The 55958-nt window shown below is 56.6% G+C and carries 57 protein-coding genes and 1 pseudogene (2 of these 58 cut by a window edge); 32 read left to right on the top strand and 26 right to left on the bottom strand.

All coding sequences use genetic code 11. The annotated features are described in order from the left end of the window. Together HZS81_RS11585 and HZS81_RS11580 are read right to left on the bottom strand one after the other, a co-directional pair. Positions 1–422: the 5' end (the start) of an efflux RND transporter permease subunit gene (locus HZS81_RS11585; protein ID WP_179930717.1), read on the bottom strand. The gene continues 2626 nt to the left of window position 1, outside the view; the window shows 422 of its 3048 coding nt (coding positions 1–422); the start codon lies at positions 420–422; its stop codon lies beyond the left edge, outside the window. 1 nt (position 423) lies between these two features. Then, the gene (locus HZS81_RS11580; RefSeq protein WP_179930716.1) at positions 424–1518 is read right to left on the bottom strand and encodes an efflux RND transporter periplasmic adaptor subunit; all 1095 of its coding nucleotides are present in this window, start codon (positions 1516–1518) and stop codon (positions 424–426) included. A 184-nt stretch (positions 1519–1702) separates the two neighbouring features. Here HZS81_RS11580 and HZS81_RS11575 point away from each other — a divergent pair, with 184 nt between their 5' ends. The 3 genes from HZS81_RS11575 (at position 1703) to HZS81_RS11565 (ending at position 4304) form a co-directional block, all read left to right on the top strand. Further along, positions 1703–2326, top strand: coding sequence for a TetR family transcriptional regulator (locus HZS81_RS11575; protein WP_179930715.1), 624 nt, complete (start codon positions 1703–1705; stop codon positions 2324–2326). A gap of 119 nt (positions 2327–2445) precedes the next feature. Beyond that, positions 2446–3699, top strand: a complete 1254-nt coding sequence (gene codA, locus HZS81_RS11570) for a cytosine deaminase (RefSeq protein WP_179930714.1) — start codon at positions 2446–2448, stop codon at positions 3697–3699. Between the two features lie 50 nt (positions 3700–3749). Further along, positions 3750–4304 (top strand): YbaK/EbsC family protein, encoded by a 555-nt coding sequence (locus HZS81_RS11565; protein ID WP_241697474.1) that lies wholly within the window; start codon positions 3750–3752, stop codon positions 4302–4304. Positions 4305–4382: 78 nt separating this feature from the next. On the opposite strand, the gene HZS81_RS11560 is transcribed toward HZS81_RS11565, so the two are convergent. Beyond that, positions 4383–4838, bottom strand: a complete 456-nt coding sequence (locus HZS81_RS11560) for a rhodanese-like domain-containing protein (protein WP_179930713.1) — start codon at positions 4836–4838, stop codon at positions 4383–4385. Between the two features lie 10 nt (positions 4839–4848). Continuing rightward, complete coding sequence (locus tag HZS81_RS11555; RefSeq protein WP_179930712.1) at positions 4849–5298, bottom strand: GNAT family N-acetyltransferase; 450 nt, start codon at positions 5296–5298, stop codon at positions 4849–4851. Between the two features lie 92 nt (positions 5299–5390). Between HZS81_RS11555 and pdxR the strand changes: the two genes are divergently transcribed. The 3 genes from pdxR (at position 5391) to HZS81_RS11540 (ending at position 8375) form a co-directional block, all read left to right on the top strand. Continuing rightward, the gene (pdxR, locus tag HZS81_RS11550; RefSeq protein ID WP_179930711.1) at positions 5391–6881 is read left to right on the top strand and encodes a MocR-like pyridoxine biosynthesis transcription factor PdxR; all 1491 of its coding nucleotides are present in this window, start codon (positions 5391–5393) and stop codon (positions 6879–6881) included. 146 nt (positions 6882–7027) lie between these two features. Next, positions 7028–7753 carry a phosphatidylcholine synthase gene (pcsA, locus tag HZS81_RS11545; RefSeq protein ID WP_422141585.1) on the top strand — a complete coding sequence of 242 codons (726 nt, stop codon included), beginning with the start codon at positions 7028–7030 and terminating at the stop codon, positions 7751–7753. Positions 7754–7763: 10 nt separating this feature from the next. Continuing rightward, positions 7764–8375, top strand: a complete 612-nt coding sequence (locus tag HZS81_RS11540) for a DNA-3-methyladenine glycosylase I (RefSeq protein WP_179930710.1) — start codon at positions 7764–7766, stop codon at positions 8373–8375. An 8-nt stretch (positions 8376–8383) separates the two neighbouring features. Here the strand turns inward: HZS81_RS11540 and HZS81_RS11535 are convergent, their stop codons facing one another. Then, the gene (locus tag HZS81_RS11535) at positions 8384–9001 is read right to left on the bottom strand and encodes a class I SAM-dependent methyltransferase (protein WP_179930709.1); all 618 of its coding nucleotides are present in this window, start codon (positions 8999–9001) and stop codon (positions 8384–8386) included. A 40-nt stretch (positions 9002–9041) separates the two neighbouring features. Continuing rightward, the gene (locus HZS81_RS11530) at positions 9042–10484 is read right to left on the bottom strand and encodes an aminotransferase-like domain-containing protein (protein ID WP_179930708.1); all 1443 of its coding nucleotides are present in this window, start codon (positions 10482–10484) and stop codon (positions 9042–9044) included. A gap of 168 nt (positions 10485–10652) precedes the next feature. Here HZS81_RS11530 and HZS81_RS11525 point away from each other — a divergent pair, with 168 nt between their 5' ends. Further along, on the top strand, positions 10653–10853 hold the full coding sequence (locus HZS81_RS11525) for a DUF1127 domain-containing protein (protein ID WP_179930707.1): 201 nt from the start codon (positions 10653–10655) through the stop codon (positions 10851–10853). Then, a complete protein-coding gene (locus HZS81_RS11520) occupies positions 10840–11730 on the top strand; it encodes a PhzF family phenazine biosynthesis protein (RefSeq protein ID WP_179930706.1) in 891 nt (296 codons plus the stop codon). Before HZS81_RS11525 ends, HZS81_RS11520 begins: the two co-directional genes overlap by 14 nt. 44 nt (positions 11731–11774) lie before the next feature. Here the strand turns inward: HZS81_RS11520 and HZS81_RS11515 are convergent, their stop codons facing one another. Then, on the bottom strand, positions 11775–12827 hold the full coding sequence (locus HZS81_RS11515) for a class I fructose-bisphosphate aldolase (protein ID WP_179930705.1): 1053 nt from the start codon (positions 12825–12827) through the stop codon (positions 11775–11777). 251 nt (positions 12828–13078) lie between these two features. On the opposite strand from HZS81_RS11515, the gene HZS81_RS11510 reads away from it, so the two are divergent. Continuing rightward, a complete protein-coding gene (locus HZS81_RS11510) occupies positions 13079–13654 on the top strand; it encodes a histidine phosphatase family protein (RefSeq protein ID WP_179930704.1) in 576 nt (191 codons plus the stop codon). A 169-nt stretch (positions 13655–13823) separates the two neighbouring features. Here HZS81_RS11510 and HZS81_RS11505 read toward each other — a convergent pair whose 3' ends face one another. From HZS81_RS11505 to HZS81_RS11490, 4 genes and pseudogenes are all read right to left on the bottom strand, one after another. Further along, positions 13824–14279, bottom strand: coding sequence for a nucleotide triphosphate diphosphatase NUDT15 (locus HZS81_RS11505; protein ID WP_179930703.1), 456 nt, complete (start codon positions 14277–14279; stop codon positions 13824–13826). 26 nt (positions 14280–14305) lie between these two features. Continuing rightward, positions 14306–14428: pseudogene (locus tag HZS81_RS11500) on the bottom strand (TetR family transcriptional regulator C-terminal domain-containing protein); the annotation flags it as partial. Positions 14429–14446: 18 nt separating this feature from the next. Next, positions 14447–15820, bottom strand: a complete 1374-nt coding sequence (aptA, locus tag HZS81_RS11495; protein ID WP_179930702.1) for an omega-aminotransferase AptA — start codon at positions 15818–15820, stop codon at positions 14447–14449. Between the two features lie 150 nt (positions 15821–15970). After that, positions 15971–17062, bottom strand: coding sequence for a patatin-like phospholipase family protein (locus HZS81_RS11490; protein ID WP_179930701.1), 1092 nt, complete (start codon positions 17060–17062; stop codon positions 15971–15973). 284 nt (positions 17063–17346) lie between these two features. Here HZS81_RS11490 and HZS81_RS11485 point away from each other — a divergent pair, with 284 nt between their 5' ends. Beyond that, positions 17347–17742, top strand: a complete 396-nt coding sequence (locus HZS81_RS11485; protein ID WP_179930700.1) for an ectoine synthase — start codon at positions 17347–17349, stop codon at positions 17740–17742. 109 nt (positions 17743–17851) lie between these two features. Here the strand turns inward: HZS81_RS11485 and HZS81_RS11480 are convergent, their stop codons facing one another. Further along, positions 17852–19159: an ATP-grasp domain-containing protein gene (locus HZS81_RS11480; protein ID WP_179930699.1), complete on the bottom strand. Its 1308-nt coding sequence runs from the start codon at positions 19157–19159 to the stop codon at positions 17852–17854. Between the two features lie 506 nt (positions 19160–19665). On the opposite strand from HZS81_RS11480, the gene HZS81_RS11475 reads away from it, so the two are divergent. Continuing rightward, positions 19666–21441: an ABC transporter transmembrane domain-containing protein gene (locus HZS81_RS11475; RefSeq protein ID WP_179930698.1), complete on the top strand. Its 1776-nt coding sequence runs from the start codon at positions 19666–19668 to the stop codon at positions 21439–21441. Positions 21442–21512: 71 nt separating this feature from the next. On the opposite strand, the gene HZS81_RS11470 is transcribed toward HZS81_RS11475, so the two are convergent. After that, on the bottom strand, positions 21513–22325 hold the full coding sequence (locus HZS81_RS11470; protein ID WP_194249364.1) for an inositol monophosphatase family protein: 813 nt from the start codon (positions 22323–22325) through the stop codon (positions 21513–21515). A gap of 88 nt (positions 22326–22413) precedes the next feature. On the opposite strand from HZS81_RS11470, the gene HZS81_RS11465 reads away from it, so the two are divergent. Continuing rightward, positions 22414–22713 carry a nucleotidyltransferase domain-containing protein gene (locus HZS81_RS11465; protein WP_179930697.1) on the top strand — a complete coding sequence of 100 codons (300 nt, stop codon included), beginning with the start codon at positions 22414–22416 and terminating at the stop codon, positions 22711–22713. A gap of 130 nt (positions 22714–22843) precedes the next feature. On the opposite strand, the gene HZS81_RS11460 is transcribed toward HZS81_RS11465, so the two are convergent. The 3 genes from HZS81_RS11460 to HZS81_RS11450 form a co-directional block, all read right to left on the bottom strand. Further along, positions 22844–23356, bottom strand: a complete 513-nt coding sequence (locus tag HZS81_RS11460) for a prepilin-type N-terminal cleavage/methylation domain-containing protein (protein WP_179930696.1) — start codon at positions 23354–23356, stop codon at positions 22844–22846. A gap of 44 nt (positions 23357–23400) precedes the next feature. Further along, on the bottom strand, positions 23401–23898 hold the full coding sequence (locus HZS81_RS11455) for an anti-virulence regulator CigR family protein (protein ID WP_241697473.1): 498 nt from the start codon (positions 23896–23898) through the stop codon (positions 23401–23403). A 116-nt stretch (positions 23899–24014) separates the two neighbouring features. Next, entirely contained in the window at positions 24015–24533 is a 519-nt protein-coding gene (locus tag HZS81_RS11450) for a pilin (RefSeq protein ID WP_179930695.1), read from the bottom strand. Positions 24534–24753: 220 nt separating this feature from the next. On the opposite strand from HZS81_RS11450, the gene pilB reads away from it, so the two are divergent. The 6 genes from pilB to HZS81_RS11420 are packed head-to-tail and all read left to right on the top strand — an operon-like array spanning position 24754 to position 30413. Further along, the gene (pilB, locus tag HZS81_RS11445) at positions 24754–26511 is read left to right on the top strand and encodes a type IV-A pilus assembly ATPase PilB (RefSeq protein WP_179930693.1); all 1758 of its coding nucleotides are present in this window, start codon (positions 24754–24756) and stop codon (positions 26509–26511) included. A gap of 17 nt (positions 26512–26528) precedes the next feature. Continuing rightward, positions 26529–27761 (top strand): type II secretion system F family protein, encoded by a 1233-nt coding sequence (locus HZS81_RS11440; RefSeq protein WP_179930692.1) that lies wholly within the window; start codon positions 26529–26531, stop codon positions 27759–27761. A gap of 8 nt (positions 27762–27769) precedes the next feature. Continuing rightward, positions 27770–28618, top strand: coding sequence for a prepilin peptidase (locus HZS81_RS11435; RefSeq protein WP_179930691.1), 849 nt, complete (start codon positions 27770–27772; stop codon positions 28616–28618). 10 nt (positions 28619–28628) lie between these two features. Next, complete coding sequence (coaE, locus tag HZS81_RS11430) at positions 28629–29228, top strand: dephospho-CoA kinase (RefSeq protein WP_179930690.1); 600 nt, start codon at positions 28629–28631, stop codon at positions 29226–29228. 49 nt (positions 29229–29277) lie between these two features. After that, positions 29278–29523: a DNA gyrase inhibitor YacG gene (gene yacG / locus HZS81_RS11425; RefSeq protein ID WP_179930689.1), complete on the top strand. Its 246-nt coding sequence runs from the start codon at positions 29278–29280 to the stop codon at positions 29521–29523. Positions 29524–29528: 5 nt separating this feature from the next. Further along, positions 29529–30413 carry a DNA replication terminus site-binding protein gene (locus HZS81_RS11420; RefSeq protein WP_179930688.1) on the top strand — a complete coding sequence of 295 codons (885 nt, stop codon included), beginning with the start codon at positions 29529–29531 and terminating at the stop codon, positions 30411–30413. A gap of 4 nt (positions 30414–30417) precedes the next feature. On the opposite strand, the gene HZS81_RS11415 is transcribed toward HZS81_RS11420, so the two are convergent. Continuing rightward, positions 30418–30774, bottom strand: coding sequence for a hypothetical protein (locus tag HZS81_RS11415; RefSeq protein ID WP_179930687.1), 357 nt, complete (start codon positions 30772–30774; stop codon positions 30418–30420). A 307-nt stretch (positions 30775–31081) separates the two neighbouring features. Between HZS81_RS11415 and HZS81_RS11410 the strand changes: the two genes are divergently transcribed. Continuing rightward, on the top strand, positions 31082–31918 hold the full coding sequence (locus HZS81_RS11410; protein ID WP_179930686.1) for a helix-turn-helix transcriptional regulator: 837 nt from the start codon (positions 31082–31084) through the stop codon (positions 31916–31918). Between the two features lie 142 nt (positions 31919–32060). Here the strand turns inward: HZS81_RS11410 and HZS81_RS11405 are convergent, their stop codons facing one another. The 8 genes from HZS81_RS11405 to HZS81_RS11370 form a co-directional block, all read right to left on the bottom strand. Then, positions 32061–32435 carry a histone-like nucleoid-structuring protein, MvaT/MvaU family gene (locus HZS81_RS11405; protein ID WP_179930685.1) on the bottom strand — a complete coding sequence of 125 codons (375 nt, stop codon included), beginning with the start codon at positions 32433–32435 and terminating at the stop codon, positions 32061–32063. 538 nt (positions 32436–32973) lie between these two features. Next, positions 32974–34656: a 30S ribosomal protein S1 gene (gene rpsA / locus HZS81_RS11400; RefSeq protein WP_179930684.1), complete on the bottom strand. Its 1683-nt coding sequence runs from the start codon at positions 34654–34656 to the stop codon at positions 32974–32976. A gap of 184 nt (positions 34657–34840) precedes the next feature. After that, a complete protein-coding gene (gene cmk, locus HZS81_RS11395; RefSeq protein WP_179930683.1) occupies positions 34841–35530 on the bottom strand; it encodes a (d)CMP kinase in 690 nt (229 codons plus the stop codon). Continuing rightward, entirely contained in the window at positions 35523–37784 is a 2262-nt protein-coding gene (locus HZS81_RS11390; RefSeq protein WP_179930682.1) for a bifunctional prephenate dehydrogenase/3-phosphoshikimate 1-carboxyvinyltransferase, read from the bottom strand. The genes cmk and HZS81_RS11390 overlap by 8 nt, the downstream gene beginning before the upstream one ends. Positions 37785–37807: 23 nt before the next feature. Then, the gene (gene pheA, locus HZS81_RS11385) at positions 37808–38899 is read right to left on the bottom strand and encodes a prephenate dehydratase (RefSeq protein ID WP_179930681.1); all 1092 of its coding nucleotides are present in this window, start codon (positions 38897–38899) and stop codon (positions 37808–37810) included. A gap of 7 nt (positions 38900–38906) precedes the next feature. Further along, the gene (serC, locus tag HZS81_RS11380) at positions 38907–40010 is read right to left on the bottom strand and encodes a 3-phosphoserine/phosphohydroxythreonine transaminase (RefSeq protein ID WP_179930680.1); all 1104 of its coding nucleotides are present in this window, start codon (positions 40008–40010) and stop codon (positions 38907–38909) included. Beyond that, positions 39994–42708, bottom strand: a complete 2715-nt coding sequence (gene gyrA / locus HZS81_RS11375) for a DNA gyrase subunit A (protein WP_179930679.1) — start codon at positions 42706–42708, stop codon at positions 39994–39996. The genes serC and gyrA overlap by 17 nt, the downstream gene beginning before the upstream one ends. Before the next feature lie 163 nt (positions 42709–42871). After that, a complete protein-coding gene (locus HZS81_RS11370) occupies positions 42872–43309 on the bottom strand; it encodes an acyl-CoA thioesterase (protein ID WP_179930678.1) in 438 nt (145 codons plus the stop codon). A gap of 169 nt (positions 43310–43478) precedes the next feature. Between HZS81_RS11370 and HZS81_RS11365 the strand changes: the two genes are divergently transcribed. The 11 genes from HZS81_RS11365 to nth all read left to right on the top strand — a co-directional run bounded on the left by HZS81_RS11365 (position 43479) and on the right by nth (position 54238). Continuing rightward, on the top strand, positions 43479–44429 hold the full coding sequence (locus tag HZS81_RS11365) for a recombination-associated protein RdgC (RefSeq protein ID WP_179930677.1): 951 nt from the start codon (positions 43479–43481) through the stop codon (positions 44427–44429). Positions 44430–44490: 61 nt separating this feature from the next. Continuing rightward, positions 44491–45693, top strand: a complete 1203-nt coding sequence (locus HZS81_RS11360; protein ID WP_179930676.1) for a 1-acyl-sn-glycerol-3-phosphate acyltransferase — start codon at positions 44491–44493, stop codon at positions 45691–45693. 108 nt (positions 45694–45801) lie between these two features. Beyond that, complete coding sequence (locus tag HZS81_RS11355) at positions 45802–46083, top strand: hypothetical protein (protein WP_179930675.1); 282 nt, start codon at positions 45802–45804, stop codon at positions 46081–46083. Between the two features lie 94 nt (positions 46084–46177). After that, positions 46178–48214 carry a methionine--tRNA ligase gene (gene metG, locus HZS81_RS11350; protein WP_179930674.1) on the top strand — a complete coding sequence of 679 codons (2037 nt, stop codon included), beginning with the start codon at positions 46178–46180 and terminating at the stop codon, positions 48212–48214. Between the two features lie 28 nt (positions 48215–48242). Next, a complete protein-coding gene (gene rsxA / locus HZS81_RS11345) occupies positions 48243–48824 on the top strand; it encodes an electron transport complex subunit RsxA (protein ID WP_179930673.1) in 582 nt (193 codons plus the stop codon). A gap of 31 nt (positions 48825–48855) precedes the next feature. Then, a complete protein-coding gene (rsxB, locus tag HZS81_RS11340; RefSeq protein ID WP_179930672.1) occupies positions 48856–49464 on the top strand; it encodes an electron transport complex subunit RsxB in 609 nt (202 codons plus the stop codon). Continuing rightward, positions 49448–51139, top strand: a complete 1692-nt coding sequence (gene rsxC / locus HZS81_RS11335) for an electron transport complex subunit RsxC (protein WP_179930671.1) — start codon at positions 49448–49450, stop codon at positions 51137–51139. The genes rsxB and rsxC overlap by 17 nt, the downstream gene beginning before the upstream one ends. 15 nt (positions 51140–51154) lie before the next feature. Beyond that, positions 51155–52204, top strand: coding sequence for an RnfABCDGE type electron transport complex subunit D (locus HZS81_RS11330; protein WP_179930670.1), 1050 nt, complete (start codon positions 51155–51157; stop codon positions 52202–52204). Next, positions 52201–52851, top strand: coding sequence for an electron transport complex subunit RsxG (gene rsxG / locus HZS81_RS11325; protein ID WP_179930669.1), 651 nt, complete (start codon positions 52201–52203; stop codon positions 52849–52851). The genes HZS81_RS11330 and rsxG overlap by 4 nt, the downstream gene beginning before the upstream one ends. Next, the gene (locus tag HZS81_RS11320; RefSeq protein WP_179930668.1) at positions 52848–53549 is read left to right on the top strand and encodes an electron transport complex subunit E; all 702 of its coding nucleotides are present in this window, start codon (positions 52848–52850) and stop codon (positions 53547–53549) included. Before rsxG ends, HZS81_RS11320 begins: the two co-directional genes overlap by 4 nt. A 50-nt stretch (positions 53550–53599) precedes the next feature. Beyond that, positions 53600–54238, top strand: a complete 639-nt coding sequence (gene nth / locus HZS81_RS11315) for an endonuclease III (protein WP_179930667.1) — start codon at positions 53600–53602, stop codon at positions 54236–54238. Here the strand turns inward: nth and HZS81_RS11310 are convergent. Further along, positions 54230–55279, bottom strand: a complete 1050-nt coding sequence (locus HZS81_RS11310; protein WP_179930666.1) for a tRNA-queuosine alpha-mannosyltransferase domain-containing protein — start codon at positions 55277–55279, stop codon at positions 54230–54232. The genes nth and HZS81_RS11310 overlap by 9 nt on opposite strands. Positions 55280–55462: 183 nt before the next feature. On the opposite strand from HZS81_RS11310, the gene HZS81_RS11305 reads away from it, so the two are divergent. Both HZS81_RS11305 and HZS81_RS11300 read left to right on the top strand, forming a co-directional pair. Next, positions 55463–55837 carry a response regulator transcription factor gene (locus tag HZS81_RS11305; RefSeq protein ID WP_179930665.1) on the top strand — a complete coding sequence of 125 codons (375 nt, stop codon included), beginning with the start codon at positions 55463–55465 and terminating at the stop codon, positions 55835–55837. Then, positions 55834–55958, top strand: the 5' portion of a protein-coding gene (locus tag HZS81_RS11300; RefSeq protein WP_179930664.1) for a 3'-5' exonuclease. It continues 1933 nt past the right edge of the window; only the first 125 of its 2058 coding nucleotides appear in the window; the start codon lies at positions 55834–55836; the stop codon falls past the right edge of the window. The genes HZS81_RS11305 and HZS81_RS11300 overlap by 4 nt, the downstream gene beginning before the upstream one ends.

Genomic DNA, 55958 nt, shown 5'->3' with positions numbered 1-55958 from the left:
ACCATGAAGCCAAACACATCGCCGAAGTCGTCGTTAATGCGCGACTGCCTGGCCCCCGGGGGAAGCGCTGCCTGGGCATCCTCGACCTTGCGGCGCAGCGAATCCCATAGCTGCTCCAGCTCTTCGTTTTGCACCGTGCTTTCAAGCTCGACGGTAATCTGCGAGAGGCCGTCGGAGCTCACCGAGCTGACGCGTTTGATCGACGACATCTCCTGGATCGACTCTTCCAGTGTCGAGGTGACTTCCTGCTCCACCTCTTCCGGCGTCGCGCCAGGGTATTGGGTGGTGATCAGGGCGTTACGGATGGTGAACTCGGGGAACTCCAACTGCCCCATGCCCAGAAATGCCAGCGCACCACCCGCGAGCAGCACCACCGTCATTAAATAGCTGGCCGCCCGGTGACGTAAAAAGTAGTCGACCATATTAAAGCCCCTGCTCTTTTTCCCACGGGGTGACTTGGGTGTCTGCGGTTAGGCGGTGAGCACCGGCGGCCACGATGCGATCTCCCGCTGACAGGTCACCGCTTACCTGCAGGCCGTTTGATGTTAGTGGCCCAACGTCTACCGGCACTGCCTCAAGGTGGTCTGCATCATCATAGCGCCATACCCGGGCCTGGTCGGGGTCATCGCCGGCGTAGCTCACCGCCTCTGGTGGGAGGTGCCATGCTGGCTGAGTCGCATCGGACTGCAACGCACTCAAATCCAGGCGCACATTGGCGCTCATACCATCGAGTAGCGTGATGTCGTCAGGCTGGGGAAGCGTCAGCGTGATTTCGTAGGCCAGGCTCTGCGCGCTGGCTTGAGTGGTGTAAGACGCAAGTTGGGCAAGGTAGGGGGTATTGCTTCCGCCAAAGCGCACTTCAAACGCCAAGGCGTCGCCGAAGGGCTTGCCGTTGTTGCGCGGCATGCGCTGAACGATCTGCTCGGGCAGGTGAAACACCACGTCTAACTGCCCCGGTTGCTGGATAACCGCGACGGTTTGCTGCACTTGGACAATCTGGCGGTTATCCACCGGAACCTGGGCAATCACACCGTCGTAGGGCGCGCGAAGCTGCGTATGGGTGACCTGCTCTTGGGCTTGCTCAAAAGTAGCGCGGGCCGCCCGCCATTCACTCTCTGCCTCATCAAACTGGGCTTGACTCACCGCCCCGCGCTCCAGGGTATAGCGCATGCGCTCTAACATCGCCTTGGCTAACTCTAAGCGTGAACGGGCGCTATCTAGTTCGCTTTGCGCATTGCGGTCATCAATACGCGCAATTACCTCGCCCTCGCTCACCCGTTGGCCGGGGCTGACATTGAGTTCGAGCAATTCACCCGCCATGCGAAACGACAAATTGCTGCGCGTAGTGGCTTCCACCCGCGCCGGGAACTGCCGCAGCGCCGACGCATTCGCCGCTTCCAGGGTCATCAATTTGACCGGTCGTGCCGAATCGTCGGGCGCTGCCGGGGGTTGCTCACAGCCAACGAGCCATAACAAGGCGATAAGGCCCGGCAGCAAACGGATAAAGGTAACGGGCACGAAGAGCTCCTTACGGGATTCAGCGTTGTAACAAAAAATACTCAAGCGCATTGAGTTGAAATGAGTCAACCGACACTTTCACTGACATACATGAATGTCAGTGAAAGTGTAGAATAATCACCCAACGGCGACTTTGCCAGCCATAAATGCCAGAATCCGTATAATTTCAAGGTAAGGAATCGCTATGTCTCGTCGTAAGGCCGATGCCGAACGCACCCGGGAAACGATACTCGACGCCGCAGAGTCTACCTTTCTCGCCCAGGGCGTTTCGCGCACCACGTTAGCGCATATTGCCCAGGCAGCGGGGGTTACCCGCGGTGCGATCTATTGGCATTTTGAAGATAAAGCCGCCTTGTTCGATGCGCTGCTTGAACGGGTGCGACTCCCGCTGGATGAGATTGTCGATGACGCCGCACTTCGCCTCGGCGCAACGCCGATCGACTGCTTGCGTGAGATCGCTCAGCGCTCGCTGGCAGGCATCTGCCACGACTTACCGCTTCAGCGAGCCGCCACCATCGTGCTGCACCGCTGCGAAAAACTCGAAGACGACCACCCCAAAATCTGCATGATCACGCGGCTTTCCGAGCATGCTGAAGCCCAAGTAGAGCAGCTATTTGCACAGGTTCAACTCGCTGGCAACTTGCGTGCCGACCTCACCCCTGCCAGTGCTCGCCGTCAGTTTCATGGCTTTTTAATTGGTGTCTGCTTTGATTGGCTACAGGATCCCCAGCAATATTCATTGGCGGATGAATACAACGGCGTTGTCGAAACGTTAATACGCGGTATGTTGGTGGAGAGCACGCCCTAACGACTTAGAGATGACGGGGGCCTGCTTTCCAGCTACGGCGTGCTGCTGCGCATAAATCACGCTACGCTTGGCGATACGCTTCCTTCCCCCGCTAAACAATAAGTGAGCCCCTTTTTTATATGAGCATGCAGATCATAAACGCCCGTTTGCGCCAATTTCCCGAGCTTTACCGCGTCGAGATAGACAATGGCACGTTCAGCGCGATTACCGCCCAGGATGCCCCGCAAACCGCAAGCGAAGGACAAATCGACGCGGGCGGCAAATTACTCTGCGCGCCGTTTGTTGAGCCGCATATTCATTTGGACGCGGCACTGACGGCGGGGGATCCCAACTGGAATCAGAGCGGCACCCTGTTTGAAGGCATCGAACGCTGGGGCGAACGCAAGCCCATGCTTACCGAAGCGGATATTCGCGAGCGTGCGCTGAAAACGCTTAATTTGCTGATCGGTAACGGCGTTCAGTTTGTGCGCACCCACGCGGATACCAGCGATCCTAGCCTGGTGGGGATCAAAACGCTGTGCGCCCTGCGCGATGAACTGAAAGACAAGATCGACATCCAGGTCGTCGCCTTTCCGCAAGACGGCCTGCTCTCCTACCCCGGCGGTGACAAACTGTTGGAAGAAGCGCTGGAGATCGGCGCCGATGTGGTCGGCGGCATCCCCCACTTTGAATACACCCGCGAGCTGGGCGTGGCCTCCATGGAGCGGGTAATAGAACTGGCAATCAAGTACGACCGCTTGGTGGACGTACACTGCGACGAAATTGACGACCCCAACTCGCGGTTTCTTGAAGTCCTGGCTTATGAAGCACTGCGTCACGACCTGGGCAGCCGCGTGACCGCCAGCCATACCACCGCCATGCACTCCTACAATAACGCCTACTGCTCCAAGCTGTTTCTGTTGCTTAAACGCTCGGGCATCAACTTTGTCTCCTGCCCCACCGAAAGCATCCACCTACAGGGGCGTTTCGACAGCTACCCCAAACGCCGCGGCGTGACCCGGGTGAAAGAACTCAACGAGGCAGGCATCAACGTATGCTTTGCCGAAGATTCCATCGTCGACCCCTGGTACTCGCTGGGTAACGGCAAGTTGTTACGCACGCTGGATTTTGGCCTGCATATCTGCCACATGATGGGCTATCAGGACTTCAGCCAGGCACTTTCGCTGATTACTGATAACAGCGCCCGCACGCTCAATATTGAGGAGCACTACGGCATTGAGGTGGGCAAACCCGCCAGCTTCAACCTGCTGGACGGCGAGGACGATTACAGCGTGTTGCGCACCCAGGGCGACGTACTACTCTCGGTACGCCACGGCGAGATCATCATGCAGCGCGAACCCGCCAGGATCACCACGCCACCGTGGCTTGGCTAATGTTCAAGTCCACGTTAGGTTAGTTATTTCGCCGACTTAAAGGAGCCACGATGAGCGTCGAGACCGTTCGCCAGTTTTTTGCCGAGCATGCACCGGATGTAAGCATTGAGGAGCTTGAAGCCAGCACCGCCACGGTGCAGCTCGCCGCCGACGCCCACGGGGTGACCCCTGGTCAAATTGCCAAAACCCTGGCGTTTCGAGTGGGTGAAAAGCCGCTGCTGATTGTCGCCAGCGGCAACGCGCGTATCGACAACCGCAAGATTCGCGATACATTCGGCGGCAAGGCCAAGATGCTCGACGCCGAGACGGTGATGGAACTCACCAGCCACCCGGTGGGCGGTGTCTGCCCCTTTGGCCTCGCCACCGACCTGCCGGTGTACTGCGATGAATCGCTCCACGCCTTTGACGAAGTGCTCCCCGCCGCCGGCTCGCCCAATAGCGCCGTGCGCCTAAGCCCCAAGCGACTGGCCGAGCTGGTGAATGCCGAGTGGGTGGATGTGTGCAAGCTGCCGGAGAGTGATTACTTACTCTGCTCTCAAGCCAACGCAAAACATTTAGAGACATCAATCGAGCAGTACCATTCTGGGCAGGCAAAGCCACGTTAGCTATTTGAAAAGTAACGTCAGTGTGCTTTTCTGAAATTAAGTAAATGCCACATAATTAATTTTTATGGACTTAATCACCTAACACCCACACGCCACAGTCTCCGCGCTCTCCAAGCTTCCCATCTGCTCACCTGCTTGGATGGGATGCTGGTCACGACGCCAAAAATCTAACCCGCCCAATAACTCTTTTACCTGTAGCCCTGCACTTGCCAGCTTCCACGCGCCTTTGATTGAGCCGTTACAGCCAATACCGTCGCAGTAAGTGATATAAACAAGGGTGTTATCCAGCTCTGCTAAGCGCTCTGGTGTCATTTCCTTATGCGGCAAGCTGATCGCCCCTGGAATATGCCCGGCACAGTAGTGCTCAAAGCTGCGTGTATCGATCACCACAATAGCTGCAATACCATTGGCCAAATCCTGCGCCACGTCCCAGGCATCCGTGTGGTAGCAGAGTTTGTCATACATAGCCGCGGCCGTGGTGGCGGGCTTCGCGGGAGGAAATGCCAGCACCGCAGATTGATCCTCGTTAGTCATCACTTGCCCCTTATTTGATATCGAGTACATAGCCGTAAAAAGCGGTATTACGCTGCCAGCCCAAAGATTCATATAGATGCTGGGCGCGCTCGTTCTCTACTTGCGTCATTAATATCAAACGAGCCACACCATGCTCTTGAGCCAGTTGTGTAGCGGCTTCCATTAATGCCCTGCCGGTGCCTTTCTCACGACTCTCAGGCAAAACAAACAGATCATTTAACGTCCAGCGGGCATTTAAACCCACCGTGGAAACCCCAGGGTAGAGCTGTACAAAACCGGTGAGACTGCTCTCACTGTTCTCGCTAACCAGCATAAATGAATCCCCCAGCCCCATGCGTTGGCGCAGAAAGCTACGTGCCGCGTCTATATCACTCGGTTGCTTATAAAACTGACGATAGCCATCGAGTAAACCACTGAGTGGTTCCAGGTCATTGAGTACCGCCGAACGAATGTTAACCATAACGATTGCTCCAACTGGGTGGTGATTCAACACAGATTGCCGCTATAGTGGTCTACGATAAAGAGCCAATTAACGCCAATTTGAGGGAACCAGTGAAACGACATGATGCGGCTGGCGACTGGATTGCGGAGGCGCTAGCGCTAAGGCTAAACCCGCACGAAGCGGCTACGCTGGTTCAGCAGCTGTACCGCTCGCTAAAGGAGTGGATCCAACACGGTGAGTTGACGGCTGACGATGCGCTTCCTTCTTCCCGCTACTTGGCCCGCGCTTTGAGTATTAGCCGCAATACCGTGCTAGCCGCCACAGATCGGCTATTAGCGGAAGGTTTGCTGATTGCTCGCCAAGGGGCGGGGCTCTATGTAGCAGACCTACCCACGCTGTTAACCAGGGCTGAGGCACCACCTCCTGTGCCTGTTCGCTACTCAAACCGGGGCAACAAACTATTAACGCTAAGCGGAACGCTGAGCCACGGACATCGCGCCTTTGCCCCAGGCGTCCCCGCACTCGATCTATTTCCTCGCGAGCAGTGGCAGCGGCTGTTACGGCGACACTATTATCAGGCGGAACGGTCATGGATGGATTATCAAACCAGCGGCGGGCTACCTGCACTCAAAGCGGCCCTTTGTGACTATCTGCGGCTTTCCCGAGCGGTGCGTTGCCGGCCAGAGCAGATCGTCATCACCCAAGGCGCCCAGCAAGCGTTTGAACTGATTACCCAGCTCTTCACCGATCATGGGGATTCGGTTTGGATGGAGGAGCCGGGATACGGCGGCGCCCAGGCCTGCTTTCTGGCGTCAGGTTTAGCGGTCACGCCCATACCCGTCGATCAACAAGGACTAAACCCGTCACTTGCCCCTGAGAATGCGCCAGCACCTCGACTAATTTACGTGACACCCTCCCACCAGTATCCCAGCGGCGTGACCATGCCAGTGCCCAGGCGACTGGCGTTACTTGAGTATGCGTCTCGCACTGGCAGTTGGATCATTGAAGACGACTACGACAGCGAATTTCGTTACGACACGCCACCAACGCCCTCGCTCCAGGGCCTCGCTGAACAGGCATCGGTCATTTATGTAGGCACCTTCAGTAAAGTGCTCTATCCCGGCTTACGCCTGGGCTATCTGGTCGTGCCTGAAGCGCTTGCCGAAGACGTCAGACTGGCCCACGCACGCCTGCACCGAGAGGGTAACTACCCTGTACAGTCGGCCCTCGCCGAATTCATTGCCAACGGGCACTTTACTCGCCACATCGCCCGGATGCGGGCCGCCTACCGCCAGCGCCAAGCCTGCTTGCGAGCGGCGTTAGCGCCTGCAGTGGCCGCAGGGCTTCGGCTTTCTGACGGCCATGCGGGCATGCACCTGTTAGCCGAACTCGACACCATAGAAGAAGAAAACCTGCTTGTAAGACGCGCCGAGGCGCAAGGTATTACCCTTTCGCCACTTTCCCGCTATTACCTTGCTGAGAACAGGCGCCCGGGTTTAGTGCTCGGCTATGCGGGCTCAACGGAAAGCGAGCTTACCAATGCCGGTGCATGGCTCAGCGACGCCTATATGGCCCTAAAGCAATCGGTGACCATTACCTAGCAGTGCATGGCAGCAAACGTTGCCCTCCATCAATAGATGGCCTGCTGCGTATTCTCCGAGTACCTTCTTGTAGTAGGGTAATGCTCTTTACGCACGCATTTTTCTATCAACCAGCAAGGGGACAACGCGTTCCCGATGGGGTCAACGTGGTTCAACCGTTCTCTTCGCAAACAGAATCCCGCGCTTCGATAGGTAAGGCTTGGGGCGTGCATGCCTTTACGGCCAGCGGCGTTCTGCTCGGCACGATGGCGATGCTCGCCCTGGTCGACAATAATCCGGTTGCCTGTCTTCTTTGGCTGGGCGCGGCGATGCTGGTCGATGGTTTCGATGGCACCCTGGCCCGCAAGTTCGACGTCAAGACCGTGTTGCCCCATTTCGATGGCTCAACCCTCGATATGGTCATCGATTACCTTACCTGGGCCTTTATCCCGGCGCTTTTCATCTATTTCTTCATTGAGCTGCCGCCCAACCTTGGGCTTTTGACAGTGTTCATCATTCTGCTGTCATCGATGTTCTGTTTCTGCAACGTCAATATGAAAAGCCAGGATAATTTCTTTGTCGGCTTTCCTGCCGCCTGGAACGTTGTCGCGGTCTATGTCTATATTCTTGACCTACCGCCCTGGTTCACCTTTGTCGTGATTGTCCTGCTGGCCGCCCTCACCGTGACAAGGATGAAGTTTCTTCACCCTTTCCGGGTGCGCCTGTTCATGCCGCTCAATATCGCCGTGACGCTTGCGTGGTTCGTCTGTGCCACGTCACTGGTACTCTCCACCCCCGAGCACGCGGCCTGGGCACTATGGGGCTGGGGCGTCACCTCTGTGTACTTCGTCGGTATCTGCCTGTGGCGTACCGCGAAAGAGTGGTTCGATTGACAGGTCACTGATGGCTAACGACTTTATCGCCCCCGATGGATACCCCCGCTGCCAGTGGTGCGGCGGCGCGCCGGAATTTCTGCCCTATCACGATAATGAATGGGGGTTTCCGGTAGCCGATGACCAGCGGCTGTTCGAAAAACTTTGCCTGGAGAGTTTTCAGTCGGGCTTGAGCTGGCGCACCATTCTCAACAAGCGTGAGCATTTCCGCGCCGCCTTCCACCACTTCGACTTTCATCAGGTCGCCCGTTTCAATGAAGACGACGTGCAGCGCTTGTTGCAGGATGCGGGCATTATTCGCCATCGCGGCAAGATCGAAGCAACGATTAATAATGCCAAGCGGGCCCAAGAAATGGTCGAGCAGGAAGGCTCGCTGGCGGCTTTCTTCTGGCGCTACGAGCCACCCTCCGATGCACGCGCTGCGCCGCAAACCCAGACCACCTCGCCGGAATCCATCGCCCTGGCAAACGCATTAAAAAAACGCGGCTGGAAATTCGTTGGGCCCACCACCGTCTTCGCCTTTATGCAGGCCATGGGGCTGCTCAATGATCACTCGCTGACGTGCATCACCCGCAAACGCGTTGAGCACGCAAGGCAGCAATTTCAACGGCCTGTTAAATGAAGGCGTCGTTACATCATTTTCTTACAAAGGCAGTATATAAACTTTTGTTCACTGCCATCCGGCGTTTGGTGTGACTCTTTTTCGTGACCGATAAGCTCGAACGGTTCACCAAACTCTGAATGCAATTCGCCAGCGCTGTAGCGCATCACGGGGAGCCCACTGCATTGGGTTGGGCCATCTTCGGCAAAGGTAGCCACCATCACAAGACCGCCCGGTTTAACAGCCCCCATCACTTGTTGTACATAACGATGACGCTCTTCTTCACTCGTGAGGAAATGGAAAACGGCGCGATCGTGCCAAATATCATAGCCATGCTCACGAAACTCAGCCTCCAACACATTTTCTTCACGCCATATGACGTGTGATGCACGCTCGCCAAGGCGTTCTTTTGCTGTGGCCAGCGCGGATGACGATAAATCCAGCACGGTAATTTTTTCATAATCAAGCGCTAGCAAATCATCCACCAGCGTTGAGGCACCGCCACCCACATCAATGATTGAAGCTGATGTGGGAATGTCAGCATTGCGAATGAGCTTTACGGAAAGTGCCGCATGCTCCTGAAACCAACTGACCTCTGTGGACGCCTTCTTGGTGTATACCCCTTCCCAGTGTTCTTTGGATTGCATGATGGCTCTCCCATGGTATTAAACAGCTAGTGTTGCCCCATCACCCTACCTCCACCGCATGCTGCTGCGCGTCTTCCACCATCTCGGTGGCCAGCTCACCCACAGTGCGTACGGCGTCTTCGATGGCGGGCGTCAGCGTAAACGCATAGTTCAGGCGCAGACACTGGCGAAACTTACCCGAGGCTGAAAATAGCGACCCCGGCGCCACGTGAATAGCACGCTGCGCCAGGCGTTCGTTAAGGCGCACACAGTCGACGGCAGCGGGTAGCTCTACCCATAGCAGGAAACTGCCCTGTGGGTAGCTGATGCCCGCTCCCTGGGGGAAGTAGCGCTGCACCCAACTAATCATGATATCCCGCTGGCGCTGATACTGGCGGGTGGCGTAACGGACGTGGCGCTCGTAGTGACCTTTGGCGACGAACTCCGCCACTGCCAGCTGCGGCAACGTAGCCGAGGCGCCGGTGGAGACATACTTCATATGCATCGCCTGGTCGCGATAGCGGCCCGGCGCCAGCCACCCCACCCGCAGCCCTGGACCTACCGTTTTGGAAAAACCGCTGCATAGCATCACGCGCCCATCGTCATCGAAAGATTTCACCGTGCGTGGCCTGGGCAGAGTAAATGACAAATCACCGTAGATATCGTCTTCGATAATCGCCACATCGAAGCGTTGAGCAAGCTGGAACAGCGCTCGCTTGCGTGCTTCAGGCATGGTGTAGCCCAGCGGATTGTTATAGGTCGGCGTGACTTGTATCGCGCGAATCGGCCATTGTTCCAGCGCCAACTCCAGCGCCTCCAGACTGATGCCGGTTTGCGGGTCAGTGGGGATTTCCAGCGCTTTTAAACCGTTGGCTTTGAGGATCTGCATGGTGCCGTAAAAGCTGGGCGAGTCCACGGCGACGACATCGCCGGGCTGGGTAAGGGTGCGCAGCGCAATGGCCAGCGCTTCCTGACAGCCGGTGGTCACCATGATGTCATCCGGGTGCAGCAGGCAGCCGGAGGCGATGGCCAGCCGCGCCACCTGTTGGCGAAGCTCGGGGCTGCCGTTCAGCTTGTCGTAGTTGAATCCGTTCAGGTCAGTACTGCGATGCAGGCCAGCGAGGATTTTCGACAGCGGCCGCAGCGTCTCATACTCAAGATTGGGTACGCCACGCCCCAGCAGCAACCGGTCGTCGTCGCGCTGAGTAGCGACGAGCTCTAGCACTTGATCCCATTGGGAAATATCCAACGGCCGCTGCGCCGGGCGAGAGACCGACGGCAACACCGACGGCACCCGGCTGGGTAACACGAAGTAGCCCGATTTGGGCCGAGACTCGATCAACGCCACGTCCACCAACTGGCGGTAGGCCTCCTGGGCCGTCGAGATACTGACGTCCAGCTCCTGACACACCGCCCGAATTGAGGGCAGCCGATCACCCACGCGGTAAATACCGTGCTCAATACGCTCGCGTAGAATGCCAGCGACCTCTTCATAGCGTGTCATACCACTGCCCTCCCTCTCGCCCAAAAAAGATACAGATGTGCTGCCCAACCACCATACAGAGGTATAAAACACTCACTCTGTATCTTAAAAATAGAAAAGTCTATATCTGTATTGTAGCGGCGGCGCTGAGTAATCTGATTAGGCACATAGTACTCAAGGAGAACGGCCATGCCACGCTTCCGCCTTACCCAGCTTCGCTATCAGCTGCAACACTACCAACAATGCCGCCGCAGCCGCCGCCAGCTACTGGCGCTTGATGACCGGTTGCTAGAAGATATCGGTATTACCCGCGCCCAGGCGCGAAAAGAGGGACATAAACCGTTCTGGCAGCAGACATCGTTTAAAAGGGGCCCCGATGAAAACCACTGAGTATTACCTGCTGGATGTTTTCACCGACCAGCCGTTTACCGGCAATCCATTGGCAGTGTTTCTAAACACCGAAGGACTAAGCACCACCACCATGCAAGCATTGGCCAATGAGCTTAACCTTGCCGAAACGGTGTTTTTAGGTGCCGCCACTGAGCCTAATCACTACCCCATGCGCATTTTTACGCCCACACGTGAGCTACCGTTTGCCGGCCACCCCACGGTCGGCACCGCGCACCTGCTGGCGGAGTTAAAGCGAGTCAACCCTGCGCACACCTTGGTGCTACAGCCACCGGTCGGCGAGTTAGCGGTTAGCTTTGCGCAGGGAAGCGCAACCTTTATCACCGCCCAGCCCGCCACGGTGATGGATAGCCCGCTTGGGCACGATACCGCCGCAACGTTGTTAGGGCTTGAAAAGCATCAGGTGATGGGCGACCCGGTGGTTGCCTCCTGCGGGTTGCCCTATCATTTGATTGAGCTGGCAGACCTAGCGTCTTTAGCGAGCGTTCAGATATCACCAACCACTTGGGCAGAAACTGTGGCAACCAGCGGCGCCGAGCAGATCTACCTTTACGTGACGGATATACCCGACAAGACGGAAACCGTGGTGCGCAGCCGCATGTTCTGTATGCACAACAGTATCGGTGAAGACCCTGCCACCGGCAGCGCCGCGGCGGCATTGACCGGCTACTTGGCATCAAGGCAGCCAAACGCTTTGCGCTGCACGATTCATCAGGGCGTTGAAATGGGGCGGCCCAGCGTTATCCACACCGCTGCCAATGGCGAGATCACGCATGGCTTGGTGACGGTGGGTGGTAACGCGGTGGTGGTGGGCAGGGGCGCTTTTGAAATACATCACTCAATGACTGATAGATGCTAAGCGCCCCTCCTATTGACCCAACTTGATTCGTGCGAACCGGGAAATCAGGCGACGGTAACGTCTTTTGAGAGATAGACATCCTGAATCGCATGCAGCAGCTCAACGCCCTCCGGCATGGATTTTTGGAACGCCTTGCGTCCAGAGATCAGGCCCATCCCCCCGGCGCGCTTGTTGATCACCGCCGTTCGCACCGCTTCGCCGAGATCAGAGTGGCCCTTGGAGCCTCCACCGGAATTAATCAAACCCGCGCGGCCCATAAAGCAATTGGCTACCTGGTAGCGGGCCAGATCAATGGGGTGATCAGTGGTCAGCTCGCTATAAACTTTATCGTGGGTATGACCGAAGCCTACCGCACGGTAGCCACCATTGTTCTCAGGCAGTTTCTGTTTGACGATATCCGCTTTAAGCGTTGCCGCCATATGGTTCGCTTGGCTGGAGAGGTCGGCTGATGCATGATAATCAGCGCCCTCCTGCTTGAAGGCCGGATTGCGCAGATAAGCCCACAATACCGTCACCATCCCCAACTGGTGAGCGCGCTCAAAGGCCTCGCTAATCTCCATGATTTGCCAACGGCTCTCGTGAGAACCAAAGTAAATCGTTGCCCCCACCGCCACGCATCCCATGTCGTGGGCCTGCTCGACATCGGCAAATAGCGTCTGATCGTATATCGCCGGGTAGCTAAGGGTCTCGTTATGGTTGAGCTTGAGTATCATCGGAATTTTGTGGGCATAACGCCGCGCCACTGATGACAGCACACCCAGCGTTGATGCCACACCGTTGCAGCCACCTTCGAGCGCCAGCTCAACGATGTTGGCCGGGTCGAAGTAACGCGGGTTAGGTGCGAAAGAGGCACCTGCTGAGTGTTCAATGCCCTGATCCACCGGCAGCAGGCTTAGGTAACCGGTGCCGGCCATACGCCCATGATTAAACAAGCTCTGCATATTGCGCAGCACGGCGGGGCTGCGGTCGCTATCCGCCATAACACGGTCAATAAAATCTGGGCCCGGCAGGTGCACGCTATCGCGGGGTATGCCCTGGCAAGTGTGATTAAGCAAACTATCGGCGTCACTGCCGAGTAAAGCGGCTATATCGGTCATGATGCGCTCCTCTTTCCCTGTATGTAGTACAAAGTTAGTGTACGCCAAATACTGTGACAATAAAGCCTAGCGATTTAATATAGCCTAGCGCATCAATTGAGCATAGCGGAGGCGCCACAGCAATCAGGGCAGGTGGCCACCATGAAAAGGTGGGCTTACTCTGGTGAGGATATTATCCAAGCAGCTACATTACGAGGCTGGTCACCGACCCGGCCACTTCCTGACCCGAAAACCGAAAGGACAAGCCCTTCATGCGTGCGAAACGCGTTCATTTTATCCGCCACGCCCAGTCAGAACACAACGCCCGGGTCGCCGATGCCCTAGACGAAGACTTAGTGCGCAGCGACCCAGCTCTGCGCGACGCACGCCTGACGGCATTAGGGCACAGCCAGGCAAAGGCGCTGGCCGAGGACGTGGCGGCTCTGCGCGACATCGAACTTGTGGTCGTATCGCCGCTAACCCGCGCGATCCAGACCACGCTCGCGGCGTTCGAAAATCATCCCGCACCCCGGTTGATCGAGGCACTACACCGCGAGAAACAGGAGAGCTACTGCGATATTGGCCGGTCGCCGCCGTTGCTCGCCGCTGAGTTTTCGGCCTTTCGCTTCGACCACCTCGACGATCCATGGTGGTTTGACGGCCCTCTGGACGGCTATCCCTATCCGCGCGAGTCGCTGGATGCCTTTGAAGCGCGCGTTTCCCGCTTTGCTGACTGGCTCTCGGCCCGGCCCGAGAGCTGCATTGCGGTCGTGGGCCACGGCACTTTCCTCAACCACCTGACCGGGTCAAACTTTGCCAATGCACAGCGGGTCGAGATGACGTTCTGAACCTCACACTTTGCCTTCAGGTCTCATGCATCGTGACCTATTCCGCCGGGTCAATGGGGCGATCCGAGCCCCATACCTAATAGCTTGAGTAGTCGCACCAAGCCAAGATGAACCCAGCGCTCCAGGATAGATTATTTAAAAGTTTCAGAAATTTAACAGCACTTGAGCTCTATCGTTCTTCACCAATAGGGTATGCATGCCAACCGGTTGGCGGCTCAGCGCCTAGCCAGTGCGCAAGTACCGCTTGGCTTGCCGGGAATAACGGAGTGGGAATAGAACTGGGGCTAAACCAGCACCATTCAGTAAACACCTCTGGCTCAAGCAATGCTGCTTCGGCATCCTGCTTCACCGTAACTAACACTGCACCTGTAACTGTAGAGACTGAGCTACTCAGGTGCTGGGTTATCGCCAGGATCTTCACGCATTGCCACTCGGTAATGCCTGTTTCTTCTGCCATTTCACGGATGGCTGCCGTCTCAAATGACTCCCCCGCATCAACATGACCGCCGGGTAAGCACCAGCACGGCGATTCTCCATGTTTATCGCGGTATCCAAGCAGCACGTCTCCGTCCGGGCGAAGCACAATAGCGCCCACCCCGATAACAGGCTGTTCGATATTGCCCATCAGTAACTCCTTCCTAGTTCAGCTGGTTAAGCCGTCAGCCCAATCCCTCGTAAAATCACCGAGGTGACCGACTGGACAGCCTTTTCAAACTGTAGGTCGTCGAGGGGTTGGTCGTCGTTGAGCAGGTAGATTTGGTAGTCGAAGTCAGCGTAATGCTGGCAAACAGGCTAGGCCAGCGAATCCAGGGTGGTGGCCACCGCGTCGAACAAGCGTTCCAGCTCGGCCTCGGTAGTACCAAAGGGAGGGCCAAACTGCAGCGTGTCGCCGCCATAGCGCACGTAGAAGCAAGCCTCCCAAAGCGCCATATGAGCATCCCTTGGGCGAATAATGGGGTCGCCGTCCCGGGGCGTTAGCTGAATGGCACCCGCTAAGCCGTAGTTACGAATATCGACAACGTGATTGCGCCCTTTCAAGGCGTGCAGCTTCTGCTCAAAGGCAGGTGCGATGGCGCTGACCTGGGCAGGGAAGTTTTCTCGTTCCATCATCTCAAGCGCCGCCAGACCCGCCGCGCAGGCCACCGGGTGGGCGCTGTAGGTGTAGCCGTGGGGGAACTCAACGGCGTGTTGGGGGCCACCGGCATGCATAAAGGTGTCGAAAATCTCGCTGGAAGCGATCACCGCCCCCATAGGAATGGCGCCGTTAGTGAACTGCTTCGCCACGTTCATGATATCCGGCGTGACACCAAAGGCTTCCGCACCGGTGGTCGCGCCGCTGCGCCCAAAGGCGGTGATCACTTCGTCAAAAATCAGCAGAATATCGTGGGCGGTGCAGATCTCGCGCAGCCGATCCAGGTAGCCTTTGGGCGGCACGATCACACCGGCTGACCCTGACATCGGCTCAACGATGACCGCCGCAATGGTCGACGCATCGTGGAGGGCGATTTGATCCAACAGCGCATCAGCTAGCTCAGCGCCGGTGTCGGCTTGACCACGCGTGTAGGCTTGTCCCGCTTGCAGGGTGTGGGGCAGGTGCGTTACGTCCATCAACTGACCGTAGTGTTTGCGGTTGCCGCCGATGCCACCCAGGCTGGTGCCGCCAATGTTCACCCCGTGGTAGCCCTTGGCACGGCCAATCATACGGGTTTTTTCGGGCTTACCTTTTAGCCGCCAGTAAGCCTTGGCCATTTTGACCGAGGTATCGGCGGCTTCTGACCCCGAGTTGGTGAAAAACACATGATCAAGCCCTGCAGGCATGAGGCTTGAGACCTTTTCCGCCAGCTTAAACGCCAGTGGGTGACCCACTTGAAAGCCGGGCGCAAAATCGAGGCTGCCAAGCTGCGCCGCCACGGCTTTTTGAATCTCCTCACGGTTATGACCCGCGCCACAAGTCCATAGCCCAGAAAGCGAATCGAACAGCTTACGACCCTGGTCATCAATGTAGTAACGCCCTTCTGCACCGGAGATCACACGCGGATTGGCATGGAAGTCCCGGTTCGAGCTAAACGGCATCCAGTAGTGCTGATTAAGTGCCGCTTTTGAGGGCGCATCTTCGGTTGAAGAGCGCGAGGCTTGAGGCTTCGTTTTGCTTTTAAAACCAAACATGTATCCAGCTCCATCGCTATGAGACTTGGTCTCAGCATGCACCACTGAACACGTTTATAAAATCACACATTTCTTTTGTTCACGTTAGAGCCTGTTGACGTATATGGAAACCTCCACTCCGGTCTCTAATGATGCCAGTTTCCATACGGCCTAGCCCTGATGCTGGGCACCGTTGCCCTGAAAAATCTGACGAAGGTCGACACTTGAACGATGACCGATGTCAGCAAAGTTCTCATCCAGCCAGCGTGTGGCGGTGTCACGACCGAGATCACGCAGTTTGGTGAGAAACTCCCATTCAACATTCATCTTCGATGAAACCCCCAACGGATTCAGCTCCGCTTCGTTTTCCACCACGTGTACTCTCACCTGACGGTATTCATCGGTCGTGAGCTTGCCCTGACGAATCAGTCGGTCAACGAAGTCGATCCCGCGCAGCTCTTTAAGCAGACTGTTGTTGAAACTGATCTCGTTCATCCGGTTCTGTATGTCCTGTGGAGTCTTTGGTGCGCCCTTACGTTCGATCGGGTTGATCTGGACCACCACGATATCGTCGGTACCGGTCTTGCCGTGAAAAGGAAACAGCGACGGGTTGCCTACATAGCCACCATCCCAATAGGGCACGCCGTCGATCTCGACTGCCTGATACATATACGGTAGGCAGGCCGAGGCCATCAACACATCTACCGTCACCTCCTCACGTGAAAAGACCCGGACATGACCGCTCTCCACGTTGGTGGCCGAAATGTACAGTTTGAACGCCGTGCATTTACGTACCCTGTCGAAATCGATGATCTTCTTCATCAGATCGCGCAACGGATTAACATTATAAGGATTAAGCTGATAGGGCGACGCCACACGGGAAAGTGCGTCCATGGCGTGATAAACGGGATTGTTCTCCAGCCCCCAGTTGCCCATCAGAACGTCGTAGGGCGTGCGTTTCAGCGGGCTGTCTTTCGCGCCATCACCCACGCATCGCCAAAGATTTTCGAGGGCCGCTCGCGCACCCTCGGGGCCATCGCTGGCGAAACCATCGGCCAGCGCCACCGCGTTCATCGCCCCCGCCGAAGTGCCCGAGACCCCGGCAATGTGTAACTGCCCGTCCTCAAGAATCCGGTCCAGCACCCCCCAAGTGAAAGCGCCATGCGCACCACCGCCTTGTAGGGCGAGGTTAACGGATTTGGGTTTCTGAGAGTTTATGGGTGTGGGTTTCTGAGTATTAATGGGTGTAGGTTGCGGTGCCATGAGAACGGTCCTCTTGGCTGGTGGCTGGGGTCTGCTGCGTTTACAGGACGCATAAGCTACCCGCAGCATAGAGATACAAAGCGAGAGCTCTCTGTCTGTTAACGTACATAGTCACGTCAAATGGCGTACAAAAAGCCTTCCGGAACACTAACGGTTTGCCACAAACGACAGGAAAAGACGACGTTACCGAGTTAACAAGGGTAGCCTACGACGATTGGCAGGTGGGCCAAACTAAAAAGGCGTGTCTATACTGAAAAGCCACCGACGTAAAATGAGGAATTCAAATGAAAATCGTACGAGTGCAAGACATTATAGGGACCGAAAGAGAAGTTTCCGGTCCGGGTTGGACCAGCCGCCGAATGCTGTTGAAAAAAGATGGCATGGGTTTTTCTTTCCACGAAACGATTATTCCGGCTGGTGCTGAGCTTAACCTATGGTACAAGCATCACCTGGAAGCCGTGTATTGCGTAGCAGGCAACGGCAGCATTCTGGACAAGGCCACCGGTGAAACCCACCAGATCTCAGACGGTACCCTCTATGCTCTCGACAAGCACGACCAGCACACCCTGCGTGGTGGCACCGAAGACATGCGGCTAATTTGTGCCTTCAATCCGCCGGTCACTGGCAGTGAAGTGCACGATGAAGACGGTGCCTACGTACCGGACACCAGCGAAGACTGATTCGTTTTACCGTAACTGAAACACCAATCGAAAGCACATTCCGCAAAAAACACCGCCACCGCCAGCTAGAGGCTGACGGTGGCGGTATGGTTATTGCTTTAGCAGATTTCTAGACGTAGAAGTCCAAATCTTCCTGGGCTTTCAACAGATCGCGCATCTTGATGGGATCGTCACCAAAGAAGAAGAGCAAACCCCAATGTGTGCCGAAGGCCGACCGATCAGGCACGGTCTCTTCTGTCGGTTCGTGCAATTCGTGTGACACGAAATAGGGGTGATCCACGCACTCTTTGGGCATTTCCAGTTTGCTGACCACGCGACGGCGTGGATACACACCGAAGCAGCCCGCATAACCTTTCGCATCAACTACTTCTTTGGGGAAAAATGCAGCCACTTCTTCTTTCGTGCTTTTCGGATCGAACACCAACATAGATGCCTGATAAGCATTGAATCCGTAGGCCATCTCGATCAGCTCAAACGCCTTAAAACCGGGCGGGCGATAAGCAACTTCACCAAAGTACATTTCGCCATCAGCTGTAACGAAGTACTCGGGGTGAATCAGGCCGAACTTGATGTCGAACGTTTTGATCAGCAGCTCGATCTGTTTGGTGATCGCATTCCGCCAGCTCTCGAGCTCGTTGGTGGCCGGCACGAACACCGAATAGCCGAGGGTCACATACTCGGAAATGTTCAGAAACTGGATTTTTCCATCATGAATCCAGGCCTCAACGGCAAACTCCCAGCCACTCAGGTGACTTTCCATCAGCAGGGGATATTCTTCGTCCGGAATGTGTTCGATTTCTTCTAACGTACGGATCATCCGGTGGCCAAGGCAACCCGCCTTGTCGAAGGCCTTAACGTGAATCGGGTCATCCGGGTCACCGTCAAGCTTGAGCAGCGTCTGGTTAACGCGCTTCATGAAGCGGACGATATCGTCTTTCTCGTGGGCCTCTTCGAAGATCCCGACACGAATACCACCGAGCTGGGCACGGCGTTTCATCAGCGCCTTGTCGCGGAACAGAATGGACTGCCCGTACATGCGAGGGCTATCGAGGAGAACGGAGTTAATGGCACCAGACCATTCGACGGTTTCCTCGAATAGCGGTATGGCGACATCGACGCCTTCTTCTTTCAGTTTTTCCGCGATCTCCATGGAGCGGTCGTTCAGTCGAACGAAGTCCCATGAGATAAAAGGAATATTGTTTGCAGTACAGAAATCTGCTGCCCACTCCGGCGCCACCACGATATAGCGACGGTCAAACTTTTGTGCCGCCTTAATCGCATTCACACTCCAACCAAGCAAGGCGATATAACCTTTGTTCGGATCCTTAGGCGTCTCTGTACCTTTCACCGAATCCAGTTCCGGATCGCGCCAAGCTGCTACGGCTTCGGGCAATTGCTTCTCTGATGTTATCGACATTCAATGTTCTCCTTGCTGGTTAACTCAGGCTGACTGCGCCGACAATAGAGTGCACCAAGTTTACTGAGCTGCAGGCAATATTGCTTAGAGGCGATAGAGTAAGCCAGCTCTTAGGGTTTTAAACGCACCCCGTTAGACTCACGCTAGTTGATTCCATTACAAATGGCAATTCAACGGTAGAGTCCCTGATGAACAATTGTAGAAGTTCTCTCGCTGCCAGCAAGGTTTACGATTTATTAAAAAGGCCTTATGTGCCACTTACTTAATTTCTCCAGGGCTTGCCCTGACACGTCGCATAATTGCCACAGTCGGCTGTACAGCCACGGCAAGGCAGTCGAAACGGCGAGGGAGTTGTTGCGGGTTTTGTTGGCACTGTCATATCAATCTCGCATTTATTAAGCGTGTTTATATTAGGACCGCTTAAAGCGGCGCCCGTTATTTAGTGCGGCGCGGAAACTTTCAAGGTAGTTTCGTCGGTGCTGCCCCTCTACGCAAGCAGGTGCTCAATGAATCAACGCCCTAACCCCCGTGTACTGCTCAGGTTACTCAGGCTATTGCGCCCTTATCGCCTGCGCCTCACCTTGGCAGGCCTGGCGTTGCTTGTGGCATCCGGCAGCGTGCTGGCACTAGGCAACGGGCTGCGTCTGGTCATCGACAACGGCTTTCTCGCTGAGGATTCGCAGGCACTGGACAAAACCCTCGGCTTGATGCTTGGCGTGGTGGCGTTACTGGCGATGGCCTCAGCGCTGCGCTATTACCAGGTCACCTGGATTGGCGAGCGTCTGGCGGCGGATCTGCGCCAGCGAGTGTTCGACCACTTGTTAACCCTGGAGCCGAGCTTTTTCGAAAGCGCTGGCGAAGGCCGCGCCGCGGGTGAGATTGCCTCACGGCTGACCGCCGACACCAGCGTGCTGCAGAGCCTGTTTGGGTCATCGATCTCCCTTGCGCTGCGCAACTTGGTGATGCTGATAGGGGCGGTGATATTGATGCTGGTGACCCAGCCATGGCTCTCGGCCTTGGTACTGATTGGCATCCCGGCCACCCTACTGCCGATCATATGGTATGGGCGGCGGGTGCGGCAGCTTTCGCGCACCAGCCAGGACCGCGTGGCTGAACTTGGCCGCTATGCGGAAGAGGCGCTGCGCGGCATTCAAACGCTCCAAGCGTTTTCCCACGAGGCGGTCGATCAACACCACTATGGCCAGCGCGTTGAGCAGGCGTTCGACAGCGCCGTAGCGCGTACCCGCCAGCGCGCCTGGCTCACCGGCATCGCGCTGCTGGTGGTGTTCAGCGCCGTGGGGTTAATGCTCTGGCAAGGCGGGCAAGCGGTTCTCGCTGGCACCATGAGCGCGGGTGAACTTTCAGCGTTTATCTTTTATGCCTTGCTGGCCGCCGGTGCGGTGGCCACCCTAGCGGAGGTCGCGGGTGACGTGCAGCGAGCAGCCGGTGCCGCTGAGCGGCTGCTCGAACTGCTGGATACCCAGCCGACCATCCACCCCCCTGCCAAGCCGGTGACACTGCCACAGCCTACCCGCGGCGCGATCACGCTGGACTCTATTCGCTTCACTTATCCGGGCCGTGACACGCCAGCGCTTGACGGGCTTGAGCTGAACATTCAAGCGGGAGAGCGGGTCGCCGTTGTCGGGCCATCCGGCGCGGGCAAAAGCACGTTGTTGGGGCTGTTGCTGCGCTTTTACGACCCGGACCAGGGCCACATCACGCTGGATGACCTGGATATCCGCACGCTGGACATCACCGCCCTGCGCGGTGCCATGGGGTTGGTGGCGCAAGAACCCGTGCTATTTAGCGGTTCAGTAGCCGATAACCTGCGCTATGGCGACCCCGAGGCTAGCATCGAGAGGCTACGCACCGCCGCCGAGGATGCCAGCGCGCTCGACTTTATCGACGCGCTCCCTCAAGGATTTGATACGCCCCTTGGCCCGGGTGGCGTCCAGCTTTCCGGCGGGCAGCGCCAGCGGCTCGCCATCGCCCGCGCGCTGCTTAAAAACCCCGCGGTATTGTTGCTTGATGAAGCCACCAGCGCCTTGGATGCCGAAAGCGAGCGGCTGGTGCAACAGGCCTTGGACCGGCTGATGATCGGGCGCACCAGCATCGTGATTGCCCACCGCCTTGCCACCGTGGTCAACGCCGACCGCTTGCTGGTATTGAAAGACGGGCAACTCGTGGCATCCGGCACCCACAGCGAGCTCATCACCACCAGCTCACTTTACCGCCACCTGGCCGCCCTGCAATTCGGCGCTGAAACGCTCGCCAACGCTTAGGGCGCACAACTTGGCCTAGGTGCGTAAGCGGACAAATACGCTTTCAGTAGAAAACACGCTATAGCAAAAACTTAAACTTCACTATCCGCCTTATATAACAGCGCCTTCATCGCCTCAAACACGCCTGGTGCGGTCACCAGTAAGTGGCGGCTGTAAAGATCGTGCGGGATATCGTCAGGCACTGAGTAAAGGTGCCCAGCAGATGCACCCGCTTCGTGGGCAATCAACCAGCCAGCGGCAGAGTCCCACGGCGAAACGCTCTCGTAGTAGGCACCCAACCGACCGCAGGCGACGTCACATAAATCCAGCGCGGCGGAGCCATTGCGACGCACATCCTGGCACTGCCCCAGCACCGCGCTTAGACGCTTAAGCAACGCTTCGCGGTCAGCCTTTTGGTACGGAAAGCCGGTGGCCACCAGCGTATGGGAAAGCTCTGTCGCGCTGCTGGCTTGAATCGTCGCACCATTGAGACTCGCGCCCTGCCCTTTGGCAGCGGCAAAGGTTTCACCGAGAAACGGCGCGTGCACCACACCCACCTGGCTCACGCCATTCTCAAACCAGGCAATCGACACCGCCACATGGCGCAGGCCGTTGGCAAAATTCACCGTGCCATCAATCGGATCCACCACCCACAGTGCTGGCGCATTGAATTGCTGCTGATCGGGAGATAATTCTTCGGACAGCCGCGCTTCACCGGGGAAGTACGCCTCCAAGCGCTCGCGAATGAGCTGATCCACCGCCACATCGGCGTCAGTCACCAATTCATCGCCGCTTTTCAGGCGTTGGCCAAATGTCTGCTCTTCCCGCGCCTTAACAATCATCCGCCCGGCTTCTTCGGCGATAGTTATAGCGGTTTGCAGGCGTTGGGTTAACGTATTGGGCATAATAGGTGTGCTCTTGCGTTTGCGTGGCCTCACATTATCACGTATTTTTTTCAGCGCCAGCACCCGGGCTTTGAAAGGGAAAGACGTAATGCGCTTAAACCATACTGAGATCGCCGCGATAAAAAAGGCCACCGACAAGACCTTTGGCCCGCAGGCAGACGTCATGTTGTTTGGTTCTCGCGTGGATGACACCGCCAAAGGCGGCGACATTGACCTTTTAGTGACGGTGCCCTATTCAGTGGATAATCCAGCACTGAGTATGGCAAAGATGGAGACGGCCATTATCATGGCAATAGGTGATCGCAAGATTGATGTGGTGATCAACGCGCCGAATCTCAACAAAGGCGACATCCATCCCATTGCACAGAAACAAGGAGTGCTGCTGTGACGCTCTCACCCGAGACGCTCTCCCGCTCGCCCTGAGCCTGTCGAAGGGCATCCCGCGAATGGCACCGCTCTTCTTCGACAAGCTCAGAATGAGCGGTTCTTTCCCGCTTAACCGTCAACGAGGAGGCATCTCACTTATCCACCACAGTACGACATGCTGGCCTAAGAAGGCGTTTATCAATCGCCACGCCTTCACCTTCTTCAACATGGCTCGCCTCTTGGCAGGCCCACTCTATTTGGCCGCCGCCCTCTGGCATACGCGCCACCATCAGCATGATACCGGCGCGAATTTGCGAATCCACATCGGGGGTATCTTTGAAATAGAGGCGAAAGGTATTGCGTGACGGGTCGTCATCCGCCTTAACGCCACCAACGGCTTCAATGCGCTCAACAAAGCGCCCGGAGATATTGTCTAACGGCGGTTGCATGGCGTTTAACTCGCGCTCAGAAGGCAACCTGCCATGAGTGGCAGCAAACTCGGCAAGCGCGATATGGAGGGTTCTGGTCAAAGTAACGCCTTCAAGCACCTGCGCCTGCGCCGGGAAATCGCGATACACCCGCATAGCGCTCAAAACCAGAAGGCTGACAACCAGCACCACGATCATCAGCTCAACAAAGGAAAAGCCCCGTTGGTGGGCCGGCATGCTCTCTCCTTGCGAAAACGCGCGAACTCACCCGCGATGAGCGTTTACCTTAACGCATCGTGGAGTACATCGACCACCACCCGCGTCGCCGCATCGATCAAGATCACATCGGTGCCGACGCGCTCCCATTCGTAACCGGGATAGCGCGGCAATTCTTCCACCACCCTTCCCTCAAAGCGCTTGGCGATGCCCGGAGGCAGCGGCTTGCCACGTTCCAGATTCTTGCGAATCCCCGGAGGCAAACTGTCCATTTGGTGAACGTCATTCCGCTGCAAGATACGGCGTACTTTGCGTTCATTGATATAGGGGCGTCTTTCATGAGCTCTTTCATGAGCTGAGGAGCGGGAGTCAGCGTGACGGCGCTCGAAAGAACGAGAGTCAGACCGGCCCTGTTCATGACGATCATGACGAGAAGCGCCAGCGTTTCCCTTGTCAAGCGCCCCATGGGCCTGGGCGTGTTCCGGCGGCTGGGCAATGGCGGAGGCACTCAACACCAGGGCGGAAAATACGACCCCACTCATCAAGATGGTTTTAATTTTCATCACTGGCTCCTTGGATGCTGCAGAAGCGTTGAGTGTAAGCCGCTATTGTGCAGGGAGTGAGGAAACAAGGAAGGGGCCTCTGAGGCCCCTTCCTTGTTTACATTACCACTTGTTTTTTACGAAGGATTTGCGTTACATCCACGTGGCATAAATTTGGCAGGAATTTTATTATCACCGGTTGTTGTACGGCAATCCCATGACCCATCTTCGTCTCGATTAAGAATTAACCAATTGCCACGAAGTGGCTCCGGAACAGAGCTCTCATCTGCACCAAACTGAAAGCCTATGCCATTACCGTTAAAAGTAGCCCCAGAATTTCCACTATCTGATGCTATTCCAATTTTGCCTTTAGAATCTAAAGCATCAGGGGCCATGCCTACGTCGCCTGCGTCGCAATTTCCGTCATTGGTCAAACAAGGAGTGTGTCCGTCAAAAACAGCCGCATCATAAGCTGTTTGCAAACTACGTATCGTTGAATAAACAGAAGATACTTCGGCACGAGTTACATAATTTTGATAAGAAGGCACAGCAATAGATGCCAAAATACCTAAAACAGCAATTACTACTAGCAGCTCGATCAGGGTAAAACCGCCCTGCTTGGTGTTACGAGGTGCGATTTGAGAGGTGTTTTGCATGGAGTTCTCCTTGGAGGGAAAAACCGTTCAGTGAGACTCACCGAACACGTTAGCTTGTTGAATGTTACACTAGCTTACGTAACGGGGATTTTCAACAGCATGGTATGAGTTTTATCGGCTAAACGTTGGATATCTTGAGCGTCATCAAGTTCCGTGCCGTGAGGGTGGTGAATATGGTACAAGTAGCCTCACAGCAAGCGTAGAGACGGCAGCCATCACTATGAACCAACCCACCTATGAGTCCACCCTCAGCCACGCGGCGGCGCGTGGGGGGCTGCGCGGTATTGCCCAGCGTCTAGTCAAGCACCAACTTTTGACTGAGGCGCAGGCGGCCACCGCCGAGGCAGCCGCGGCACAGCAGGACACCTCGCTGCTTAGCCATGTGATCGAGAGCGGCATGATCGACCCCGCTGAAGCCGCGCTGGCAGCGGCGTGGGAGTACGGCCTGCCGGTGATTGACCTGGATTCGGTGCGTTTGAACTCGCTGCCGCCTGCCACAGAATACCCGGTGCGGGTGCTGCAGAATCTAAATGTGCTGCCGCTGGCGCGCCACGGCCACCGCTTAACCGTCGCGGTACCCTACCCCGCCACGCTCACCCAGCTGGATGAGCTGCAGTTTGCCACCGGCTTAAGCGTTGAAGGGGTGCTGGCACCGGTCGATCAACTCACCACGGCGCTGAATAGTTATCTTGCGCAAAACGAGCGCAGCATGCTCGATGAGCTGGAAGGCGTGGACGATGCCGTCTCCTCGCTGAATATCGTGCAAAACGCCGACGGCGACGAAGTGCCACTGGAAGAAGCGCCGCAGAACAGCGACGACGCGCCAATCGTCAAATTTGTCAATAAAATCCTGCTCGATGCCATTCGGCGCGGCGCCTCGGATATCCATTTTGAGCCGTATGAAACGAGCTTTCGCGTGCGCTTTCGTGTCGACGGCATGCTAATCGAAGTCGCCCGACCGCCGTTTGCCATGCGCAACCGCATTGCCGCGCGCCTGAAAATCATGGCACGGCTAGATATCTCCGAACGCCGCCTGCCGCAAGATGGCGCGATCAAACTCAAGCTCTCGCGCTCGCGCTCGCTGGATTTCCGCGTTAACTCGCTGCCCACGGTTTACGGCGAAAAAATCGTGCTGCGTATTCTCGACCCCACCGCCGCGCAGATGGGCATCGAGCAGCTCGGTTTTACCGATGAGCAGCGCGCCCACTACGAGCACGCCCTAAAGCAGCCCCAGGGTATGATTTTGGTCACCGGCCCCACCGGTAGCGGTAAAACCGTCTCACTTTATACCGGCATCAATATTTTGAACGAGGTCGAGCGCAACATCTGTACCGCCGAAGACCCGGTCGAAATCAAAGTCCCCGGCGTTAACCAGGTCAACGTGCTGCCCAAAATCGGCTTGGATTTCGCCAATGCGCTGCGGGCGTTTTTGCGCCAAGACCCTGACGTGGTGATGGTGGGCGAGATTCGCGACCTTGAAACCGCCGAAATCGGCGTCAAAGCGGCGCAAACCGGCCACTTGGTGCTTTCGACGGTACACACTAACTCGGCAGCGGAGACGCTAACACGCCTTGCCAATATGGGCGTGTCATCGTTTAACATCGCCAGCGCCATGAGCTTGATTATCGCTCAGCGCTTAGCGCGCAAGCTGTGCAAACACTGCAAAGAACCCATCGACATCCCCAAAGAAGCGCTGAGGAAAGAAGGCTTTCAAGATGACGAAATCAACCGGGCGACGCTTTTTAAAGCGGTGGGCTGCAAGCAGTGTACCCAAGGCTACAAAGGTCGCACCGGGATTTACGAGGTGGTGCCGATCTCCGATGCGATGCGCCAGTTGGTCATGCGCGACGCTAACTCGCTGGAGATCGATAAACTCGCCCGCGAAGAGGGCCATCCCAGCTTGCACCAAAGCGGCCTTTTGAAAGTCATGGAAGGGCTGACCAGCCTTGAAGAAATCAACCGGGTCACCAAAGAGTAACCTTTAGGAGAACACCCATGGCGAAAAAGCCACGGGCGCGGCGTACGCCTGAGCTTCAACTTGCGCGCTGGAAATGGGTCGGCAAAGGCCCCAATAATCGCGTGCTCAGCGGAGAAATGGTCGGCAGTAGCAAAGCCGGCATCTCCGCTGAGCTGCAAAACCAAGGCATCACCGTGCAAAAGCTGCGCAAAAAAGGCAGTCTAAGCGGCCGGGGTCGTATCAACGCCAATGATGTGATGGTCTTCGCCCGCCAAATGGCGACCATGATTCGCGCCGGGATTCCTCTTTTGCAAGCGTTTCAGGTCGTCGCGGAGAGCTTGAAAAAGCCGGCGATGGTGGCGTTGGTGCAGCAAATGATGACCCAGGTGTCGGCAGGGTCGAGCTTTTCGGATGCCTTAAGCCGCCACCCCAAGCATTTTGATCGGCTGTTTGTGAACCTGGTGGAAGCTGGCGAACAGGCCGGCGCCTTGGATCAAATGCTCGAACGCATTGCCACTTATAAAGAGAAAACCGAATCGCTTAAAGGTCGCGTTAAAAAAGCCATGTGGTACCCCAGCACGGTGATGGCCATCGGCATCGGCGTGACCATGCTGCTGCTGATTAAAGTGGTGCCGGAGTTTGAAAGCATGTTTGAAAGCTTCGGCGCCGAGCTTCCGGCGATGACGCAGATGACCGTTAACCTCTCAGAGCTGGCGCAGCAGTATTGGCTACACGCGGTCGGTGCGGTGATCGCGGGCGTGTTACTGCTCAAAGAAGGCATTAAGCGCTCGCCCAATATCGCCTACCGCTTTCACTTTTTCCTGCTGCGCATACCGGTGATTGGCGACATTCTGCATAAATCGGCCGTGGCGCGCTTTGCCCGCACCTTGGCGACCACCTTTGCTTCCGGCGTGCCGTTGGTAGAGGGACTGGAAACGTCAGCGGGCGCCACCGGCAATAAAGTCTACGAGCGAGCCGTGCACCAAGCCCGCCACGACGTAGCCACCGGTCAACAGCTGCATTTTGCGATGCGCATGACCAATCAGTTTCCGGCGCTGGCGGTACAGATGGTCAGCATCGGCGAAGAGGCCGGCTCACTGGATGCCATGCTCAACCGCGTGGCGGACTACTATGAAGAAGAAGTCGACAACAAGGTTGACGCTCTCACGTCATTAATGGAGCCGTTGATTATCGTGGTGCTCGGCGTGCTGGTCGGCGGCGTGGTGGTCTCGATGTACCTGCCCATTTTCAATCTTGGCTCAGCGCTTTAAGGAGACATATGCATTCCCCGCCGCTGATTTTTTGGCTTATCGCCCTGCTGCTTGGCCTTTGTATCGGCAGCTTTTTGAACGTAGTGATCACGCGCCTGCCGGTCATGCTGATGCAGCAGTGGCGCGCCGAGGCCCGCGCGGCGTTAGAGCTGCCGGAGGAAACGCCACCGCGCTTTAATATCGCCTTTCCTGCGTCGATGTGCCCAGCCTGTCGCGCCCCGATTAAGTGGCACGACAACTTACCGCTGATCGGCTGGCTTAAACGTCGTGGTCGCTGCGCGTCCTGCCAAACGCACATCAGCCCGCAATACCCACTGGTAGAGCTTTTTGGCGCTGCGATTTCGCTCGCGAGCCTGGCGCTTTTCGGCGTCACATTAGAAGCGCTGTTTATCGCCGGCGCCTGCTATGCCCTGCTGGCTATGGCGGTGATTGACCTGCGCACCCAGCTATTACCCGATATTTTGACGCTACCGCTGCTGTGGGCGGGGCTGACCTACCAGCTGCTATTTCAGCCGCTGATGCTGCCATCCGCCGTAATGGGCGCTATCGCCGGCTATCTTGCGCTGTGGAGTGTGTACTGGCTGTTTAAGCTCGTTACCGGCCGTGAAGGCATGGGCTACGGCGACTTCAAGCTGCTCGCGGCCCTTGGGGCGTGGCTTGGCTGGCAATTCTTGCCGCTGGTGTTGATTATCGCCGCCGGGCTTGGCGCCATCGTGGGCATCGCGCTGCAGCTCAGCGTGAAAGACAAACGCGGTGTTCCCATGGCATTCGGACCCTTTCTGGCCCTGGCGGGCTGGGTAGCGCTACTTGGTGGCGACGGGCTAATGGCGCTGTATTTACAAGCAAGTGGCCTCTAAGGAGCGGTTTATGATCGTAGGGTTAACGGGGGGCATTGGCTCGGGCAAATCCACTGTGGCGCGGGCATTTGGCGAGCGCGGTATTCCGTGGATCGATGCCGATGACGTCGCCCGCGAGATTGTCGCGCCCGGCGAGCCGGCGCTGGAAGCCATCCGCCAGCGCCACGGCGAGGCCATGCTGCACGACGATGGCGTGCTTAACCGCGCCGCCCTGCGTGAGCTGATTTTCCAGCAGCCGGAGGAGCGGACGTGGCTTGAGAGCGAAACGCACCCCCGCGTGCGAGAGCGCATTCTGACCCATCTTGAGCGAATGCAACGCGAAGGCGCACCTTATGTGCTGCTGGTGTCGCCTTTGCTGTTTGAGTCCGGCCAGGATGCGCTGGTCGATTTCACGGTGGTAATTGATATTCCCGAAGATTTACAGTTATCGCGCACCCTGGCACGCGACGAGGTGAGCGAAACTCAAGTGCGTGCTATCCTCGCCGCCCAGATGCCGCGCGAAGAACGTCGCGCGCGAGCCGATGCGCTGATTGATAACAGCCAAGACACCGCACACATGCGTGAGCAAGTGGCTAAACTTGATGCGCACCTGCGCTCGGCACCACGCTAAGTTTACCCGTCAGCCGATTTATCCCGACGCTTTTCAAAGGAGCTCACCCATGCCCGCCGCGAAACGAACTGCTGCGAACAACACGCCGCTCGAAGTCGCCTGCCCGCAGTGCGGCAAGAAGGTGCCTTGGTCCTCGGAGAACACCTACCGCCCTTTCTGCAGCAAACGCTGCCAGCTGATTGATTTTGGCGCCTGGGCGGATGAATCTCACCGCATCGCCGGGGAGTCCTCAATGGACGAAGCTGACATCGACACGCTATTGCAGCAAGCCGACCGCGACGCACCGCTGTCATAGCCGCCATGCCGACTCCTTCATCCGATGACGCTTTGCTGCCGTACCAACTCCAGCACCGGCTTGATGCCAGTTTTGATGCGGTGCTCAATGCCCTTGAGGGTGTTATCGCACGCTTTGACGAGAGTGCACAGGCGGTATGGGCCTTTGACGAGCCAACACCGGACGCTGCTTGGCTTCGCCGTGCCCTTTTCGATATGTGGCATGAAGAAGGCCAAGACGGCCGCGAAACGCGCAACTACATCGGCTTGATCGCCGCGGATGACGCGCTGATTAATGCCGTGGTCGCGGCGAATCAAGCCAAAAACGACTTCAGCGAGTGCTTGAAAAGCATCAAAGAGTACGCCCCCGCCGCTATGAGCGATGCCAAAGCGCAGTTGCCAACACGTCACCCGGACGTAGAACGGATACTGGAGAAAACCGGTTTAGCACGACTGCACCTCAAACAGTGCTGGCGACATTTCCCAGTAGCACAAGCGCCCGTCTCAAGGGTGCGCTTTGCTTGGTACAGTAGCGGACGCTCGATCAAACGCTTAACGGTACAAGAAGCTGAGAAAAAGTTATTGGCGTTGGATAGCGACGCCGCGCATATCCGTATTCAGCTGCGCAAACTTGCCGGTATTCCTAGCGGAGAGATCTTGGCGCAAGTACAAACGCAAGCACCGCTAATGCGGGCCAATCTGTTTTTTACCGAGCCGCTAGAGGATGGGCACACCCGCCGCGCGCTGAACGTGGCCATGCCGATTTTCGTGCCAAGCCACGATGGACGTCTGCCGCACACTAACCTGCCGCCGCTTACCCCACCGGAAACACGCACCCGAGCCAAACGAAGCGATGAGAAACTCGAGAGTGAGGCATTTTTGCCGAGCCTACGGGTCTACCGCTACCGTTAGTGCCTCAGCCTGTGGATGACGTCACAACTGCCTTAGTTCTTGGCACCTGTCCCTCTTTCCAGTGCCCCGCACGTAACAGCGTTTCAATCAACGCGAGAAGCTCCGACTGTGCGATGGGCGACTCGGCCAAAAGCGCATCAAAACGTTCCCGAAATGCCACCGCACGGTCCTCTTCACGCGCTTTTTGCTCTTCTTCTTCCAGGGTATCTAGCGAGCGTACCGGTGGGCCGGTGGGAATATTGAACCCGTTTTCCGGGTTATCAAGCTCGCGCAATGCGTTAGCAAACGCATCATCTAGCTCGCGAAACTGACGCAGCTTATCCCTCTCATCGATTGGCTTGTGGTCTTTTTGATATTTCATCGGCTCTCATCTTCACCTGCTGAAAAGGAAGTCATACTGCTTAAATAGGCGGTAATATCCTAAAAACTATGCGCAAACGCGCAAAAGTGCATATCAAACTTGCCTTTGCCCCCCTAAAACCCGCATAAAGAGCCTGGTTAGTGCGCTACCGCACAGTGACATCTATTCTAGTTATAACGTGTTAGACGCAAACGTTAGCCATTAGGGCCAAAAGCGCTGCGGTAAACGCTTACACAAGCACGCACCGGGAAGGTGCCTAGCAGGTAATACAACACACCTGCATGACTGACGCACGGGAGGCCGAAAAATGTTTAATGCGATGACACGGGCAGAAATTTGGCTTCAGGATACCATCGGTAAGCCACTGAGTATTAATGATCTTGCCAACCATTTGGGCTATTCCGATTCACAAGTCAGGCGCCAATTTCGCGACTGCTTTCACATCTCACCCAGTGCCTATCGTGACCAGCGCCGCCTAGAACGCGCGGCGGTGTTATTAGTTTTAACCCCCAAAAACATAGCGCAAGTAGCTCTTGAATGTGGCTATTATAACCACTCCTCTTTTTCACGGGCTTTCCACAAGTACTTTGCTGTGAGTCCACGTAATTTCCGACAAGCATTACGCCAAGTTATTCATCGGCAACGCCCGCCTAGCGGGTTTATCACTCGGGTTGTCAAAAAACCGCAGCGACAAATTATACTGCAACGCTTCTATAAAGCACCTGCACAACTTAGCCATTTAGGCACGCTCAAATGGCATGCGCAACCATTAGCATCGCTGGCAAAGGCTTGGGAGAACGCTACGCCAAGTATTGCCTTGCCCGATTTGCTGACGGAAAAAATCGATGCACATGTCATTGAGTCATTACCCGCGCAACAGCGAACCGACGTGGGCCTCTACTTGACGCCACAAGACGACTTGCCTTTAACCCCTTCTCTGCCTATGCCTTACCGGCGTATTACGTTAGCACCGCAATACTATGCTATCACCTGCTTTAATGATCTTTCGGCGCTCTCACGCGCGCTGACACACGCCTTGTGTCACTTAACCGGCAAGGCCACCCCGTTTCATATCAGCGGTAGCGCGCCGTATATTTTATGGCGCAAAGGTACTATGGAGCTGCGTTTACCGTTAACGGGGTAGATAATCTCATTGGCATTATTGCGTATCGGCTGGCAAATGCAAAACCGGCATTTCAGAGAAATGCCGGCCACAACGGCGTGCTCTTCAATACTAAACTAAGTCTTCGTGAGCGACTAAGTCTTCGTGAGCGCGTCTGCGAAAATTAGTCTTCCATACGCACGAGCCAGGATTCGACGGTATCACCGCCGTACTCTTCTTTCCAGCTCCGTAGGCCTTTGTGGTTACCACCACGGGTCTCGATGACTTCTCCCGTGTGCGGGTTCTTGTAAATCTTAAGACGGCGCTTACGGCGACCATCGTTACTCTTCATTTGCTTCTGGTTATTAGGCCGAACGTTCGGATCAAACAACGCGATAAGGTCAGCCGGCACTTTGCCAAACTCTTCCATCAGCGATTCAAGCCGCTCTTTGAATTCAAGCTCACTCTTCAGGCGCTGATCACCTTCCATACGCTGCATGTCTTCTTGCAGTTGCTTTAGCTGCTGTTCTTTCTGGATGTATTCATTCAATAGGGACATTCTAGGCATCCTTTTGTGTCATTTAAGCCGCAAAAAATAGCGCACGGATTGACGTTAACATTCTCGGTTTCAGCTTTGCACTTAAGCGATTACGCAATCTTGCTAGAAAAAGCAGACTCAAGTGCGTTTAAATACGCGCATATTATTACTTTAAATAATACCACTGACAACAGTATAGTCCGTTTTAAACGGATAATAGCTATCTTTTTCTAGGTTTAAACACCTTGGCTATAGAAGCCAAGGACAACAGGTAGCGACTATATGTCGCTATAAAGCCAATCGATATGACAATACAGCAAGCGCAATATAAAGCAACGAGGTTAAATCATCGATGCTAACAAACAGCATTAACGAAGCATTCTTAGCATGAGACTTGAAAATCGTTGACAAAAAAACCGGAAGTGCCCAGATAACATAACCGGTAGAGCACCGAAGAAAACCACCCCAAACACAAAAACGCCGCCCTAACGGGCGACGTTTTGATTGAGCCTAACTGCTTGAAGACGGCATCTTAGTAAGACGCCTGAATTAACAAGTATTAGTCTTGGCCCATCTGCTGCTTGATCAGATCACCGATAGTGGTCGGACCACCTACACCTGATTCCGGCTCTTGCTCACGAACTTTCTTCAGGTTCTGACGCGTATCGTCTTGCTCTTTCGCTTTCACTGACAGATTAATCTGACGGCTCTTGCGATCAACACTAACGATGCGCGCTTCAACGCTATCGCCTTCGTTCAGTACGTTGCGTGCATCCTCTACACGATCAGCACTAATTTCAGACGCTTTCAGCACGGCGACAACATCCGTCGCGAGCTCAACTTGCGCTTCTTTAGCGTCAACTTCAACGACACGACCTGTCACGATAGTGCCCTTGTCGTTAACGGACAGGAACTCAGCAACCGGGTCGGTATCCATCTGCTTGATGCCCAGAGAAATGCGCTCGCGCTCCGGGTCGATAGAGAGGATAACGGCTTCGGCTTCGTCGCCCTTCTTGAAGTGGCGCACGGCTTCTTCGCCGGTCTCTGTCCAAGAAATATCGGACAAGTGAACCAAACCATCGATACCGCCTTCCAAACCAATGAAGATACCGAAATCGGTGATCGACTTGATGGTGCCGGAAACACGGTCGCCCTTGTTGTACTGGGCGTTGAAAGTTTCCCACGGGTTCGGCGTGCACTGCTTGATACCCAAGGAAATACGACGACGCTCTTCGTCGATATCCAAGATCATCACATCGACATCGTCGCCCACTTGAACGACTTTAGACGGATGGATGTTCTTGTTGGTCCAGTCCATTTCAGACACGTGAACCAGACCTTCGACACCCTCTTCCAACTCGGCAAAGCAGCCGTAATCGGTGAGGTTGGTTACCACGGCATGCACGAGAGTGCCTTCCGGATAACGCTGTTTGATGCTGACCCACGGATCTTCGCCGAGCTGCTTAAGACCCAGCGATACGCGGTTGCGTTCACGGTCAAACTTCAGCACTTTCACGTTGATTTCGTCGCCCACGGCAACGATTTCAGACGGATGCTTGATGCGCTTCCACGCCATATCGGTAATGTGAAGCAGACCATCAACGCCACCTAGATCAACGAAGGCGCCGTAGTCGGTAAGGTTCTTAACGATACCTTTAATCTGCTGGCCTTCTTGCAGAGTGGCAAGCAGTGCTTCGCGCTCGGCACTATTCTCGGCTTCGAGAACGGCACGGCGGGAAACTACGACATTGTTACGCTTCGGATCGAGCTTGATAACTTTAAAGTCGAGTTCTTTGTTCTCAAGGTGCGCGGTATCGCGAACCGGGCGAACATCGACCAAAGAGCCCGGCAGGAAGGCACGAATAGAGTCTACCTCGACGGTGAAGCCGCCTTTGACTTTACCGTTGATCACGCCCTTGATGATTTCATCTTTCTCGAAGGCTGCTTCAAGAATCTTCCACGCTTCAGCGCGTTTGGCTTTTTCACGGGACAGACGCGTTTCACCGAAGCCATCTTCTACGGCTTCCAGGGCAACGTGTACATCGTCACCGATGGCGATGTTCAGCTCACCGTTTTCATCGCGGAATTGTGCCGCGGGGATCTGACCTTCAGATTTCAGGCCAGCGTTAACGGTAACCCAATCACCGTCAATGTCGACAACCTGGGCCGCGACGATGGCGCCTGGCTCCATATTGATGTCGTTAAGAGACTGTTCAAACAGTTCAGCAAAGCTTTCGCTCATGGTTTTCCTACGTGATCAACGTTGTTGAGGCATAACTGCCTTCTCCGTACCACCAGCAAGTACGGGCCTAATGTCACTCTGCTTTCGAGGGCGTTAACGCTGGTTCGACCTAGCCGGGCTCACCGCAAAGAGTTAAGTGCCCTGCCACGTCATGACGCCGATTCGAAAGCGCCGCAAGGGAGAATCAAACGCCGGACGCTATGCCTTTCTTGGTTAGCAATTCGGTCATCCAATCTACCACTTCCGGTATACTCAGGCGCGTGGTATCAAGCGTAATGGCATCATCTGCCGGCTTGAGTGGAGCCACTTCGCGCTGCGTGTCACGTGCATCGCGTGCCTGAATCTCCTCTAAAAGACTCGAAAGACTAGCATCCACTCCGGCTTCCTGCAACTGCAGATGCCGCCGCCGTGCCCGTTCTTCGGCACTCGCGGTTAAAAAAATCTTCACCGGGGCGTCACGAAAAACCACGGTGCCCATATCGCGACCATCGGCCACCAGCCCCGGCGCCTGGCGAAAATCGCGCTGACGCTGCAAAAGCGCCGAGCGTACCGCAGGTAGCGCAGCCACTTGAGAGGCTCGCTCGCCGGCGGTTTCTGTGCGAATCGCGCGGCCAACATCTTCGCCTTCCAGCAATGTCATAGGCGCGCCGTGTTCAACCGGGAAGGCAACGTCAAGTTGTTCCGCGAGCTTAGCCAATGCGGGCTCGTCATCCAGCGCGACCTGGTGCTTAGCGGCCGCATGGGCGGTAAGACGATAAAGTGCGCCGCTATCCAGCAGGTGCCAACCTAACGTTTGTGCCATTAGGCTACTGATCGTGCCTTTTCCCGCGCCGCCGGGGCCATCAATGGTAAGAACCGGTGCCTGCTCAGCCATTTTCGCCCTCCACCTTCACTCCCAACCCGATGCGCGTCGCAAGCTCAACGAAATTGGGAAACGACGTCCCCACGTTGGCGCAGTCGTCGATCACGATCTCATTACCGGCGCGCAGTGCGGCAACCGTGAACGCCATCGCAATACGGTGATCACCCAGGCTATCAATGCGCCCGCCGCCATAGCTCGGCACATTTTCACGGTTATTACCTACGATATCGATGCCGTCTTCTACGACCGTATGTTCAACGCCCAGTATCGCCAGGCCATCGGCCATAGCCTGAATACGATCAGATTCTTTCACCCGCAATTCCTCCGCACCTCGCAGGCGAGTCGTGCCTTCGGCGTTAGCGGCGGCGATGAAGAGTGCCGGGAATTCATCGATTGCCAGCGGCACCTGATCAGCGGGAATATCAATACCCTTGAGCGGCGCGTAGCGAATACGAATATCCGCAACCGGCTCACCGCCGACTTCCGCTTGGCTGGACAACGTAAGATCTGCGCCCATCAGCGTTAAGATATTGATCACGCCGATACGCGTCGGATTAATGCCGACGTGCTCTAAAGTGATATCCGCCCCAGGCGTAATCGCCGCCGCAACTAAGAAAAACGTCGCCGACGAAATATCCGAAGGCACATCGATTGGCCCGGCGGTAAGCTTGCCGCCACCGGCGAGCCAACAGGTATCGCCATCGCGCTGCACCGGGTAGCCAAAACCGTTCAACATGCGCTCGGTATGGTCACGCGTCGGCGCAGGTTCGCGCACGCGGGTTTCACCTTCAGCGTACATGCCAGCAAAAAGTAGGCAGGATTTCACCTGAGCACTGGCCATCGGCAAATCATAGTCGATGCCTTTCAGCGCTGCCCCACCGTGGATGTTAAGCGGTGGCCGCCCCCCTTCGGCGGTGTCGATAACGGCCCCCATTAGACGCAACGGGTCAGCCACCCGCCCCATCGGACGCTTGTTGAGCGAAGCGTCACCGGTCAATTCGCTATCGAACGCTTGTCCCGCCAAGAGCCCCGCAAACAAGCGCATCGCCGTGCCGGAGTTACCCACATAAAGCGGCCCGGAAGGCGCTTTCAAACCGTGCATGCCCACGCCGTGAATGGTAACGCGGCCTTGATGCGGGCCTTCTATCGCCACGCCCATTTCGCGAAATGCCTGCAGCGTCGCTAGGCTATCTTCCCCTTCGAGAAAGCCCTTCACCTCGCTTACGCCTTCGGCAAGCGCGCCGAGCATGATCGAACGGTGTGAAATCGATTTATCGCCGGGTACCCGCAAGCGGCCCTGGGCTTGGCCGCCTGGGCGCACGCGGTACGTCACTTGACCCTGTGGTTGCATTAAGTATTCCGCCTGGTAACTGGTATCGTTCAAAAGCGATTCAAAGTAGTGCCGTGCATGGCTTGCACGGTCAAACGTGGCCAGCATCGCGTCGCTGTTGCCGGCTTCAACGGCCGCACGCAGCTTTGAAAGCCCGGCCTCGAAGTCATCGAGTGACGCCAGCACGGCGTCGCGATTGGCAATAAAAATATCCCGCCACATGACCGGGTCACTACCAGCGATACGGGTAAAGTCGCGAAACCCGCCCGCCGCATAGCGAAAGATATCCAGCCGCTGATCCTGGCGCGCCAGCGTATCCACTAGCGAAAACGCCAACAAATGCGGCAAATGGCTGGTACGCGCCAGCACATGGTCATGCTGTGCCACGTCCATCTCTAACACCTCGGCGCCTGTTGCTTGCCATAGCGCGCGCACGCGCGTAAGCGCGTCGGGATCGACATCAGGCTCGGGAGTAAGAATCACCTTATGATTCACATAGAGCTTGGGATTCGCCGCTGCCACGCCGCTTTTTTCCGAACCCGCGATGGGGTGGCCAAGCACCAGCGTCGGCGGCACCCGGCCAAACACGCGACGCGCGCAGTCACGGATCGTCGCCTTGGTACTGCCCACATCGGTAATAACCACGTGCGCCATATCCTCCGGCAGCACGTCGGCAAGCTCACGCATCACGCTTTCCATCGCCAGCACCGGCACGGCGAGCACGATCATACTCGCCCCCGGCGCTTGCTGGGAAAGCGCTGTCCCGCCGGAATCAATCAACCCCATGTCGATGCCACGCTCAATCTCGCTGGCGTCGGGGTCGCAGGCGGCGATCTTACCGTCAAAGCCCACCTCACGCAGCGCTGCCGCAAGAGAGCCGCCAATCAACCCCAGCCCGACGATCAAGAGCCGCGATTCGCTCACCCGGTTTGGCATAACGGCACTGGGTCCCGCTACGCTCACATCACGCCCTTGGGATAAGAGCCCAAGACCCTCAGATCGGCAGCGCGCAAACGAACCTCTTCGAGCATAGCGGCCACATGCGGCTCGGCGTAGTGGCCTTTAAAATCGATAAAGAAGACGTAGTTCCATACACCAGTTCGCGAGGGCCGCGTTTCCAGGCGTGTCATATCGACTTGGTGGCGATGAAAAGGCTCCAGCAAGTCGTGCAATGCACCAGGCTGGTTGCGCATCGCGACCACTAGCGAGGTTTTGTCATCGCCGGACATCGGCACATCTTGGCTGCCAATAATCAGAAAGCGCGTGGAGTTATCGGGGCGGTCTTCAATTTTTTCTGCCACACGCTCTAAGCCATATAGCTTCGCAGCCATATCGCCGGCAATCGCCGCGCTATGCCACTCGGTTTTCACTAGTTTGGCGGCTTCGGCGTTGGACGCCACCGGCACGCGTTCGGCGTGAGGGAAATGGGCATCGAGCCACTTACGGCACTGGGCAAACGATTGCGGGTGCGAGTAAACGCGCGAGACTTTGTCTCGACGGGTATTCTCACTCACCAGCAAATGGTGATGAATCCGCAGCACCACCTCACCGCAGATATTGATGGAGGATTCCATGAAGGTATCTAGCGTATGGTTAACCACGCCTTCGGTGGAGTTTTCCACCGGCACCACGCCGTAGTTAACCGCCCCCGCCTCCACCTCGCGGAACACTTCATCAATCGCGGCCATCGGCAGGCTAACCGCGCTTTCACCAAAGTGTTTAAGCGCTGCCTGCTGGGTGAACGTTCCTTCCGGGCCGAGATACGCGACCTTGACCGGCTGCTCTAGCGCCAAACACGCGGACATAATTTCACGAAACAGCCGGGCCATCTCTTCATCATCTAGCGGCCCATCGTTTAGCTCCATAATACGACGCAGTACTTGGGCCTCGCGCTCAGGGCGATAAAACACCGCCGAGGCGTCATCGGCGAGTTTGGCGCGGGCAACTTCTTGCGCGCAGCTCGCGCGTTCACTGATGAGACGCAGAACGTCGCTATCGAGCTGGTCAATGCGCTGGCGAAGCGCTTCAAGCTTATCGGAAGTGTCAGACATCGTGGCTTTAACCCCTTCTCTGTTCAAAATCTGCCATGAAGGCAATCAGCGCATCCACGGCGTCTTCCGATACCGCATTGTAGAGACTGGCGCGCATGCCCCCGACGCTGCGATGCCCTTTGAGATTTAACAGCCCGGCTTTGTCGGCCTCGGCTAAAAAGGCGCTTTCCAACGCCGAATCCGCCAGCACAAACGGTACGTTCATACGTGACCGGTTAGGCTTTGCTATTGGATTGGCGTAGAAATCGCTGGCATCAATCGCGGCGTAAAGTTTGTCTGCTTTACGCTGGTTGATCGCCTCCATCTGCGCAAGTCCGCCAATATCATCTTTCAGCCATTGGAACACCAGCCCCGCTAAGTACCACGCGTAAGTCGGCGGCGTATTGACCATCGAGTTCGCATCGGCAATGGCACGATAGTTAAATAGCGACGGTATTGGGCTCTGCGCCTGGTCGAGTAGATCATCGCGCACGATCACCAGCGTCAAGCCTGCCGGGCCGATATTCTTCTGCGCGCCGGCGTAAATGACGCCGTACTCCGACACATCAAGCGGCGCAGCGAGAATATCCGATGACATATCGCACACCAGCGGCACGTTAGTGCCATCGCGGCGCTGCGCACTGGGCGTGTAATCAAACGCCAGCCCGCCAATGGTCTCGTTGGAAGTAAAATGCAGGTAAGCGGCATCGTCGCTTACCTGGATCGCATCCTGACGCGGTACTGCCGTGTGTCCGTTTGACTCGCTGCTGGCCGCCAAATGGTGCGGCAACCCAAGGTGGTTAATTTCTGCCAGTGCCTTTTTGCCCCAAATGCCGGTATGAACAAAATTAGCACTGCCGCCGCGACCCAACAGATTCATCGGCAGCATCGAAAATTGCAGGCTAGCACCGCCCTGCAAAAACAGTACTTTATAGTTATCCGGCACGCCGAGCAGCGCACGAAAATCGGCTTCTGACTGCTCGGCGATGGCGATAAAATCATCGCTGCGGTGGCTCATTTCCATTACCGAGAGGCCATGCCCTTGGTAATCAAGCATTTCCGCCTGCGCGCGCTCGAGTACTGCCGCAGGCAGGGCCGCCGGCCCCGCGCAGAAATTATAGTGACGCGTCATCGTCTCCCGGGGCCTCCTCTTTATTTTCATCTACCACGCCGTTTTCACCTACCACGTCGTTTTCATCTACCACGTCGAGTTCGGTATCCTCTGGCTCATCAACGCGCACCGTTTTCACGAGTTTTTCGTCTTTACCCAAGCGAATCAGCATCACGCCCTGGGTGTTGCGCGAGGTCGTTGAAACCTCCTCAACCCGAGTACGAACCAGCGTGCCGCGATCAGTTATCAGCATCATTTCATCGCTGTCATAAACCTGCATACTGGCGACAAGCGAGCCGTTACGTTCGCTTGTCTGCATCGCAATCACACCCTGGCCGCCACGGCCGCGCAGCGGGAACTCGCCTAAGCGCGTGCGCTTGCCGTAGCCGTTTTCGCTCGCGGTGAGGATGTAAATCGGCTCTTCTTCCGCCCCGGCTTCCGCGACCGGCAAGGTTTCGTTGCCTTCTGCGTCCGTCTCGGCATCGATTTGCTGATGCTTGGGAATGATCAAGCTGATGACTTCCGCGTCGCCTGCCAGGCGCATGCCGCGCACACCGCGTGCGGTGCGACCCATCGCGCGAACGTTGCCCTCTTCAAAGCGGATCGCCTTGCCGTTGGACGAGAGCAGCATGGCGTGGTCGTCGCCGGTGGTAATCGCCGCGCCGACCAAGCGGTCACTCTCATCAAGATCGATGGCGATCAAACCAACGCTACGCGGGCGCGAGAACTGCTCAAGGCTGACACGCTTGACCGTCCCTTTGGCGGTGGCGAAGAAGATGTAGTGGCTAGGCTCGTAGTCGCGCACCGGAAGAATCGCGTTAATCGCTTCCCCTTCCTCCAGCGGCAGCAAGTTCACCAGCGGCTTACCTCTTGATCCACGGCTTGCGGCTGGCATCTCGTAGACTTTCAGCCAGTAGACTTTGCCGCGATTCGAGAACAGCAACACGGTATCGTGAGTCGAGGCCACTAGCAGATGCTCAATGACGTCCTCATCCTTCATCGCCGTGGCCGACTTACCGCGTCCACCGCGGCGCTGCGCTTGATAATCCGAGAGAGGCTGCGTTTTGGCGTAACCCGAACGCGACACCGTGACCACCATATCTTCTTCAGCGATCAGATCTTCCATGGAAAGATCAAGATGACTGGCCTGAATGACCGTGCGACGCTCGTCGCCAAACTGATCACGGATGGCGTGCAGCTCTTCGCGAATCACTTCCATCAGGCGATCCGCGGAGGCGAGAATTTCGGTAAGCTCAGCAATTTTCTCGAGGATCGAAAGATACTCATTGAGCAGCTTCTCGGTTTCAAGCCCGGTTAAACGGTGTAACCGCAGCTCAAGAATCGCTTGCGCCTGAGCGGGCGATAGGCGGTATTCCGTCGCTGAAGGGTTAAGGCCAAAACCTTCCTCTAACTCTTCCGGCTTGCAGGAGGTAGCGCCAGCGCGTTCCAGCATGCCGGTCACTTGGCCCGGTTGCCAGTTACGATCAAGCAGCTTCTGCTTGGCTTCTGCGGCGTTAGGTGAGGCCTTGATCAGCTCGATCACTTTGTCGATGTTGGAAATCGCGACGGTCAAGCCTTCCAAAATATGGCCGCGCTCACGGGCTTTTTTCAGCTCATATAACGTACGACGCGTCACCACTTCACGGCGGTGGCGTATAAAGGCTTCTAAAAGCTCTTTCAGGTTGAGCGTGCGTGGCTGGCCGTTTTCCAGCGCGACGATATTAATGCCGAACACGTTTTGCAGCTGGGTTTGGGCAAAGAGGTTGTTGACCACCACCTCGCCGGACTCGCCGCGTTTGATTTCAATCACCACGCGCAAGCCGTCTTTATCCGACTCATCGCGCAGCTCGGCAATGCCTTCAATACGCTTTTCTTTGACCAGCTCGGCGATTTTTTCAATTAGCCGCGCTTTATTCACCTGATACGGCAGCTCGGTGATAATAATGTGGTCGCGGCCAGTTTTATCGTCGTGCTCGATGGTGTGGCACGCGCGCACGTAAATACGCCCACGGCCGGTGCGATAGGCTTCCAGGATGCCAGCACGGCCGTTGATGATGCCGCCGGTGGGGAAATCCGGGCCTGGGACATAGTCCATCAGGTCATCCACCGAGAGCGTGTAATCATCGATCAACGCCAAGCAGGCGTCGATCACTTCACGCATATTGTGCGGTGGAATATTGGTCGCCATGCCCACGGCGATGCCCGAGGAGCCATTAATTAAAAGGTTCGGGACTTTGGTAGGCAGGACATCAGGAATGCGTTCGGTGCCATCGTAGTTATCGACCCAATCGACGGTCTCTTTTTCCAGATCGGCGAGGAGCTCATGCGCCAGGCGCGCCATGCGCACCTCGGTATAACGCATGGCGGCGGCGCTATCACCGTCAATCGAGCCAAAGTTGCCTTGGCCATCAACCAGTACGTGGCGCATCGAAAAGTGCTGCGCCATCCGCACGATAGTGTCGTAAACCGCACTATCCCCGTGGGGATGGTATTTACCGATGACATCGCCGACTACACGCGCCGATTTCTTATACGGTTTATTCCAGTCATTACCCAATTCGTGCATGGCGAACAGAACGCGCCGATGCACGGGCTTTAAGCCATCGCGCACGTCTGGCAGCGCGCGGCCGATGATAACGCTCATCGCATAGTCGAGGTACGACTGTTTGAGCTCGTCTTCAATATTGACGGGCAGAATTTCTCTGGCGATGTCACCCATGAAAGTCAGATCCTTTGCACTGCTTTGGCACTGCGAGAGTTGAAAGCGCTTAAAAATACCGCCTTGAGTCATACAACACGGCGGCGCGCAAATACCGCAACATCATACCATTGCAGACGCGGCAAGGGCAGTCAGGGTAAGCAGGATTCCCACTGCCTTTTGCCTAAATGCTAAATGCCTCTTTACTCAGGGTGAGCGTATTCAGCGTTTCACGCACATCGCCCTCAATCGGTGAGGCTTTATTGGCTTTCACATCCAGTAACACAAAGGTGAGGTCCGCTTTTGCGACCAAAGCACTATCCTGGCGACGAATAATCTGATGATGGCAAACGGCGCTGCGATCACCGACTTCTACAATACCGGTTAACACCACCAGATCATCGCCGGCCACTGCGGCAGCGCGGTAATCGATATTTAAGTTCACCACCACAAAGGCCCTGCCCGCTTGGTGCAGCTCTTTTATTAACGCGGGATGCTCATCAAAGAACGCCCAGCGCCCTTCTTCCATAAACTCTAAATAGCGCGCGTTATTGACATGGCCGTAGCCATCTAAGTGGTAGCCGCGAACCCGCAGTGTCGTGCGTGAGAGTGAATCGCTCATTATAAGGCTCCTATTTTTGGTTGTGGGGAAAAATGCCAAAGACCAAATCAAACACAAGTTTGAAACACACACAACAGTCGCGCGTTTTAGAACTTGGATTCAGGAATCGTGCTGGCAGGCAGGCGCCGCTTTCGCCATAATGATGGCCCTTTTCTTTAGGACAGGCGATATGTGGTTTAAAAACCTGCTGTTATACCGCCTTCATGGCGCACCGGGAGACGCTCAAGAAAGCGCGCAAGCTCCCCCACTCGACGCATTAGGCGACGCACTAGAAGCTCACGCGTCCCGACCGCTCGGCAGTGCCGATGCACGTCGGCTGGGCTGGACAGCACCCGCCGGTCGTCTGGGTAGCGGGCAATACGTGCACGAAATTCAAGGGCATCGGCTGCTTTCCGCCCTGCGCCAAGAACGCCTACTACCGGCTTCCGTGGTCAAAGAAGAGCTGGATGAGCAGGTTGCCGACATTGAGGCAAGCGAGGGCCGCAAGGTCACCCGCAAAGAAAAAACCTCGCTTAAAGAGCAAATCACCGAAGAGCTGCTACCCCGCGCCTTTGTCCGCAGCCAAAAGACAGACCTTTGGTGGGATACACGCCGTGGACTTATCGGGATTAACGCAAGCTCCCGAACCCGGGCGGAAGACATTCTAGACTTGCTGCGCGAAACCCTCGGCAGCTTAAAAGTCACGCCGCTGGCCACGCAAACGCTGCCTATTCGCGCGATGACGACCTGGCTTAACGACCCGGCAACACGCCCAACGGATATGCAGCTTGGCGATCAGGTCGAGCTCAAAGCCAAAGGCGATGACGGCGTACTGCGGGCACGCCAAGTGGATCTTGACGGCGACGATATTCAGCAGCTTTTAGAAACGGGCCGCCAGGCGAGCAAGCTAGCGCTAGGGATCGAAGGGCGACTAAACTTTGTCTTACATGATGACTTGGCGCTGAAGTCGCTGCGTTTTGGCGACGCGCTCATTGAGGAAGCTGACCACGCCGATGACGGCGACGATGCTCTTCTCCGGTTAGAAACCGATTTTATCTTGATGGCACAAGCATTGACTGAAGACATCGAGCGCTTAATCGGCTGGCTGGGTGGTGAAACACAATCCCAAGCGCCATCCTAGCTACCCGCTTATAACGCTTGGATGACACCTTTTCGCATCGCTTTCTATTTTGACGGATCGCATGACTGAGACCAACGCTACCGGCGCCACCACGCGCGCCAACACACGCACAGCAAACACTGACGACCCTTGGGCCGAGATTCGCCCGTACCTCGACCATGAAGTGGCTGATGTGCTTGCTCGCCTTTCACGCGATAGTGAGCTACTCGATGCCCTGACGCGCTTTCGCCTGCCCCGGCTTGCTCGCTGGGCGCCACCACTGGCGCGCGCGCTGGCAAGCCACGCGGTGCGCCGAGAGGTGAAAGGCGTCAACACCGTGTACGATTTTCAAATGCGTATCGCGAGCTACATGGAGCGCATGATCCGCACCTCAACCGAAGCGTTTGAGGTCGCGGGGCTGGATAAGCTGGATGATAATAGCGCCTACCTTTTTATCGGCAATCACCGTGATATTTCGCTTGATCCGGCATTTGTGAACTATGCGCTGTATCAAGCAAACCGCGATACCGTGCGCATTGCCATCGGCGACAACCTGCTGAAAAAGCCCTATGTGACCGACCTGATGCGGCTTAATAAAAGCTTCATTGTGCCACGTAGTATACGCGGCAAGCGCGCGATGCTCGCCGCTTACCAGCAGCTGTCGGCCTATATTCGCCACTCGATTACCGTGGATGAACACTCCATTTGGATGGCGCAGCGCGAAGGGCGGGCAAAAAACGGCATCGACCACACTGATCCCGCTATTATTAAGATGCTTACCATGGCGCGCCGTGGCGCTGATCGCCAAGCCAATTTTGGCGACGCCATCGCCGAGCTCAAGCTGGTACCTGTGTCGATCAGTTACGAATTTGATCCCTGCGATACACAGAAAGCCCAAGAACTGCACGATATCGACACCCAGGGCAGTTACGCCAAGAGCGAGTTCGAAGATATTAAGTCCATTGTGGCCGGCATCACCGGTGATAAAGGGCGGGTTCAGCTACGTTTCGGCACACCGATTGGCACCGACATGGCAACCCCGGATGAAGTTGCCGCAGAGATTGATCGCCAAGTGATCGGCGGCTACCGGCTTTACCCAAGCCATTATCTAGCGTTGGAAGCGCTTGGTGATGCCCCCGAGCTTGTCGCCCGCAAGGCCATCACACGCCAGGATCGCGAGCGTTTCCAAGCGCGCTTGGCCACCGTGCCCGAGCATTTACGGCCTTACTGGCTCGCGCAATACGCCAACCCGGTCAAACACAAGGCGGGGCGACTAACGTTATAAGCATGCTATCTTTATACGATGCACGCCGATCATGCCCTGAAAGGCAAAAAATGCTATGGTCCACGCATTTATGGGTGAGGCCAAGCTGGGTCGTTAAGGAGAACCTTTATGTCTGCTTCAGAAATTCAAAAAACGCGTATTATCAATGAGCTGCAAGGCTTTATCCGTAAGCTATTGCAAGACCCAAAAATTTTAGAGCAGTCGCTGGAAGTAGCACGCAAAGAGTTTGCCAACGGAAGCACGCCCGAAGTGATGGCCCGGATCGCCAATGAAATCTCCGACACCACCAGCGTGCATATTCCTGAAGACCCGGCTGAGCATTCTGAAGCCGATAAACTCTTTTTAGCCCTTCTGCGCGAAGTGGTACTTGAGGAGCAAGCGCTCTACTAACAAGCGCGCCCTACTATCCTGTCACCGGCGAAGCATCGGCTGCTTCGCCGTCTTTGATTACAGTCTGCTGACGTCAATGGAAGTGTCATTACCTATGTCCCATACCGCCACGCGCAAAATTCTGGTTACCAGCGCTCTCCCCTACGCCAACGGCGACATTCACCTCGGTCACCTGCTGGAGTACATTCAGACCGATATCTGGGTGCGCTTCCAGAAAAGCCGTGGCCAGCAGTGTTACTACGTCTGCGCCGACGACGCGCACGGCACCGCGATCATGCTACGCGCTGAACAAGAAGGCATTTCGTCTGAAGCGCTGATCGAGCGTGTCTCCCGCGCCCACCAAGCCGACTTTGCCCGCTTTGGCGTCAACTTTGACAATTACCACTCCACCCATTCGACAGAAAACCGTTATTTCAGCGAGCTGATTTATACGCGCCTTCGCGACAAAGGCCACATCGCCACGCGGGATATCGAGCAAATGTTCGACCCGCAAAAGGGCCTCTTCCTCGCCGACCGGTTTATCAAGGGCACCTGCCCGAAGTGCAACGCCGAAGACCAATACGGCGATAACTGCGAAAAATGCGGTGCGACGTACACCCCGGCGGAGCTCATCGATCCGGTATCCGCGATTTCCGGGGCGACACCGGAAGTACGCAGCTCCACCCACTACTTCTTTAAGCTGCCGGATTTTGCCGAGTTCATGCAGCAGTGGATCAACGACGGTCACGTGCAGCCGCAAATTCGCAACAAATTGATGGAGTGGTTCGAGTCGGGCTTCAACGAGTGGGATATCTCCCGCGACGCGCCTTATTTCGGCTTTGAAATCCCCGATGCGCCAGGCAAATATTTTTATGTCTGGCTCGACGCGCCGATTGGCTATCTCGCCAGCTTTAAGAACCTGTGCGAGCGCGAATGCATCGATTTCGATAGTTTCTGGCAGCCAGGCTCTGATGCCGAGGTGTACCACTTTATCGGCAAGGATATCGTCTACTTCCACGCGCTGTTCTGGCCCGCCATGCTGCACGGCGCTGACTTTCGTACGCCCACGGCGGTCAACTGCCACGGTTTTGTCACTGTCGATGGCGCCAAGATGTCGAAGTCCCGTGGTACCTTCATTAAGGCCGCCACCTATGCCGATTACCTCAACCCCGAGTATTTGCGCTACTACTTCGCCGCTAAGCTCACCTCCAAGGTGGACGATCTCGACCTGAATCTTGACGACTTCACCGCGCGGGTGAATAGCGATTTGGTCGGCAAAGTCATCAACATCGCCAGCCGCTGCGCTGGGTTTGTGAAAAAACTTGGCGGCGGCACGCTATCGTCAAGCTGCGCCGACCCGCAGATGCTGGCACGATTTATTGCCGCTGGCGATGATATCGCCGCTGACTATGAGGCCCGTGAATTCAGCCGCGCGATGCGTAGCATCATGGAGCTGGCCGACGAGGCCAATACCTACATTGCCGAGGCCGAGCCGTGGGTGCTCGCCAAGCAAGATGGCCGCGAGCAAGAGGTACTGGATATCTGCTCGATGGGCATCAACCTGTTCCGTCAACTGATGGTTTATCTCGCACCTGTTGTGCCGACCATGGCCGCAGAGGCGCAAGCGTTCTTAAACTTGGCAACGCTTGACTGGCATAGTCGCCACGAAGTGCTGACAAACCATACCATCAATAAGTTCAAGCCGCTGATGACTCGCATTGAGCGTGACAAGATCGATGCCATGATCGAGGCATCAAAGGAGGATCTCGTGGAAGAGCAAAAACTCAAAGACGCCACCAAAGGGCCGCTGACGGATGAGCCCGTTGCCGCTGAGATCAACTTCGATGACTTCATGAAGGTTGACCTGCGCATTGCCCGTATCGCCAAAGCACAGTACGTCGAAGGTGCTGACAAGCTGCTGCAGCTGACGCTGGATCTCGGCGGCGAAACGCGTAACGTTTTCTCCGGCATTCGCGCCTCCTATGCGCCGGAAGCGCTGGAAGGTCGACTGACGGTCATGGTCGCCAACCTCGCGCCGCGCAAGATGCGCTTTGGCGTTTCCGAAGGCATGGTGCTCGCCTCCGCAAACGACGACGGCATCTACCTGCTCTCACCGGATGCGGGCGCCGAACCGGGCCAACGTGTTACCTAACCGGGCCACCTAATAAGCTGAGTCACTGATGAGCGAGCTGTTCGTCATCCTGATCGGCACCGCGCTGGTCAACAATTTCGTCCTGGTCCAGTTTTTGGGGCTCTGCCCGTTCATGGGGGTCTCTAACAAGCTGGAATCCGCCGTGGGTATGTCGGCGGCCACGACCTTTGTGCTCACGCTCGCCTCGGCGGCGAGCTATGTGGTGTATCACGGTTTGCTGGTGCCGCTGGATGTGACCTACTTACGCACCATTAGCTTTATCGTGGTGATCGCGGCGGTGGTGCAGTTTACCGAGGTGATGGTGCGCTACATGAGCCCACTTCTGCACCAAGTACTGGGCATTTTTCTGCCGCTGATTACCACCAACTGCGCGGTGCTGGGGGTGGCGCTTTTATCGCTCAACCGCGAGCTGAGCTTTTTCCATACCACGCTGTACGGTTTTGGTGCCGCGCTCGGGTTTTCGCTGATTCTGGTGCTATTTGCAGCCCTGCGCGAGCGTTTGAGCACGGCCGATATTCCCAAACCCTTTCAAGGCGCGGCAATTGCGATGATTACCGCCAGCTTAATGTCGTTGGCTTTTTTAGGCTTTTCCGGCCTCGTTCAGCTCTAACGTTGTTGACTCTCTCTGCGAGGATCCCGCCATGCTGGCATCCAATACGCTGATTTCATTATTGAGCGCCGTCGCCGTGCTGGCCGGTCTCGGTGTGGGATTTGGCGCGCTATTAGGGTTTGTGGGTGAACGCTTTAAGGTGAAAGGCAACCCGCTAGTGGAGAAAATCGATGCCTTGCTGCCGCAAACGCAATGCGGCCAGTGCGGGTATCCGGGGTGTCGCCCTTACGCCGAGGCGATCAACGAGGGCGATGCCATCAACAAATGCCCGCCGGGAGGCGAAAGCACCATTGCCGCCCTGGCGGATTTGCTGGGGCGCGAGCCCGAACCGCTAGACGGCGAAGCCCAAGCCGAAGAGCGCGTGGCCTTTATCCGCGAAGAGGAGTGCATTGGCTGCACCAAGTGCATTCAAGCCTGCCCGGTGGATGCCATTATCGGCGCCGCCAAACAAATGCACACGGTCATCGAGGATGAGTGCACCGGCTGCGATCTGTGCCTCGCGCCCTGCCCGGTCGACTGTATCGATATGCTCCCCCGAAGCACACCGCTGACCCAGTGGCAACCGGTCGTTAACGCGGCCACCGCCAACCTCATCGCCAGCGACCGCGCCGAGGAGCCGCCCCATGTCGCGCGGCTTTGAACTTCACGACCGGGACTTCCCTGGCGGCGTTTACCCACCCGAGCGCAAGACCCGCTCGACCGAGCGCCCTTTAAGCGATGCGCCACTCCCTGATCGGGTCATTCTGCCGCTCAGTCAACACAGCGGGCGCCCCGCCGTGCCCTGCGTGGCTGTAGGTGAGCAAGTAAACACCGGGACGTTGCTCGCCCAGCCCGACAGCATGATCTCAAGCGCCCTGCACGCCAGCATTAGCGGTAAGGTGGTGGAAATAAACACCGCGTACATCGTCATTGAAAAAAACAAGGTGAGCGAAGGTGATGGGAGTGACGGAGAAGATAACGAGACACGCCTTAAACGACTGGATTGGCGCACCGCAGAGCCTGAAGCCCTGCTTGAACGGCTTGATATCAGCGGCGTTGTCGGGCTCGGCGGCGCGGGCTTTCCCACTCAGGTAAAAGCCCGCGTGCGTGAGCGCCATTCGCTCGATACGCTGGTGGTGAACGCCGCCGAGTGTGAGCCTTATATCACCGCCGATGACGTGACGCTGCGCTACTTTGCGGCGGATGTGCTCGAAGGCGCGCAGTTAATGGCCAAGCTTGCCAGCGCCGAACAAATAATCGTCGGTATTGAAGACAATAAGCCCGAGGCCGTTGCCGCGTTAGAGGCGGCGGCGCTTAACGCTCTGCCGCTGCCGGTGGTGATCAACGTTATCGAGACCCGCTACCCCAGCGGCGGCGAGCGCCAACTGATCAAAAAACTGCTCGGCCGCGAAGTGCCCAGCGGCGGCTTGCCTGCTGATGTCGGCGTGCTGTGCCACAACCCCGGCACGCTCTTAGCGGTGCTGCACGCCGTGCGCGACGGCGCCCCGTTAACCTCACGAATTGTCACCCTTACTGGCAACGCCCTCATGCGCCCTGGCAATTACCGCGTGCGCCTCGGCACACCCATGCGTAAATTGTTGCAACACGCGGGCCTGAAAGACACCGAGCTGAATACGCTGATTCACGGCGGGCCAATGATGGGTGTCGCGTTAGCCGATCTTGACACGCCGGTGGGAAAAACCACCAACTGCCTGATTGCCGCGACGGCTGATGAGCTGCCTGCCCCGCCAACGGAGGCGCCCTGCATCCGCTGCGGCGCCTGCGAAGACGTGTGCCCGGCGTCATTATTGCCGCAGCAGCTGCACTGGTACGCCCGCGCGGGGGATGACGCCCGCTTGGAACGCTACCACCTCTTCGACTGCATCGAGTGCGGTGCCTGCAGTTACGTCTGCCCTAGCCATATCCCGCTGGTGGATGACTACCGCGAGGCCAAAGCGCGCCTGCGCCTTAAGCACATCGAAGCGACAAAAGCCGAGCACGCCAAACACCGCTTCGAGTTCCGCCAAGCGCGCTTAGCTCGCGAGGAAGCCGAGAAACAGGCCCGGCGCGAGGCGCGTCTCGCTCGGGCTAAACGCCCAGCGCAAGCTGGCACAAACGACGGCGACACCGCTCAAGCCGATATACGCAGCCTACGTATCGCCCAAACTGCGGCGAAAGCGGCCGTGCGCAAAGCAGAAAAAACGCTCGCCCGTACGGCAGAACAGGACCCGCAGCAAGACCTCTCGGACCTGGAAACCCAGCTTGCGACAGCGCAAGAGAACCTAAAAGCCGCTGACGCCAAGCTATCTGCCGCCCGCCAGCAAACAACCTCTTAAGGAGCCAGCGCCACGATGAGCTTTCTGCACCACACCGCGGCGCCCGCAAACGCCCAACTACCCAACAGCACGCCCGTGCTGATGCGCTGGGTGCTGATCGCCACGCTGCCCGGTGTGGCCGTGATGACGTATTACTTCGGCGCTGGCGTGCTGACCAATATCGTTATCGCCACGGTCATTGGCCTGGTGCTGGAAGCGGCGGTACTGAATATACGTAAAAGGCCAATCCGCCCCGCGTTAAACGACTCAAGTGCGCTGGTCACCGCCGTGCTGCTGGGTATCGCTCTGCCCCCCGCCAGCCCCTGGTGGCTGATGGGTGTAGGCATGGTCGCCGCCGTGGTGGTGGCTAAACAGCTTTACGGCGGGCTGGGGCAAAACCCCTTCAACCCCGCCATGGTGGGCTATGCGCTGCTCTTGGTGTCGTTTCCTACCTATATGACACTCTGGGCGCCGCCGCAGCCGCTTTTACCCGAGACGCTGTGGGCGCAGGTGGCAGGCCTTTTGCCTGCAGCCGAACTTGACGCGATCAGTGGCGCCACCCCACTGGATGCGTTCAAACACAAAGGGGAAGCGGTGCTTGCCAGCGAATTCTGGGCGACGGACCCTCTATCGCTAGGCACGCTTGATGCCTGGCAACACAGTGCCTGGGCTTGGCTTTTCGGCGGCGGGCTTTTGTTCTACAAACGGATCATCAGCTGGCATATCCCCGTGGCAATGCTGGGTAGCATGACGCTGCTGGCGGCGCTTTTTTATGCCGGTGACCCCAGCCACTTTGCCTCGCCCAGTTTTCATCTTTTCACCGGGGCAGCGGTTTTCGGGGCGTTTTTCATCGCCACCGATCCGGTCTCAGCGGCCACTAGCCGCCGTGGCAAGCTTATGTATGGCGCAGGTATTGGCGCGTTGGTGATGCTGATACGCACCTTCGGCGCCTACCCTGACGCCGTGGCATTTGCCGTGCTGTTGATGAACCTGTGTGTGCCGCTGCTGGATCTTTACAGCGACCCTCGCGTTATGGGGCACGCGAAGACGACTCGCGGGCAGCGCCTACCGGAAGACAACGTATGAAGGTGCAAGCGGCGATCAAGCAAGGTGCGCTGGCGCTCGGTGCCTTTGCGCTGGTCACGGCCGGCAGTGTCGGGGTGATTCGCGCGCTCACCGCCGAACGCATTGCCACCAATGCCGAGGTGTTTCAGCATCAAAAGCTGCGCGAGGTGTTGCCGCCAGCCATAGCAAACGTTGGCGTCGAGCGCATTCTTGAAGGCGCTTTTCCCCTACCCGAACCACAAGCACTTGGCCACCGTGGCGCCGCTCAAGGCTGGTCGATACAGGCACAAGATAAAAGCGTCGTCATTCTCCCGGTGGTTACCCGCGAAGGTTATAGCGGAGACATACACCTGCTAGTGGGTATTGATGGTGAGCGACGCATTAGCGGCGTGCGCGTCACCGAGCATCAGGAGACGCCGGGGCTTGGCGATAAGATCGAGCGGCGCCGTAGCAATTGGGTCACCGAGTTTAACGGCTTTCGCTTGGAAAGCCTGCCCGAGCGCGCTTGGGCGGTAACGAAAGACGGCGGTGAATTCGACGCTTTCACCGGGGCGACGATTACGCCCCGCGCCGTGGTCGACGCCGTGCATCAAGCCCTGCTCTATGCCGAGCATACGCCGCTGCCCGGCTTGGCAAAACCGGACGAAATACAGGAGCCCACGCCATGAGCCAGTTTTCTGAACTCGCCCGCGAGGGGCTATGGCACCAAAACCCCGCGCTGGTGCAGCTACTCGGCTTATGCCCATTATTGGCCGTGAGCAACAGCGTGGTTAACGCACTCGGCCTTGCCATCGCCACGCTGTTAGTGCTGGTGGGCTCAAGCAGCGTGGTATCACTGCTTCGCCACCAAGTGCCCGGCAGTGTTCGCTTACCCGCGTTTGTGATGATCATCGCCGCCTTTGTCACCTGCGCCGAGCTTCTCATGGCTGCCTATGCGTATCCGCTCTATCAGGTGCTGGGCATTTTCATTCCGCTGATTGTCACCAACTGCGCGATTTTAGGCCGCGCCGATGCCTTTGCCTCGCGCCATCCGCCGCTTATCGCCGCCTTTGATGGCTTGATGATGGGGCTAGGTTTTGCCGCCGTGCTGGTGCTGCTGGGTGCGCTACGCGAGCTTTTGGGCCAGGGAACGCTTTTTAGCGATATGGAGCTCCTATTTGGCACAACCGCCAGCGGCTGGGAAATGGTGCTTATCGCCGATTATCAATTCCTGTTTTTCCTGCTGCCGCCGGGGGCGTTTTTTGTCGCGGGCCTGCTCATCGCGCTGAAAAATGCCATCGATCAGGCCGGTGCCGCACGCGCCAAACCCATCCATGCCGCACCCAAAACTGAGCGGCGCGTACGCGTCACCGGCACGATTAAATAGCAGACAGAACATCGCAGCTAGCAAATGACAAATAGCACACAGGACACGGCATGAACGCACAAAAACGCTACGAGATTTTTGCTCGCCTCAAGGCAGAAAACCCGCAGCCGACGACTGAGCTCAACTGGTCCACGCCGTTTGAGCTGCTCGCCGCTGTCTTGCTTTCAGCGCAGGCCACCGATGTCGGCGTCAACAAGGCCACCGCCCGGCTCTTTCCCATCGCCAATACGCCTCAGGGCATTATCGACCTGGGGATCGACGGGCTCAAAGAGCACATCAAGACCATTGGGCTTTACAACACCAAAGCCGAAAACCTGATGAAGACGTGCCATATGTTGGTGGACCAACATGGCGGTGAGGTACCCAAAACCCGCAAGGCGCTGGAAGCGCTGCCCGGCGTGGGGCGCAAGACCGCCAACGTCATTTTAAACACCGCCTTTGGCCTGCCGACTATCGCCGTGGATACGCATATCTTTCGCGTATCCAACCGTACCGGCATCGCCAAAGGCAAAGACGTGGTGGACGTCGAGCAGAAGCTCTTGCGCCACGTGCCGCGCGAGTTCAAGCAAGACGCCCATCACTGGCTGATTCTGCACGGTCGCTATACCTGTGTCGCCCGCAAACCCCGTTGCGGTAGCTGTATCATCGAAGATCTCTGCGAATACAAAGAAAAAACCGAGCTAGGATAATAACGCCCGATACTCTCCCTGCCAGGCGGGCCATTCCCATTGTGCCGTTGCAAGTGGAGCTGGGCGGGAACTTGGCGCCGTCAGCCACGCGCGGAGCGTATCGGTCAGCCCTTTTCGCGTGCCATCAAAGCGATATGCACCTGGGTACAGCTCGGGAAAGCAAAGGCGATCCGGAACCAGCGGCAGCACGCCACGCTGCGCCGCCTCCATAATCGCTAACCCTTGAAATTCGTGCCAAGTGGTCGATACCACGATGCCGGCACTTGCCAGAAGCGCGTGGTATTGCGCTTCTGGCTGAGGCCCCCAAGCTACGATCTGGTTGGCTAAACGCTCGCGCGCTTGGTCAAATACCGGCGGCGTTTGCCGAAACTGCTGCCCCATTACGGCAAGTTCAAATGCCACGCCTTCTTCACTTAGGGCAAATAGCGCGCCAAAGAAGTCATCCGGGTTTTTATCGTACTCCCAGCGATGGTTCCAAACGATCCGCTGGGGCATGTTTTGACGCCCCACATCCGAGGCGATAGGCAAAATCGGCACCGGCAACACCCGCGCGTTTTGGCGCAGCGCTTCGAGCCACTTGGCGGCGGGCAGGTTTTCCGGCATGCGCTTGAGAAAAATCCGTGCCCCGTCGATAAACGAATCACGGTTATACGCAGTGTTAAACACCACCTCATCAGCGGCAAGGGCAGCATAAAGATTGACCATTTTCGCCTCACCCTGCGGCGCTTGCTCGTCGGACTCAGGGTAAGCGAACTGATTTTCATGGAAATACACCACTTTCTTAGCACGCCCTAGATGCGGATAAAGCCCAATCAATGTGGCGAGATCGACCATAGACGTGGCCAGCACGAGATCATACGGCTGGCTCAGCGTGTGGTGTTCTTTCAGCGCCCAGGTCAGCGGATTACCGCGAATGCGCCAGCGAAAATGTCGCGGCGGCAAAGTTAAACACGTCCATTCGGCCTCGGTATGCGCCATCACCTGCTCGGCCCAAAAACGATGACTCACCGCCGAGTAGGCAGATAACAAAAGGGCTCGCATAGCGTTTCCTTCAATTGATAGGTAGCTCCCACACAGCGCAGCGACTTTAGCAGCATTCGGCCAAGGTCGTCTTGGCCGAATGCGACCACCCTCATACACTGAAAGCGATAACAGCGATAAAGCACGACTTAAACGCAAACCACCGATCCAAAAAAATAAAACACAGCATCCTGGGAGAGCGAGATGGCCAATGTGTTGGTAGTCGATGACGAGCCCAATATCGTTCTGTCTTTAGAGTTTTTGATGGAGCAAGCCGGGTTTCAAGTCACGACAGCCGAGGATGGCGAACAAGCCTTAGAAAGCGTTAAAAACGCCCAACCCGATTTGATATTGCTCGACATCAGTCTACCGGGTATCAGCGGCTTCGACGTGCTAGAGCAGCTACGCGGGCAGCCGGATACCGCGTCATTGCCGATTATCATGCTCACCGCCCACGGCCGTGAGGTGGAGCGCGAAAAGGGCATGGCGCTAGGGGCGGATGATTACATCACCAAGCCTTTTTCGACCCAAACCCTGGTCGAGAAAGTCAAAGCGCTACTTAATGGGGCATCGTCATGAAACGCCGCGGACTCCCCAAACGTCAGCGGCTGATTGGCCTTTGGCTTTTACTCAGTGGCGTGAGCTTATTTGGCGGTGCGATTTTCGCCGCTTGGCTGGACACGCATCTCAACCCTGACGG

The organism is Vreelandella salicampi (genome assembly GCF_013415105.1).
Taxonomy (GTDB): Bacteria; Pseudomonadota; Gammaproteobacteria; order Pseudomonadales; family Halomonadaceae; genus Vreelandella; species Vreelandella salicampi.
This window is presented reverse-complemented; position numbering and strand designations above follow the sequence as displayed.

Excerpts from the sequence above, each read along its gene's own strand:
- HZS81_RS11575 (WP_179930715.1), top strand. The coding sequence starts at position 1,703 with ATGTCTCGTCGTAAGGCCGATGCCGAACGCACCCGGGAAACGATACTC.
- codA (WP_179930714.1), top strand. The coding sequence starts at position 2,446 with ATGAGCATGCAGATCATAAACGCCCGTTTGCGCCAATTTCCCGAGCTT.
- HZS81_RS11565 (WP_241697474.1), top strand. The coding sequence starts at position 3,750 with ATGAGCGTCGAGACCGTTCGCCAGTTTTTTGCCGAGCATGCACCGGAT.
- HZS81_RS11560 (WP_179930713.1), bottom strand. The coding sequence starts at position 4,838 with ATGACTAACGAGGATCAATCTGCGGTGCTGGCATTTCCTCCCGCGAAG.
- HZS81_RS11555 (WP_179930712.1), bottom strand. The coding sequence starts at position 5,298 with ATGGTTAACATTCGTTCGGCGGTACTCAATGACCTGGAACCACTCAGT.
- HZS81_RS11540 (WP_179930710.1), top strand. The coding sequence starts at position 7,764 with ATGGCTAACGACTTTATCGCCCCCGATGGATACCCCCGCTGCCAGTGG.
- HZS81_RS11535 (WP_179930709.1), bottom strand. The coding sequence starts at position 9,001 with ATGCAATCCAAAGAACACTGGGAAGGGGTATACACCAAGAAGGCGTCC.
- HZS81_RS11530 (WP_179930708.1), bottom strand. The coding sequence starts at position 10,484 with ATGACACGCTATGAAGAGGTCGCTGGCATTCTACGCGAGCGTATTGAG.
- HZS81_RS11525 (WP_179930707.1), top strand. The coding sequence starts at position 10,653 with ATGCCACGCTTCCGCCTTACCCAGCTTCGCTATCAGCTGCAACACTAC.
- HZS81_RS11520 (WP_179930706.1), top strand. The coding sequence starts at position 10,840 with ATGAAAACCACTGAGTATTACCTGCTGGATGTTTTCACCGACCAGCCG.
- HZS81_RS11515 (WP_179930705.1), bottom strand. The coding sequence starts at position 12,827 with ATGACCGATATAGCCGCTTTACTCGGCAGTGACGCCGATAGTTTGCTT.
- HZS81_RS11510 (WP_179930704.1), top strand. The coding sequence starts at position 13,079 with ATGCGTGCGAAACGCGTTCATTTTATCCGCCACGCCCAGTCAGAACAC.
- HZS81_RS11505 (WP_179930703.1), bottom strand. The coding sequence starts at position 14,279 with ATGGGCAATATCGAACAGCCTGTTATCGGGGTGGGCGCTATTGTGCTT.
- aptA (WP_179930702.1), bottom strand. The coding sequence starts at position 15,820 with ATGTTTGGTTTTAAAAGCAAAACGAAGCCTCAAGCCTCGCGCTCTTCA.
- HZS81_RS11490 (WP_179930701.1), bottom strand. The coding sequence starts at position 17,062 with ATGGCACCGCAACCTACACCCATTAATACTCAGAAACCCACACCCATA.
- HZS81_RS11485 (WP_179930700.1), top strand. The coding sequence starts at position 17,347 with ATGAAAATCGTACGAGTGCAAGACATTATAGGGACCGAAAGAGAAGTT.
- HZS81_RS11480 (WP_179930699.1), bottom strand. The coding sequence starts at position 19,159 with ATGTCGATAACATCAGAGAAGCAATTGCCCGAAGCCGTAGCAGCTTGG.
- HZS81_RS11475 (WP_179930698.1), top strand. The coding sequence starts at position 19,666 with ATGAATCAACGCCCTAACCCCCGTGTACTGCTCAGGTTACTCAGGCTA.
- HZS81_RS11470 (WP_194249364.1), bottom strand. The coding sequence starts at position 22,325 with ATGCCCAATACGTTAACCCAACGCCTGCAAACCGCTATAACTATCGCC.
- HZS81_RS11465 (WP_179930697.1), top strand. The coding sequence starts at position 22,414 with ATGCGCTTAAACCATACTGAGATCGCCGCGATAAAAAAGGCCACCGAC.
- HZS81_RS11460 (WP_179930696.1), bottom strand. The coding sequence starts at position 23,356 with ATGCCGGCCCACCAACGGGGCTTTTCCTTTGTTGAGCTGATGATCGTG.
- HZS81_RS11455 (WP_241697473.1), bottom strand. The coding sequence starts at position 23,898 with ATGAAAATTAAAACCATCTTGATGAGTGGGGTCGTATTTTCCGCCCTG.
- HZS81_RS11450 (WP_179930695.1), bottom strand. The coding sequence starts at position 24,533 with ATGCAAAACACCTCTCAAATCGCACCTCGTAACACCAAGCAGGGCGGT.
- pilB (WP_179930693.1), top strand. The coding sequence starts at position 24,754 with ATGAACCAACCCACCTATGAGTCCACCCTCAGCCACGCGGCGGCGCGT.
- HZS81_RS11440 (WP_179930692.1), top strand. The coding sequence starts at position 26,529 with ATGGCGAAAAAGCCACGGGCGCGGCGTACGCCTGAGCTTCAACTTGCG.
- HZS81_RS11435 (WP_179930691.1), top strand. The coding sequence starts at position 27,770 with ATGCATTCCCCGCCGCTGATTTTTTGGCTTATCGCCCTGCTGCTTGGC.
- coaE (WP_179930690.1), top strand. The coding sequence starts at position 28,629 with ATGATCGTAGGGTTAACGGGGGGCATTGGCTCGGGCAAATCCACTGTG.
- yacG (WP_179930689.1), top strand. The coding sequence starts at position 29,278 with ATGCCCGCCGCGAAACGAACTGCTGCGAACAACACGCCGCTCGAAGTC.
- HZS81_RS11420 (WP_179930688.1), top strand. The coding sequence starts at position 29,529 with ATGCCGACTCCTTCATCCGATGACGCTTTGCTGCCGTACCAACTCCAG.
- HZS81_RS11415 (WP_179930687.1), bottom strand. The coding sequence starts at position 30,774 with ATGAAATATCAAAAAGACCACAAGCCAATCGATGAGAGGGATAAGCTG.
- HZS81_RS11410 (WP_179930686.1), top strand. The coding sequence starts at position 31,082 with ATGTTTAATGCGATGACACGGGCAGAAATTTGGCTTCAGGATACCATC.
- HZS81_RS11405 (WP_179930685.1), bottom strand. The coding sequence starts at position 32,435 with ATGTCCCTATTGAATGAATACATCCAGAAAGAACAGCAGCTAAAGCAA.
- rpsA (WP_179930684.1), bottom strand. The coding sequence starts at position 34,656 with ATGAGCGAAAGCTTTGCTGAACTGTTTGAACAGTCTCTTAACGACATC.
- cmk (WP_179930683.1), bottom strand. The coding sequence starts at position 35,530 with ATGGCTGAGCAGGCACCGGTTCTTACCATTGATGGCCCCGGCGGCGCG.
- HZS81_RS11390 (WP_179930682.1), bottom strand. The coding sequence starts at position 37,784 with ATGCCAAACCGGGTGAGCGAATCGCGGCTCTTGATCGTCGGGCTGGGG.
- pheA (WP_179930681.1), bottom strand. The coding sequence starts at position 38,899 with ATGTCTGACACTTCCGATAAGCTTGAAGCGCTTCGCCAGCGCATTGAC.
- serC (WP_179930680.1), bottom strand. The coding sequence starts at position 40,010 with ATGACGCGTCACTATAATTTCTGCGCGGGGCCGGCGGCCCTGCCTGCG.
- gyrA (WP_179930679.1), bottom strand. The coding sequence starts at position 42,708 with ATGGGTGACATCGCCAGAGAAATTCTGCCCGTCAATATTGAAGACGAG.
- HZS81_RS11370 (WP_179930678.1), bottom strand. The coding sequence starts at position 43,309 with ATGAGCGATTCACTCTCACGCACGACACTGCGGGTTCGCGGCTACCAC.
- HZS81_RS11365 (WP_179930677.1), top strand. The coding sequence starts at position 43,479 with ATGTGGTTTAAAAACCTGCTGTTATACCGCCTTCATGGCGCACCGGGA.
- HZS81_RS11360 (WP_179930676.1), top strand. The coding sequence starts at position 44,491 with ATGACTGAGACCAACGCTACCGGCGCCACCACGCGCGCCAACACACGC.
- HZS81_RS11355 (WP_179930675.1), top strand. The coding sequence starts at position 45,802 with ATGTCTGCTTCAGAAATTCAAAAAACGCGTATTATCAATGAGCTGCAA.
- metG (WP_179930674.1), top strand. The coding sequence starts at position 46,178 with ATGTCCCATACCGCCACGCGCAAAATTCTGGTTACCAGCGCTCTCCCC.
- rsxA (WP_179930673.1), top strand. The coding sequence starts at position 48,243 with ATGAGCGAGCTGTTCGTCATCCTGATCGGCACCGCGCTGGTCAACAAT.
- rsxB (WP_179930672.1), top strand. The coding sequence starts at position 48,856 with ATGCTGGCATCCAATACGCTGATTTCATTATTGAGCGCCGTCGCCGTG.
- rsxC (WP_179930671.1), top strand. The coding sequence starts at position 49,448 with ATGTCGCGCGGCTTTGAACTTCACGACCGGGACTTCCCTGGCGGCGTT.
- HZS81_RS11330 (WP_179930670.1), top strand. The coding sequence starts at position 51,155 with ATGAGCTTTCTGCACCACACCGCGGCGCCCGCAAACGCCCAACTACCC.
- rsxG (WP_179930669.1), top strand. The coding sequence starts at position 52,201 with ATGAAGGTGCAAGCGGCGATCAAGCAAGGTGCGCTGGCGCTCGGTGCC.
- HZS81_RS11320 (WP_179930668.1), top strand. The coding sequence starts at position 52,848 with ATGAGCCAGTTTTCTGAACTCGCCCGCGAGGGGCTATGGCACCAAAAC.
- nth (WP_179930667.1), top strand. The coding sequence starts at position 53,600 with ATGAACGCACAAAAACGCTACGAGATTTTTGCTCGCCTCAAGGCAGAA.
- HZS81_RS11310 (WP_179930666.1), bottom strand. The coding sequence starts at position 55,279 with ATGCGAGCCCTTTTGTTATCTGCCTACTCGGCGGTGAGTCATCGTTTT.
- HZS81_RS11305 (WP_179930665.1), top strand. The coding sequence starts at position 55,463 with ATGGCCAATGTGTTGGTAGTCGATGACGAGCCCAATATCGTTCTGTCT.